This window comes from Mesorhizobium sp. CNPSo 4688, from assembly GCF_057784295.1.
The window spans coordinates 169,799-227,469 of sequence record NZ_JBWLUY010000004.1; the positions used below are offsets into that span (position 1 = coordinate 169,799).

At 62.0% G+C, this 57,671-nt stretch carries 49 protein-coding genes, 1 tRNA gene and 1 pseudogene (2 of these 51 running past the window's edge); 28 read left to right on the top strand and 23 right to left on the bottom strand.

What is annotated here, in order from left to right; all coding sequences use genetic code 11:
* Both AC04SH_RS08930 and AC04SH_RS08935 read left to right on the top strand, forming a co-directional pair.
* Positions 1-382 carry the 3' portion of a ligase-associated DNA damage response exonuclease gene (locus tag AC04SH_RS08930; protein WP_488574910.1) on the top strand. It extends 629 nt beyond the left edge of the window, so 382 of the gene's 1,011 nt are visible here — the last part of the coding sequence; its start codon lies beyond the left edge, outside the window; its stop codon occupies positions 380-382.
* Between the two features lies 1 nt (position 383).
* Positions 384-1,979 carry a cisplatin damage response ATP-dependent DNA ligase gene (locus AC04SH_RS08935; protein WP_488574737.1) on the top strand — a complete coding sequence of 532 codons (1,596 nt, stop codon included), beginning with the start codon at positions 384-386 and terminating at the stop codon, positions 1,977-1,979.
* A 10-nt stretch (positions 1,980-1,989) separates the two neighbouring features.
* On the opposite strand, the gene AC04SH_RS08940 is transcribed toward AC04SH_RS08935, so the two are convergent.
* On the bottom strand, positions 1,990-3,183 hold the full coding sequence (locus AC04SH_RS08940; protein ID WP_488574738.1) for a hypothetical protein: 1,194 nt from the start codon (positions 3,181-3,183) through the stop codon (positions 1,990-1,992).
* A 352-nt stretch (positions 3,184-3,535) separates the two neighbouring features.
* Here AC04SH_RS08940 and AC04SH_RS08945 point away from each other — a divergent pair.
* Together AC04SH_RS08945 and AC04SH_RS08950 are read left to right on the top strand one after the other, a co-directional pair.
* Positions 3,536-3,611: transfer RNA gene (locus AC04SH_RS08945), tRNA-Thr, on the top strand.
* A gap of 751 nt (positions 3,612-4,362) precedes the next feature.
* A complete protein-coding gene (locus AC04SH_RS08950) occupies positions 4,363-5,268 on the top strand; it encodes a LysR family transcriptional regulator (protein WP_477233611.1) in 906 nt (301 codons plus the stop codon).
* On the opposite strand, the gene AC04SH_RS08955 is transcribed toward AC04SH_RS08950, so the two are convergent.
* From AC04SH_RS08955 to AC04SH_RS08970, 4 genes are all read right to left on the bottom strand, one after another.
* Entirely contained in the window at positions 5,252-5,956 is a 705-nt protein-coding gene (locus tag AC04SH_RS08955; RefSeq protein ID WP_477233610.1) for a peroxiredoxin-like family protein, read from the bottom strand. The two genes, AC04SH_RS08950 and AC04SH_RS08955, sit on opposite strands and share 17 nt — an antisense overlap.
* Before the next feature lie 284 nt (positions 5,957-6,240).
* Positions 6,241-7,593, bottom strand: a complete 1,353-nt coding sequence (locus AC04SH_RS08960) for an NAD(P)/FAD-dependent oxidoreductase (protein WP_488574739.1) — start codon at positions 7,591-7,593, stop codon at positions 6,241-6,243.
* 84 nt (positions 7,594-7,677) lie between these two features.
* On the bottom strand, positions 7,678-8,835 hold the full coding sequence (locus AC04SH_RS08965; RefSeq protein WP_477233608.1) for a patatin-like phospholipase family protein: 1,158 nt from the start codon (positions 8,833-8,835) through the stop codon (positions 7,678-7,680).
* Positions 8,836-8,861: 26 nt separating this feature from the next.
* Complete coding sequence (locus AC04SH_RS08970) at positions 8,862-9,644, bottom strand: 3-hydroxybutyrate dehydrogenase (protein WP_477233607.1); 783 nt, start codon at positions 9,642-9,644, stop codon at positions 8,862-8,864.
* A gap of 202 nt (positions 9,645-9,846) precedes the next feature.
* On the opposite strand from AC04SH_RS08970, the gene AC04SH_RS08975 reads away from it, so the two are divergent.
* Entirely contained in the window at positions 9,847-10,836 is a 990-nt protein-coding gene (locus AC04SH_RS08975) for a LysR family transcriptional regulator (RefSeq protein ID WP_488574740.1), read from the top strand.
* Positions 10,837-10,899: 63 nt separating this feature from the next.
* Here the strand turns inward: AC04SH_RS08975 and AC04SH_RS08980 are convergent, their stop codons facing one another.
* The 5 genes from AC04SH_RS08980 to AC04SH_RS09000 all read right to left on the bottom strand — a co-directional run bounded on the left by AC04SH_RS08980 (position 10,900) and on the right by AC04SH_RS09000 (position 14,858).
* Positions 10,900-11,364 (bottom strand): DUF302 domain-containing protein, encoded by a 465-nt coding sequence (locus tag AC04SH_RS08980; protein ID WP_192247652.1) that lies wholly within the window; start codon positions 11,362-11,364, stop codon positions 10,900-10,902.
* A gap of 42 nt (positions 11,365-11,406) precedes the next feature.
* Positions 11,407-12,609: an MFS transporter gene (locus tag AC04SH_RS08985; protein ID WP_488574741.1), complete on the bottom strand. Its 1,203-nt coding sequence runs from the start codon at positions 12,607-12,609 to the stop codon at positions 11,407-11,409.
* A 92-nt stretch (positions 12,610-12,701) separates the two neighbouring features.
* On the bottom strand, positions 12,702-13,184 hold the full coding sequence (locus tag AC04SH_RS08990; RefSeq protein ID WP_488574742.1) for a cupin domain-containing protein: 483 nt from the start codon (positions 13,182-13,184) through the stop codon (positions 12,702-12,704).
* Between the two features lie 194 nt (positions 13,185-13,378).
* A complete protein-coding gene (locus AC04SH_RS08995; RefSeq protein ID WP_477233604.1) occupies positions 13,379-14,293 on the bottom strand; it encodes a LysR family transcriptional regulator in 915 nt (304 codons plus the stop codon).
* A gap of 187 nt (positions 14,294-14,480) precedes the next feature.
* On the bottom strand, positions 14,481-14,858 hold the full coding sequence (locus AC04SH_RS09000) for a hypothetical protein (RefSeq protein WP_488574743.1): 378 nt from the start codon (positions 14,856-14,858) through the stop codon (positions 14,481-14,483).
* 112 nt (positions 14,859-14,970) lie between these two features.
* Here AC04SH_RS09000 and AC04SH_RS09005 point away from each other — a divergent pair, with 112 nt between their 5' ends.
* The 6 genes and pseudogenes from AC04SH_RS09005 to AC04SH_RS09030 all read left to right on the top strand — a co-directional run.
* A complete protein-coding gene (locus tag AC04SH_RS09005) occupies positions 14,971-15,813 on the top strand; it encodes a patatin-like phospholipase family protein (RefSeq protein WP_488574744.1) in 843 nt (280 codons plus the stop codon).
* A 231-nt stretch (positions 15,814-16,044) separates the two neighbouring features.
* The gene (locus AC04SH_RS09010) at positions 16,045-16,314 is read left to right on the top strand and encodes a BufA1 family periplasmic bufferin-type metallophore (protein ID WP_192247663.1); all 270 of its coding nucleotides are present in this window, start codon (positions 16,045-16,047) and stop codon (positions 16,312-16,314) included.
* A gap of 45 nt (positions 16,315-16,359) precedes the next feature.
* Positions 16,360-17,388 (top strand): MNIO family bufferin maturase, encoded by a 1,029-nt coding sequence (bufB, locus tag AC04SH_RS09015; RefSeq protein WP_488574745.1) that lies wholly within the window; start codon positions 16,360-16,362, stop codon positions 17,386-17,388.
* Positions 17,375-18,160: an HvfC/BufC family peptide modification chaperone gene (locus AC04SH_RS09020; protein ID WP_488574746.1), complete on the top strand. Its 786-nt coding sequence runs from the start codon at positions 17,375-17,377 to the stop codon at positions 18,158-18,160. The genes bufB and AC04SH_RS09020 overlap by 14 nt, the downstream gene beginning before the upstream one ends.
* Positions 18,161-18,171: 11 nt before the next feature.
* Positions 18,172-18,648, top strand: coding sequence for a DoxX family protein (locus tag AC04SH_RS09025; RefSeq protein ID WP_488574747.1), 477 nt, complete (start codon positions 18,172-18,174; stop codon positions 18,646-18,648).
* A gap of 375 nt (positions 18,649-19,023) precedes the next feature.
* Positions 19,024-19,215 (top strand): annotated as a pseudogene (locus tag AC04SH_RS09030) (DoxX family protein); the annotation flags it as partial.
* Between the two features lie 93 nt (positions 19,216-19,308).
* Here AC04SH_RS09030 and AC04SH_RS09035 read toward each other — a convergent pair.
* Together AC04SH_RS09035 and AC04SH_RS09040 are read right to left on the bottom strand one after the other, a co-directional pair.
* Positions 19,309-20,364, bottom strand: a complete 1,056-nt coding sequence (locus AC04SH_RS09035) for an Acg family FMN-binding oxidoreductase (RefSeq protein WP_488574748.1) — start codon at positions 20,362-20,364, stop codon at positions 19,309-19,311.
* A gap of 103 nt (positions 20,365-20,467) precedes the next feature.
* Positions 20,468-21,955 carry a phytoene desaturase family protein gene (locus tag AC04SH_RS09040; protein ID WP_488574749.1) on the bottom strand — a complete coding sequence of 496 codons (1,488 nt, stop codon included), beginning with the start codon at positions 21,953-21,955 and terminating at the stop codon, positions 20,468-20,470.
* 280 nt (positions 21,956-22,235) lie between these two features.
* On the opposite strand from AC04SH_RS09040, the gene AC04SH_RS09045 reads away from it, so the two are divergent.
* Entirely contained in the window at positions 22,236-22,793 is a 558-nt protein-coding gene (locus tag AC04SH_RS09045) for an NAD(P)H-dependent oxidoreductase (protein ID WP_488574750.1), read from the top strand.
* On the opposite strand, the gene AC04SH_RS09050 is transcribed toward AC04SH_RS09045, so the two are convergent.
* Complete coding sequence (locus tag AC04SH_RS09050; protein ID WP_488574751.1) at positions 22,771-23,676, bottom strand: LysR family transcriptional regulator; 906 nt, start codon at positions 23,674-23,676, stop codon at positions 22,771-22,773. The two genes, AC04SH_RS09045 and AC04SH_RS09050, sit on opposite strands and share 23 nt — an antisense overlap.
* A 145-nt stretch (positions 23,677-23,821) precedes the next feature.
* On the opposite strand from AC04SH_RS09050, the gene AC04SH_RS09055 reads away from it, so the two are divergent.
* The 6 genes from AC04SH_RS09055 (at position 23,822) to AC04SH_RS09080 (ending at position 31,465) form a co-directional block, all read left to right on the top strand.
* Positions 23,822-24,520, top strand: coding sequence for a type 1 glutamine amidotransferase domain-containing protein (locus AC04SH_RS09055; RefSeq protein ID WP_488574752.1), 699 nt, complete (start codon positions 23,822-23,824; stop codon positions 24,518-24,520).
* A 310-nt stretch (positions 24,521-24,830) separates the two neighbouring features.
* On the top strand, positions 24,831-25,592 hold the full coding sequence (locus AC04SH_RS09060) for an alpha/beta fold hydrolase (RefSeq protein WP_488574753.1): 762 nt from the start codon (positions 24,831-24,833) through the stop codon (positions 25,590-25,592).
* A 758-nt stretch (positions 25,593-26,350) separates the two neighbouring features.
* Positions 26,351-27,517 (top strand): acyltransferase family protein, encoded by a 1,167-nt coding sequence (locus AC04SH_RS09065; protein ID WP_488574754.1) that lies wholly within the window; start codon positions 26,351-26,353, stop codon positions 27,515-27,517.
* Positions 27,514-28,626 (top strand): glycosyltransferase family 2 protein, encoded by a 1,113-nt coding sequence (locus AC04SH_RS09070; protein WP_488574755.1) that lies wholly within the window; start codon positions 27,514-27,516, stop codon positions 28,624-28,626. Before AC04SH_RS09065 ends, AC04SH_RS09070 begins: the two co-directional genes overlap by 4 nt.
* A complete protein-coding gene (locus tag AC04SH_RS09075) occupies positions 28,623-29,669 on the top strand; it encodes a glycosyltransferase family 2 protein (RefSeq protein ID WP_488574756.1) in 1,047 nt (348 codons plus the stop codon). The genes AC04SH_RS09070 and AC04SH_RS09075 overlap by 4 nt, the downstream gene beginning before the upstream one ends.
* Positions 29,669-31,465 (top strand): ABC transporter ATP-binding protein, encoded by a 1,797-nt coding sequence (locus AC04SH_RS09080; protein ID WP_488574757.1) that lies wholly within the window; start codon positions 29,669-29,671, stop codon positions 31,463-31,465. The genes AC04SH_RS09075 and AC04SH_RS09080 overlap by 1 nt, the downstream gene beginning before the upstream one ends.
* A 120-nt stretch (positions 31,466-31,585) precedes the next feature.
* Here AC04SH_RS09080 and AC04SH_RS09085 read toward each other — a convergent pair whose 3' ends face one another.
* From AC04SH_RS09085 to AC04SH_RS09105, 5 genes are read right to left on the bottom strand one after another with little or no spacing between them, the layout of a single operon-like run.
* Positions 31,586-32,416: a dipeptide ABC transporter ATP-binding protein gene (locus tag AC04SH_RS09085; RefSeq protein WP_192249814.1), complete on the bottom strand. Its 831-nt coding sequence runs from the start codon at positions 32,414-32,416 to the stop codon at positions 31,586-31,588.
* A complete protein-coding gene (locus AC04SH_RS09090) occupies positions 32,416-33,261 on the bottom strand; it encodes an ABC transporter ATP-binding protein (protein WP_477233586.1) in 846 nt (281 codons plus the stop codon). The genes AC04SH_RS09085 and AC04SH_RS09090 overlap by 1 nt, the downstream gene beginning before the upstream one ends.
* Positions 33,261-34,145, bottom strand: a complete 885-nt coding sequence (locus AC04SH_RS09095) for an ABC transporter permease subunit (RefSeq protein WP_454588178.1) — start codon at positions 34,143-34,145, stop codon at positions 33,261-33,263. Before AC04SH_RS09095 ends, AC04SH_RS09090 begins: the two co-directional genes overlap by 1 nt.
* Positions 34,146-34,171: 26 nt before the next feature.
* A complete protein-coding gene (locus AC04SH_RS09100; protein ID WP_477233585.1) occupies positions 34,172-35,179 on the bottom strand; it encodes an ABC transporter permease subunit in 1,008 nt (335 codons plus the stop codon).
* Between the two features lie 47 nt (positions 35,180-35,226).
* Entirely contained in the window at positions 35,227-36,825 is a 1,599-nt protein-coding gene (locus AC04SH_RS09105; RefSeq protein ID WP_477233584.1) for an ABC transporter substrate-binding protein, read from the bottom strand.
* Between the two features lie 477 nt (positions 36,826-37,302).
* On the opposite strand from AC04SH_RS09105, the gene AC04SH_RS09110 reads away from it, so the two are divergent.
* From AC04SH_RS09110 to AC04SH_RS09120, 3 genes are all read left to right on the top strand, one after another.
* A complete protein-coding gene (locus tag AC04SH_RS09110) occupies positions 37,303-39,291 on the top strand; it encodes a long-chain fatty acid--CoA ligase (RefSeq protein WP_477233583.1) in 1,989 nt (662 codons plus the stop codon).
* A 74-nt stretch (positions 39,292-39,365) separates the two neighbouring features.
* Complete coding sequence (locus AC04SH_RS09115) at positions 39,366-40,025, top strand: class I SAM-dependent methyltransferase (protein ID WP_488574911.1); 660 nt, start codon at positions 39,366-39,368, stop codon at positions 40,023-40,025.
* Positions 40,026-40,240: 215 nt separating this feature from the next.
* Positions 40,241-41,245, top strand: coding sequence for a Kelch repeat-containing protein (locus tag AC04SH_RS09120; protein ID WP_488574758.1), 1,005 nt, complete (start codon positions 40,241-40,243; stop codon positions 41,243-41,245).
* A gap of 39 nt (positions 41,246-41,284) precedes the next feature.
* On the opposite strand, the gene AC04SH_RS09125 is transcribed toward AC04SH_RS09120, so the two are convergent.
* Both AC04SH_RS09125 and pgi read right to left on the bottom strand, forming a co-directional pair.
* A complete protein-coding gene (locus AC04SH_RS09125) occupies positions 41,285-42,016 on the bottom strand; it encodes an HAD family hydrolase (RefSeq protein WP_488574759.1) in 732 nt (243 codons plus the stop codon).
* Entirely contained in the window at positions 42,013-43,656 is a 1,644-nt protein-coding gene (gene pgi, locus AC04SH_RS09130; RefSeq protein ID WP_488574912.1) for a glucose-6-phosphate isomerase, read from the bottom strand. Before pgi ends, AC04SH_RS09125 begins: the two co-directional genes overlap by 4 nt.
* A 306-nt stretch (positions 43,657-43,962) precedes the next feature.
* Here pgi and pdxR point away from each other — a divergent pair, with 306 nt between their 5' ends.
* Positions 43,963-45,456, top strand: a complete 1,494-nt coding sequence (gene pdxR / locus AC04SH_RS09135) for a MocR-like pyridoxine biosynthesis transcription factor PdxR (protein WP_112560664.1) — start codon at positions 43,963-43,965, stop codon at positions 45,454-45,456.
* Between the two features lie 208 nt (positions 45,457-45,664).
* Positions 45,665-47,269 carry a trimethylamine methyltransferase family protein gene (locus AC04SH_RS09140; RefSeq protein WP_488574760.1) on the top strand — a complete coding sequence of 535 codons (1,605 nt, stop codon included), beginning with the start codon at positions 45,665-45,667 and terminating at the stop codon, positions 47,267-47,269.
* Positions 47,270-47,285: 16 nt separating this feature from the next.
* Here AC04SH_RS09140 and AC04SH_RS09145 read toward each other — a convergent pair whose 3' ends face one another.
* Together AC04SH_RS09145 and AC04SH_RS09150 are read right to left on the bottom strand one after the other, a co-directional pair.
* On the bottom strand, positions 47,286-47,684 hold the full coding sequence (locus AC04SH_RS09145) for a hypothetical protein (RefSeq protein ID WP_488574761.1): 399 nt from the start codon (positions 47,682-47,684) through the stop codon (positions 47,286-47,288).
* A gap of 136 nt (positions 47,685-47,820) precedes the next feature.
* Positions 47,821-49,626, bottom strand: coding sequence for an IlvD/Edd family dehydratase (locus AC04SH_RS09150; RefSeq protein ID WP_488574762.1), 1,806 nt, complete (start codon positions 49,624-49,626; stop codon positions 47,821-47,823).
* 145 nt (positions 49,627-49,771) lie between these two features.
* Between AC04SH_RS09150 and AC04SH_RS09155 the strand changes: the two genes are divergently transcribed.
* On the top strand, positions 49,772-50,221 hold the full coding sequence (locus AC04SH_RS09155) for an SRPBCC family protein (protein WP_488574763.1): 450 nt from the start codon (positions 49,772-49,774) through the stop codon (positions 50,219-50,221).
* A 174-nt stretch (positions 50,222-50,395) separates the two neighbouring features.
* Here AC04SH_RS09155 and AC04SH_RS09160 read toward each other — a convergent pair whose 3' ends face one another.
* Positions 50,396-51,574 carry an Mrp/NBP35 family ATP-binding protein gene (locus tag AC04SH_RS09160; protein ID WP_488574913.1) on the bottom strand — a complete coding sequence of 393 codons (1,179 nt, stop codon included), beginning with the start codon at positions 51,572-51,574 and terminating at the stop codon, positions 50,396-50,398.
* Positions 51,575-51,731: 157 nt separating this feature from the next.
* Between AC04SH_RS09160 and AC04SH_RS09165 the strand changes: the two genes are divergently transcribed.
* The 4 genes from AC04SH_RS09165 to fdhF all read left to right on the top strand — a co-directional run.
* Positions 51,732-52,631 carry a LysR family transcriptional regulator gene (locus AC04SH_RS09165; RefSeq protein WP_477233576.1) on the top strand — a complete coding sequence of 300 codons (900 nt, stop codon included), beginning with the start codon at positions 51,732-51,734 and terminating at the stop codon, positions 52,629-52,631.
* Between the two features lie 135 nt (positions 52,632-52,766).
* Positions 52,767-53,246, top strand: coding sequence for a formate dehydrogenase subunit gamma (locus AC04SH_RS09170; RefSeq protein ID WP_477233575.1), 480 nt, complete (start codon positions 52,767-52,769; stop codon positions 53,244-53,246).
* The gene (locus tag AC04SH_RS09175; protein WP_477233574.1) at positions 53,243-54,799 is read left to right on the top strand and encodes a formate dehydrogenase beta subunit; all 1,557 of its coding nucleotides are present in this window, start codon (positions 53,243-53,245) and stop codon (positions 54,797-54,799) included. Before AC04SH_RS09170 ends, AC04SH_RS09175 begins: the two co-directional genes overlap by 4 nt.
* A 10-nt stretch (positions 54,800-54,809) precedes the next feature.
* Positions 54,810-57,671 carry the 5' portion of a formate dehydrogenase subunit alpha gene (fdhF, locus tag AC04SH_RS09180; RefSeq protein WP_488574764.1) on the top strand. Its footprint extends 51 nt past the window's final position, so the window shows 2,862 of its 2,913 coding nt (coding positions 1-2,862); it begins with the start codon at positions 54,810-54,812; the stop codon falls past the right edge of the window.

Sequence of the window (57,671 nt, forward strand, 5' to 3'; positions counted from 1 at the left end):
GAGCCAAGGCATCGACTTGGGCACGCTGGAGCCGGCAACGGTGGACAGCGGCGGCAAGCAGGATTTCACCGGCGCCATCGTCGTCGGCCCGCCATCGGCCTTTGCCGACCGCTGGGCGCGGCGCTTTCCCGACCCGATCTCGTGCTTTGCGTCGGGCTGGATGCGCATCCGCCAGCGCGCCAAGCAAGGCGGCGTCGAACTGCCGCTCATCATCTCCGACCATGCCGACTGGGACGAGCTGATCGCCACCATCAAGGAAACGGGCGCCGGCGAAATCTGGGTGACGCATGGCCGCGAGGAAGCGCTGGTGCGCTGGTGTGAGCTGGAAGGCATCGCCGCGCGGCCGCTGCATCTGGTCGGGTATGAGGACGAGGGCGATTGAGTTGAACCGCTTCGCCGAACTTCTCGACCGCCTGGTGCTGACGCCGTCGCGCAACGGCAAGCTGACGCTGCTGGTCGACTATTTCCGCAGCGTCGAGGATCCCGACCGCGGCCTGGCGCTGGCGGCGATTACCGGCGACCTAAACATTGCGGCGGTCAAGCCGGCCATGCTGCGCACGCTGGTCACCGAGCGCATGGACCCGGTGCTGTTCGGCTATTCCTACGACTATGTCGGCGACCTCGCCGAAACGGTCTCACTGGTCTGGCCGCAAACGCCGGGGCATATCCCGAACCGACAGCCGACGCTTGGCGATGTCGTGGCGAAACTGCAGGCGGCAAGCCGCTCCGATGGGCCCAAGGTGCTGGCCGGGCTGCTCGACAGCGCCGGCATTTCGGCGCGCTTTGCCATCATCAAGCTGGTCACCGGCGGCTTGCGCATCGGCGTTTCGGCACGGCTGGCCAAACAGGCGCTGGGCGATTTCGGCAAGGTCGATGTCGCCGAGATCGAAGAGTTGTGGCACGGGCTGACGCCGCCTTACACTGCGCTGTTCGCCTGGCTGGAAGGCAAGGCCGGAAAACCGCAGCGCACGGCGCTGGCGCTGTTCAGTCCGGTGATGCTGTCGAACCCGGTCGGCGACGGCGATCTCGAAAAGCTCGATCCGGCCGACTATGCCGCCGAATGGAAATGGGACGGCATCCGCGTCCAGGCGGTGTGCGAGGGCGGCGTGCGCCGTCTCTATTCGCGCACCGGCGACGATGTGTCCGGCGCCTTTCCGGATCTAGCCGAAGCAATGAATTTTTCCGCCGCGCTCGACGGCGAATTGCTGGTCGGCGAGCCCGCCGCGACGGGCACGTTTTCGGACCTGCAGCAGCGGCTGAACCGCAAGAGCGTGACGTCGAAGATACAGCAACAGTATCCTGCCTTCATGCGCTGCTACGATGCGCTGCAGATCGAGGGCGAGGATCTGCGCGCGCTGCCTTTCGCCGATCGGCGGAAGCGGCTAGAAACCTTCATCCAAACGCTCGACCCGCGGCGCTTCGATCTTTCGCCCTTCGTCGAATTTTCAGATTGGCGGTCGCTGGAAGAACTGCGCCGGGCGCCGCCGCACCCGATCATCGAAGGCGTCATGCTGAAGCGCTGGGATTCGCCCTATCTCGCGGGACGGCCGAAAGGCCCGTGGTTCAAGTGGAAGCGCGATCCGCACACGGTCGATGCGGTGCTGATGTATGCGCAGCGCGGCCATGGCAAGCGCTCCAGCTTCTATTCCGACTATACGTTCGGCGTCTGGTCGGGGCCGGAAGGCGCGGAAGAACTGGTGCCGGTCGGCAAGGCCTATTTCGGTTTCACGGACGAGGAGCTGAAGCAGATCGACAAATATGTCCGCGACAACACGGTCGAGCGTTTCGGCCCGGTACGCTCGGTGCGCGCCGACCGCAAGCAGGGGCTGGTGCTGGAGGTGGCGTTCGAAGGTCTCAACCGATCGACCCGACACAAATCCGGCGTCGCGATGCGCTTTCCCCGTATTTCGCGGCTGCGCTGGGACAAGCCGACGGCCGAAGCAGACCGCATCGAGACGCTGCAGGCACTGTTGGATTGATAGGCGTAGTTTACGGCTCGATCGAGACGCGGATCTCGTAGATATCGACCGCCTTGCCCTGCTTGTCGAAATCGGAGTTGATGGCGATGCTGCCGGCCGCGCCCGGGGGCTTGTCGGGGAACTTTACGTCGAACAGATATTCGTTGCGCTGCTGTCCGACGGCATAGCGCTTGCGACCGCAGTCGCCGAGATCGCCGAAATTGCAGTCGACGGAGATCTGCGTGTCCTTGCCGTCCTCGGCGCGGGCGATGATGTCGAACACGGCATGTTTGCCGGCAAGCTTCTCCAGCACGCCTTGCCCGACATCGAAGCTGATAGCCGAGCCGGACGCGCCGGAGCGGATGCGCAGGAAGGAGCCGGTATCGTCCTGCACGACATCGGCCTTGGCGTCGGAGGGCGTCGCCACATGAGTCGGATCGGTGGGTGTAAACACGTTGATCCAGTCACGCGCCTGTTCGGCCGCGCCAGGCTGCTGCGGCGCGTTTGTATCGGCGGGCGGCGTGAAATCGTCATCGTCGACCGTCGGCGGCGCCTCGGGCGGGGCCGTGTCGAGCTGTGCCGGCGTCTTGAAGACGCCGGTCTGGACGGCGAAATAGAGGCCTATGCCTGCGGCGGCGAGCAAAGTGACGCCAAAGAAGATCGCCGTCAGCGGCAGGCGGCGGCCTCTTATCCGCCTTTCGTCGCGGTCAGGCGCCACTTCCGTCGCGGTCTCGGCCGTCGCGGAATCGGCCATGTCGATCGCCGGGGCGCCGGGAAGCGTGGCGTCGGGCATGATGTCGGGGACGACCGGCAGCACGCGCGAGCGCGGCGCGTCGGATGCATCGGGCTGAACCGGCCCATCAACGACGATCGCCGGCGACGGGCCGGCCGCGATGCCTGTCGGGGCATCGACCGCAGGCGCGGCGCCGGCGCCTTGCGTCTCCGCAGTACCTTGGGCCTGAGCGGCGCCTTGCGTCTGCGCAGCGCCTTGCGTCTGCGCAGCGACGTCGGGGACCGCCGGCAGGAATTCCGATTCGATCTCGGTGATCTTTTCCTGCACCGCCTTGCGGCGCTTGATGGCGGCTTCCACCGTCACGCCGGGATTGGCCTGAAGGACGCGGTCGAGCGCCGCGAAGGCCGATCGATAGACCCTCTCGCGAAACGCCCGGTCCTCGGCATTGCCTTTCTCGAAGGCGTTGCGGATCGCTTTTTCGATCGCGTCCAAGCGAATTTCCCCTGTCCGTTCGCTCACATTGCCATGATCGTTAGCCGCAGGCGACCAATCAATCAACGGGCGAGCGTCCGCATTCTGCCTCGGCGGGGCGTTGAAAGCCAATTTCCAGGGTTTTTAACAATAAAATCAGCCTGTTTCGCCACCTCCCGGACAATTTACGCGCAGACCGCCGAGATATTCCCATGCGATCGAAAAACGAAACGAGACGTGGCTCCTTCCAGCGCAAACGGAAAATGCCGGGACGATTTGCCGGATGCCGCCTTGAAATCGCGGTTGCCCATCTTGAATTAGCGGCCGGTTGAGTCTATCACCCAGCCGATCTTGGAAGCCCTGCGCTTCCCGGGCCGCTTTAGCTCAGTTGGTAGAGCACATCATTCGTAATGATGGGGTCAGGTGTTCGAGTCACCTAAGCGGCACCAGAAACTTCAACAAAAGCAGCCGACTAGTGCTTTGTGACCCTAGTTCCACGGCTGCGCGGCTATCCGTGGCACCATGATGGCACCAAACTGCCGCAAACTCACGCAGACGATCAGCGATGAATCCAATTCTTTCGGGCGGCCACGCTTTCACGGCGGTAACAGGGGTTCGATGCACTTGGGCGTACCAGCAAAATCAAGCACTTAGGTGTGCCCCCGAAAAATTCATCTAATATCCGTCTATTATCGGCCACGTGGAAAACGATGGAGCGGGATGGAGATCGCAGGAATCATACCGCTGAGATGGCGGTTCCGGCCTCAACCTCAGGGGCGTTTACAGAGGCGAAGCGTGTCGCTGAAGCGAAAAACTCAGCGCAAAAAAATGATTGCTAGCATCGGTAGGCACTTTGTCTCAATCCGCTTCGACAATGTGTCTTGCCGATCGAACGGTCGACTCGGTCTTTGAAGTTGGGCTTTCACCAACTGCTCCCTATTCTGCGTTGATGATTGATCTGCGCAAAGCGATTACAATTCGCCGGTTAAGCACAAACCGGTCATCGGCCGGGCGTCACGGCAGCGCCAGCCAAGCAAGCGGGTCAGGGACTTCGCCGATTGCTGGGCAAATCGCTCGGTTCGATATGACTCTTGCCGCCGGGGGCCATGGTGCAGGCACTTTGCTGAAAGCGATTTATTGCGCTAATCTTCGAATATGCACCAACGCTGATAGACCATTTCGCTGAGGGGGCGAAAATTCATGGAGATGCAGCAGGTCCGCTATTTTCTGGCCCTGTCCAACACGCTAAATTTTACCAGAGCAGCGGAAGAGTGCAATGTCACGCAGCCGGCTCTGACTCGCGCAATCAAGACCCTCGAAGACGAGTTGGGCGGTGAGTTGCTTCGTCGCGAGCGCCAGCATTCCCATCTGACCGAGCTCGGCCGGCGCATGCTGCCCCTGCTGCAACAATGTTACGATGCTGCCACCTCCGCAAAATCTCTCGCAAAGGCCGTGCAAAGCAGTGACGTCGCCCCACTCAACGTAACCATTTCCAACAGCGTCAACATAGCGCTGCTGGTCTCTCCCTTCACCGAGCTTTTCCGAGCCTACCCTGGGGTGCATCTCAAGATCAGTCGCGGTTCCCCGACCGCTGTCATCGAAGCCCTCAAGAGCGGCAATGTCGAACTGGCGGTTGCCGGTCCGCTGGGACAGGCTTGGGATCGGCTCGACACGTGGCCGCTTTTCCAGGAGGGGATCGAGCTCGTCGTGAACTCCGATCACCCTCTTGCCCGCCGAAACGAAGCGGATGTAGCGCTGAGCCAGTTAGCCGCAGAACCCGTGCTCAGTCGGATCGACTGGGAAACGAGCGAAGATCTGTCGCGCGGTCTCTCGGCCAAAGGAATTACGCCTCGCACCACACATGAGGTTGAAACCGACCAGGATTTGCTGGCGCTGCTGGAAGCCAATGCAGGCGTTGGCTTTGTCTCGATGACCGCACCCCGCTCGCCCAACGTCCGCAGACTCAAGCTGCGTGATCTGGATGTTTCTCGGATCGTCGCCGTCTACGCAGTCGCGGGCCGACATCGCTCGCAGGTGGCCGTGACGCTCCTCAACCTCCTGCGATCAACCGACTGGTCGACATTTGGCGTCAGCGAGCCCGCCTGAGCGCCGCGATCAAGTCGTCGATGTCCATCCGCCGACGATAGTCGGGATCGACGAACCGATCTGTGATGATGCCATCAGTTCCAACGACGAAAGTAGCAGGGATCGGCAGGAACCAGCTGCTGTTGCCCTGATAGTTCGGCAGATCGAGGCCGAGGCCCATCAACCGCTCCATCTCGGCTCCCACCCAGATCGCCAGGTTGAGGGACAAAGCGTAGCCATTGTCCATGTCCGTCAGGAAAGGAAACTGAGCACCAACCGAGGCCTTCATTGCCTTTGCGAATTTGCGCCGCTCCGGCATGATGACCACGACCTGGCCGCGCAGCGTCGTAATCTCCAGTTGGGCTTCGACGATGCCGATCGCATTCAAGCGGCAATAGGGACACCAATGTCCGCGCTGAAAGGTAATGACGGCCGGCCCGTGGCTAAGGATTTCAGATAGGCTCACGAGCCTGCCCTCGTCATCAGGCAGCAGGAATGCGGGCATAACATCGCCGGGGGCGGGAGCACTTGCACCAGCTCCCTGTTCCCTGAGGCGCGCCACCAGCCGGTCAACCGCGTCAGCGAACTCCGAGTTCAGTCGGCGCACTGCGCTCGCGATCACCGCCAGCCTCTGGTTGAGAGGTGCATCGAGTTCGATGGCAGCCTGGACGGACTGTTCAAATGTCATTGGCTGGTCATCGGCGGCCATTTCTGCACTTTCGCAATTTCCATGCAGCCTAACATTGAAGCCCCACGAGCACGGCCATGCTTTTCTTGCATGGAGTCGATGCCCTGCGTGCATCGAAGCTATGCGGATTCATCTTCTGTTCGGTATTGCGGCTCGAATCGTTACATCAGATTTCCTGACTTCCGAAGCGGAAGTCTGAAAGCGGCAGCCAGGCATCGCGTGTGGCTACTGTCACAGCCATCCCTGCACCACCGCCACCGAGGATCGCGACATCACATTTTTCCACCGTCCCGGCCCACCGAGATTCAATGCAATTTGACCCGCGGTTTGGTGCGGTGCGACAGGATTCCCACGATCGTATCCCGCATGGTCTTGAAGGTCCCGTGCACCGCGTTGAGGTGCATCTTGTAGAGCGAGCGATACATCAACCGGGCAAGCAGACCCTCGACCTTCAGTCCGCCGATCAGGCTGCCGAAAGTGCCGTAGTCGGCCAGTGAAACGAGGGAACCGTAGTCGCGGTAACGGAACGCCGGCGCCGCCTGCCCTTCGAGGCGTGCCGCAATCACCTTGACCATATGATCGGCTTGCTGATGGGCCGTCTGGGCGCGCGGCGGCAAGGGATCTTCGCTGCCGGGCAACACACAACTCGCGCAGTCGCCGATCGCAAACACGTTTTCGTCTCCCATGGCCCGCAGCGTCTCATCCACGACCAGGCGGTTGATGCGATCCGTATCGAGGCCATCGAGTTGCTTCAGAAAATCCGGCGCCTTTATCCCCGCGGACCATACGACGAGTTCAGCTGGCACGAACAGCTTCTCGCCAAGCCTGATACCGTCTTCTGTCACTTCGGTGACCTTTATGCCGCATCGGATCTGGACGCCGAGATCAACAAGCCGGCGCGCGGAAGAGCGCGCAAGGTGTTCCGGCAAAGCCGGCAGGATGCGCGGTCCTGCCTCGACGATGGTGATGCGGATCAGCCTTTCGAAATCGATGTTGTCGAGATTGTGCGAGGCGATTTCTCGCATCGACTTATGCAACTCGGCGGCCAGTTCAACGCCGGTGGCCCCGGCGCCAACGATGACGCAATGGAGTTGGCCTGGTGAAAGCTTCTCGTATTGGGCGTTCGCACGCAGGCAGGCGTCAATCATGCGCTTGTTGAAACGGGAGGCCTGACCGGTCGTGTCGAGCGCGATGGCGTGACGCGCCGCCCCCGGCGTCCCGAAATCGTTGCTGACGCTGCCCACGGCCAGCACCAGCGTGTCGTAGCCCAACACCCGCGGCGGGATGATCCGTCGGCCGTCGTCGTCGAAGCTCGGCGCCACAAAAACCTGGCGCTTGGCGCGGTCAATGCCGACGACTTCGCCGATCCGGTAGCGATAGTGGTGCCTGCTGGCATGTGCGATGTATTCCACCGCATCGCTCGACGGATTCAACGCACCGGACGCCACCTCGTGCAGAAGTGGCTTCCAGACATGTGTGCGATTGCGATCGACGAGCGTTATGGAAAGCCGCCGCTTGCCGAATTTCCTGCCGAGCCGTGTTGCCAACTCGAGTCCACCGGCACCTCCGCCGACGATGACTACGCGATGCCGTGAACTGTCGGCGTGGGATGGCGTCTCCGGTATCGTGCGGAAAAGCGCGGCGTCGTTGGCGAGCACGGCTTCCGGAACCAGCCGCATCCCAGGAGTGATGATCTGCATCGGTAGTCTCCGTCTTTTCCTCGGGCTCGCCGCTGGAACAACTCACACTTGCGATTCGTGAATAACGATGCCCTGGAGCAGGTCGACTTCGCATTCCCACGGCTTCTCCAAGAGGACGCGTTGCCCGTGCTCGTATCCGGCCTCCCAGCGGGTGCGAATGCCTGCGCGGGTAAAGTCGATATCCTTGGTGTGGTCCTCTCCGTCGAGGCGCGGTGACAGCAGCCGCACAAGATGCATGACCGACGGACAGCCGTAGGCCGCAAGCTCCTTGAACATTGGATCCTCGCGCAGCTCTTCAGGGACCAACTTTCCCATTTCGCGCACGACGTGGCGCAAACGATGCAGTTGCTCCTGGCGGGCGACGTGGCTACGTCCGCGGCTGGCGTATTGAAGATCCTTCTGCCGGCCCATGACCTGCCAGATCGATTTCGGTTCAGTGGCGCGCGGTTGCCACATGTTGACGGCAAAGATCAGCGCGTCGCGCCGCGGGCGCTCGTCCAGCACGACCTCGATGGGCGTGTTCGAATAGATGCCGCCATCCCAGTAGGGCTCGCCGTCGATGCAGACTGCCGGGAAAGCCGGCGGCAAGGCGCCCGACGCCATGATATGGGCCACCGACAACGGCATCAGGCTGCTATCGAAATATTTGAGTTCGCTGGTGTTGACGTTGACAGCGCCGACTGTCAGCCGCGTGTAACGGCGGTTGAGGCAGTCGAAGTCGATAAGGTTGTTTAGCGTCCGCTTCAGCGGATCGGTGGTGTAGTAGGATGCATTCTCCACACCCACTTCGCGATTGACCCCGAACATGGCGCTTGGGTTGGGCTCGAAGAATCCCGGTATGCCATGTATCACCGTGCCCATATTGGCAAAAATGTTGCTTGGAACCATCATCCGGAAGAACTCGTCGAGCGGACTGCTGCGACCGACGCCATCCCAGAATTCGCGCAGTCTTGGCAGGCGGTCTTGTGGTTCGTTCCCGGCAATGAGCGCGGCGTTGATCGCGCCGATCGAGGTGCCAATCACCCAGTCCGGCTCGATACCGCCTTCGACCATCGCCTGGTAGACGCCGGCCTGATACGCGCCCAGCGCGCCGCCGCCCTGCAGGACCAGCACAGTCTGCCGCTGGACCGAACCACCGGCCACACTCGCGGCCGCTTGCAGAGGTTCTGACGCCGAAGGATTTCTGGTGATCTTGTTCATGGTTGTTCAGCTCCTCGTTGCCGGATTCAATGGGCAGTCCAGCCGCCTTCGATCGGCATGATCGCGCCGGTGATCGAAGCCGCATCGTTCGAGGCCAGGAACAGGCAGAGAGCCGCGACCTGGGCGACAGTCACGAACTGTTTGGTTGGCTGGGCTGCCAGGAGCACGTCCTTGATCACCTGTTCTTCCGTGATCCCGCGCGCCTTGGCTGTGTCGGGAATCTGCTTTTCGACCAATGGAGTGAGGACGTATCCTGGGCAGACAGCATTGACGGTGATGCCTTGCTCAGCGACTTCAAGCGCGACCGTCTTGGTCAGACCGGCGACCCCGTGCTTGGCAGCGACATAAGCGGATTTATACGGCGAAGCGACGAGCGCGTGGGCAGATGCAACATTGATGATGCGACCCCATTTACGGTCTTTCATGGCCTGCAGCGCGCGCCGGATCGTGTAAAACGACGACATCAGATCGATCGCCACGACCGCCTCGAATTTTTCGATCGGAAAGTCATCGATCGGCGCGACATGCTGGATGCCGGCATTGTTGACGAGGATGTCTATTGCGCCGAACTCGGCGATTGCCTTGTCCATCATCGCGGTGATCGCGCTGCCCTTGCTCATGTCCGCGCCGTCGTAGCGAACAGTCACACCATGGTCCGCGGCAAGCTTTGCTCTCAGCAACTCGATCTCACCGAGATCGCCGAAGCCGTTCAGAACGATGTTGCAGCCCTTCGCGGCGAAGGCTTCGGCAATGCCTTGGCCGATGCCGCTGGTCGAACCTGTGATCAGTGCCGTCTTTCCTCTGAGCATCGTTGTTTCCTTCGGTTGAAGCCGGGGCCGAAATGGCCTGTAAACGGCTGCGAGCGACGGGCCTTGGAGCCCAGTCTCGACTTCTGGGCCAAGTATGGCGGGCAGCTGGAGGCGGCGGAAATGCCGTTGAGACATGGTTTCGATAGCCCACGGTCACATCGTCGATCTGTCGTCTGGGACATGAATCGCCTGATCGGGTTGTTTGACGTTGGGGCAACTAGTAAGATCACCGGGCAACAACGCGGGTCGTGCCGTGTGCCAGCCGCTGGGGGAGCGTGCAGTGGAGATCAGCCAGGTCAGGTATTTCTTGGCCGTCGCCAAGGAACTGAATTTCACCATGGCGGCCGAGCTGTGCAACGTTACGCAGCCGGCACTGTCGCGCGCAATCAAGCTGCTCGAAGACGAGTTCGGCGGCGCGCTTTTTCACCGTGAGCGACGCTTCACTCATCTGACGGAACTCGGTCGCATGGTCGAGACCTATCTCGAAGGCGTTTTCGAAAACTCCCGGCAGGCCAAGCAGATCGCCGAGCAATATGTGCACCTCAAGAAGACGCCTCTCCGGGTCGGCATCATGAGCACGATTGCTCCGGATGAAATCATCGAGCTCATTTCGTCCGTGCGCACGCACCATCCGGGCGTGGAGCCTCATCTTTGCGATGCCGATGCACCGAGCTTGCGCAAACGACTGCTCGGGGGAGATCTCGAGGCAGCAATTTACGCGTTGCCGTCAAACGTGCCCGATGAGGAGGTTCATTCCTTGCCGCTGTTTCAGGAGCAGATGGTGATGGCCGTTCATCTGAACCATCGCCTGGCCAACCAGCGCAGCGTGCGGGTGACGGATATGAGCAATGAGACCTACATCCACCGCAACAATTGTGAATTTGCCGGTTATGCCGATGCCATTCTTGCCTCGCAGGGCGTCACCGTCAGTCCCGTTTACTGGAGCGATCGTGACGATTGGACACTCGCAATGATCGCCGCCGGGCTTGGTTTCGGATTCATGCCTGAGCATACCGCCAAGCACCCCGGAGTGGTGCCGTTGCCGATCACCGATCCGGAATTCTGGCGCGAGGTCAATCTCGTCACGGTGCGCGGCCGCAGGCATTCGCCGGCGGTTGGCGCACTCGTGCGCGAGGCCACGCAGAAGAAGTGGTTCGGCGAGCGTGCAAAGGCGTTGTCCGCCGCTGAATAGCCTCTGCGCGCAAACACGTTCTTTCCCATGCCAGAGTGATGGATCTCCGGCACATGTCCACGCTCAGTTCTTCCTGATTGTCGAGGTCACCGACTGGATGACCTCGGTTGCCATCTTGAACTGCGGGGCGCGATCCGTGATGCCATGACGCTTGGCGATCCAGTCGAAGTCGCTATAGGCGGCGTAAACCGCGCCATCCGCAGTCTGATAGACCAGCACGCGCACCGGCCAGTCGAGACCGGCTTCGGGATTGGATGTGATGAAGGTTGTCCCGAGGGCCGGGTTGCCGAACATCACCAGTCGCGACGGCCTGACTTCGTTGCCGGCATTGTTGCCCAGCTTTGCCTGGTCGATGACGCCGAAGAACTTGATGCCTTTCTTGAGGACATCTTTCTTGATGCGGGCGATGGTTTCAGTGACGGAATAGTCGCTCTTCACCGTGACAACGCCATCAGAAGCGGCGGCTGGGATGGCGGCAACTATCAGTAGGGCGGCTCCAGCAATCATGGTCTTGAGGTAGTTGGTCATGTCAGTCTCCTTTGTTGAATGGTCATTTTTCGGTCTTGGGTGTCACGTCTTTGGAGGTTGCAGCACGCGCGCCACCGCGATGGCGCCGGCAAGGAAGGCGGCGAGCACGGCCACGCATGCGGTCCACCCGATCCGGTCGTAAATCTGTCCGATGACGAAGCTGCCAGCGAGCCCGCCCCCATAGTAGGAGGCCAAGTAGATGCCGCTCGCGGCGGTGCGATCGCGCGAGGCGGTCCGGCTGACGTGCCCCGTAGCTATCGCTTGCGCCAGGAAGGTTCCCATGGCGATCAGCGCCATCCCTGCAAGGACGATCGGCAGGCTGGTTGTGAGCAACAGCAGCAGCCCAACGATTGCCATCGCAAGCGTTGCACCGATGCCAATCCTCGGGCCGAGACCGGCCGTGACACGTCCGGCGAGTGGCGTGGTCAGCATCGATGGCAGGAAGACGAAATAGATCAGTCCGAGTGCCATCGGTGACAGCGACAGCGGCGGGGCGACAAGCTGGAAATTCACATAGGTGAAGGTGCCTATGAAGACGAAAAGGATCAGGAAGCCGATCGCGAAACAAGCACGTAGTTCGGCATTCTCCAGCGGGCCTTTCCAGGATGCGCGGGCAGATTGACCGACCGTATCGACGCGCATCGCTGCCGAAGTCTTTTGTAGCGTGAACCAGACAAGCGCCGCGCCAGACAAATTGAGAGCCGCGAAGGTCAGAAAGTTGGTGGAGATGCCGAATGTGTCGGCGACGGCGGCCGACATCAGTCGTCCGAAGAAGTTGCTGGCGACATTGCCCGTTACATAGGCGGCGAGCGCACTGGTCGTCTGCCGTGCGGAGAAATGTTCGGCCAGGTAGGCCATCGTCAGCGTGAACGCGGTCGACATGCACAGGCCTTGCGCAACGCGCAGGAGAGCAAAGACGACTATGCTGTCGGTCTGCGAAAGCAGTGTTGTCGGGATCGCCAATATGGCCAGGCTGATCCAGATGCCGTTGCGACGATCGATGCCGCGCCCGAAGAGGGCAACAGCGATACCTGCCACCGCCATGCCGAACGTGCTGGCGTTGACGGCGAAGCCCATAGTTGCACGGCTGACGCCGAATTTTATCACCAGTGAGGGCACTATTGCCTGGGTGGCGAACAGATCGACAAGCGTAAGAAATGCGATCAGCGCAACAAGGCCAAAGCGCCAACTATCTGCGGCCACGTTGTGCAGCGGCGTCATTTCTGTCTGTTCACTGGTTGTCATGACGAGGCTCCGTGGCCGGACGTCCCCAGGCGATTACCTGAGGACGCGCATTCGGTTGCTGAGTGTGGGAACTGTCCGCCGAAACGTTCGGATCACATCATGTGGTCGTCGTGCATCGCGGGCGGAAGGACGTCGGCGGAATAGAGCACCGCGGGCACCTTTCCGTTGTTCTTCCACCAATGGGCGAGCTGGCCGAACTCGGCGGTCACATCGCCAGCAGGGTGCTCGATTCCGACCTTGCAGGTGCTGGCGTATTCAGTGATCGAGCCCTCGACGACGATAATGTTAGCGGGGCGAACCGTGTGCTCATGCCACGGCACCACGCCGCCCGGCTGAACGACGAGCTTGCGCAGACGCAGCATGTTGCCCTTCCAGGCTTCGCCCTTCGGGCTGAGATCGATCGCCGAAAGAACGGTGTCGGTCACGCCGACCGGCTTGCTGGGATGTTCCTGGATGTCGGTCGTGGCGGCCTGTCCGGCAGGGCAGTCGCCGGCGAAGGCTGGAGCAGAGGAAAAAGCAGCGGTTGCCGAAAGCAGACCTGCCGCAAACGAAAGGATGAGTTTTTTGGTAGCCATCTTGTATTTCTCCTTTGTCGGTGCCCAAACGCGGGAGGCGGGGCATGACGAGGAGAGTGACGGGAGCGATCCGAAAAGAGAAATGCTGACTGGGTCTGAAATCGATACCTGAAAACTATCGTGGACCATCGCAAATGCATGTGGGGCACACGCGGCAAACCGCCACGTGCGACCCCTTAATTCTTTGATTTGCTTCAGGCAGCGGTCTTTTGGATGGCCTGGACGATTGCGCTCTCAGGCCAGCCATGCGCCTTGACGCTGTTTACGAAAGCCGATGCCGCAGGCGAGAAGCGTCGCCCCGCCACCACGACCAGGGAAACCTCCCGCCAAACTTCAGGATCGATCACCGGCCTGATCTGCAAGCCCGGGATGACGGCACTGAATTCCGGGATGAAGCAGATTCCCAGCCCCCCGGAAACCATGTTCTGAATCCAGTCCTCGCGCTCGCTCGCATAGGAGATCCTGAGCTTTACGCCACGGTCGTTGCACAGGCCCGCGAGATGATCGCGATACTCGCAATTGAGCCGCCTGAGATAATTTTCACCATCGAGTTCGGAGATTGCCACGTTGTCATTGCGGGCCAGCCGATGGCCGTTTGGAAAGGCGAGGACAAAGCGCTCGCGATAAAGCGGTGTGACGTCGAAGCGGTCCGGAAAGCTGTCGCTTGACGCCATTATGGCGACATCGATCTCGCCGGACTCTAGAAGTTGGGAGAGTGATGCCGGGACGCCCTCAACCAGTTGCAGCTGGATGCCCTGCTGACGCCGGTTAAAGTCGGTCAGCAGGCCGGTGAAGCGACGGGGGCCGATCGTACACATGACGCCGACCTTAAGGTTGGCGTTTTCCAGGCACAGGAACCTTGATGCCTCCTGCCGCACTCCAGTCAGTTCGTCGAGGATCTGCTGGAAACGCGGGCGAAGCAGCACACCTAGGTCGGTCAGGTGGGTCAAGCTTCGTTCGCGGCGAAACAGTAGCCCTCCGACCTCCTCCTCAAGTTGCTGAATGGCGCGGGATAGCGCCGGCTGAGTGACGTTGCACTTTTCACCTGCGCGCGTGAAGTTTCGCGTCTCGCACACGGCCAGGAAGTAGCGGATGTGGTGAATGTCCATGCCGATTTGTCCCCGAATTGCAGACGTGGCTGTTCGTGCTTCGGAGACTGCCGCAAGGCGCGCTTTGGCGCCAATGCACTGCGGCTATAAAGTCGATAGCGGTCTGTCATGGCGCCGTGACAGCGCTCGCTACGGACAAATTGTGTTGCGCAGCAGTTACCACCTTCAAATTGGATGGCGGAGCAGCTCAATTGGCGCCGCCAAGCGCCAATACATTGGCGCAGAACGCAGCGTGCGGCTTGCTTGTGGCTGCGTCATTGCACATCTTCATCATCGTGCCCCGATCCTTCCGAGGCACAGCCAGCCAGGCCTTCTTGAAACCGGCCATAGGCTTCATCGTTTTCATTCCGGCATCGCTATAGAATGATGGCAGCGACGCCAGATCGCTGAAGGCATCGGCGGATGCGCGTCTGGCCAAAAGACTGAAGGCGAACACCCCACACAGACAGTTCGTATTCTCATGACACGCTCTTCCTTGTGCTGAAGGCTTGCCAGCGACCGTCGCGCCAAGCAAGATCGTCGCCTGGCTGGCAAAACCTTGCGCCGCGCAAGGGATTGCAGCCAATGCAATCTGCCTATGGAGTTCATGCCACCTTGGCATTTCGCCAATGGAGGATCATGCGGCAGTGTCTCCATCAAACGCCTTGCCGGGCGTTCTTCGGGAGGAGACTCAAAAGATGCAAATCCAGGCCGCAACCGACCAAGCCTTCATTGCCGGTGCGAGACCCGCGACGGAAGACCGCCAGCTGATCGACATTACCCTGGCAAGCGATGCACACGGCGCATTTGTCTGGGGCGTGCTCGATCGCTTGCTGGATGAACCTCGTCTTTCCTTCCGCAGCATCACCGCATGCGGTTTCGGGAGCATGGAAGCGGCGGTTCTTGCCTACGGACTGGCTTTGGGCGGCAGGCGTGGGGCAAGGACGGCGCTTACCAATTTCTGGCGGCGCGTCAGCCACGCATCGATGTCTGTGGCCGCGACAGCCAATCCATTGAAATCAATCCTGGAACAGTCGATCGACATTGCCGAGTTGCACAAAAACAGCTGCCAGTTGAAGCTCAACATCCTGACTTCAAATGCCCGCACCGACACCGTGACGATTTTCTCCGGCGACCAGTTGTCGATCGACGCTATCCTGGCGGGAGCGACAGTCCCATTTCTATTCCCGCCCGTGGAAATCGATGGCGATACGTATTGGGGCGAAGGCGATTTTTCGGCCTTGCCAGCAGTGCAGCCGATCGAGGCTGGGCATTGGCTCATTGTCAGCGGCAAACCCTCCGGGTGCATGACGCCTTGTGCGGCTTACCGCCTCGCCGCAAATGCCGTGAACTCTGGATCTGTCCTCTTCGACAGCCATCACAGAACAAGCGCTGCCTTGTTTACCAGGCCTTGGATCGACTGGGGCGAATTGACCGACATGCGTGACCGCGGTCGCCAGCGAGCCGAGGACTGGCTTCTCGCCGACCATCCAACCTTGAGCGAAAGCTGGGTCGTCGACAACAAAAATCGATACGTCTAGGCGCCTCCCTCCGCCTAGCCGCGCCCGCTTCGCTCCGCTCACGAAGTGCAGGCGCCAAAGCCCTCCGGTTCCCCGCCGGAGGGCTTTTGCTCGTTATCCTCCTCAACATAGTGACCGCGTATCAAATCCATGCCGAGACAGCATTTCAGCTTCATCGCACGTTCGACGACACTGTTTGCAGACAGGCCGCCAGGTCAGTCTTCCCTCGAAACGCAATCAGGAGAAACGACCGTGATCAACACCAAGACCCTCATCGGATCGGCCCTCGCGGCCGCCACCTCGCTTGCTGCAACTGCAGCCTATAGCGGCCCCGCCGCTAAGCCCAGCTTCTCGTTCGAGAAGTGCTATGGCGTCGTCAAGGCCGGCCAGAACGACTGCCAGACAGCGACGCATTCATGCGCCGGCACCTCGACCGCCGACAACCAGCCGGACTCCTGGCTCTACGTGCCGGCCGGCAGCTGCGCCAAGATCACCGGCGGCAGCGACAAGCCGAAAGCCTGACCGACCCAGACTTCAAGCCAACCCCCTTTGGAAGGGAGCAGACCGATGTCCCGTGCATTTCAGCCCCTCACGATCCCGGCATCCGCTGGCATCGGTCTGCGCTCTCCTCACATCAGCGAGATGCTGACCCGCAGACCCTCCGCTGGCTGGCTCGAAGTGCATGCCGAGAACTATATGGGCGACGGCGCCGCCGTCGAGGCGCTTGAACGGCTGCGCCAAATATATCCGCTGTCGGTGCACGGCGTCGGGCTGTCTTTGGGCAGCGCACAAGGCGTGGACCGGGATCATCTGGAAAGGCTGCGCAAGGTCTGCGAGCGGTTCCAGCCTGATCTTGTTTCGGAGCATCTTGCCTGGAGCGTTGCCGACGGAGCCTATCTCAATGACCTGCTGCCCCTTCGCTATGACGAAGAGGCGCTGGCGATCGTGGCGCGCAATGTAGCGACCATCCAGGATACGCTGAAGCGGCGTGTGCTGATCGAGAACCTGTCCGCCTATGTCGCGTTTGCGGACTCCTCCATGAATGAAGCTGAATTTCTGGCCGAGCTGGTGGCGCAAACGGGCTGCGGCCTGCTTCTGGACGTCAACAATGTCCAGGTTTCGGCGCACAATCTTCAATACGATGCCAAGACCTTCATCGACGCTTTGCCCGCCGATGCCATCGGTGAAATCCACCTTGCCGGCCACGCGACCAATCAGGTCGGCGGCGACACCGTGCTGATCGACGATCATGGCTCTCGCGTGCCGGCAGTTGTCTGGCACCTCTACCAGCATGCCATCACCAGTCTTGGACCGCGCCCTACGCTGATCGAATGGGATACCGATGTGCCGGTTCTCGACGTTCTGCTTGGTGAAGCCATGTGGGCCGACATGCTCACCGCTTCGGTCATGTTCAACCGCAAGCAAGCCGCGCGGCACATCGCCACGACTATGGCCCCGCCGGCGCCCACGCTACCGGCTTTCGAAAGCTCTCAGACCAGCATGCCTGTGCTTGCGGCATTTGCCGCTGCCAGAGCCAAACCGGCCATGCACATGGCCTTGCCGACAATCGAGGGAGGATATGATGCTGCCGCTTGAACACCTGCAAACCATCGTTACGCGCTCGGTGCTGGCCATAGAGCCTCTGATCGACGCGAGAATGCTGACCGCCGGCAAGGCCGACCCAATGGCTCGCCTGCGCATCTACCAGAACAATACGCGCAGTTCGTTGACTGCTGTGCTGATGGCGGTCTTCCCCGTTACGGCTCGCCTCGTCGACGAACGTTTCTTCCGCTTTATGGCGAGCGAGTTCATTCGACGGCATCCGCCGGCGGAGTCACGCCTGGCGCGTTATGGCGCTGGCTTCCCTCGCTTCCTGAAGACCATCGACACGCTGTCCGACGTGCCGATCGTTGCCGAGACGGCTCGGCTCGAATGGGCCATTGCCGAAGCGCTCGATACGGCTTCGTTGCCGGCCCGCAGTCTCGCAGAATACGACAGCACCGACCTTGGGCTGTCGCCGGATATCTTGCTCCAGCCTTCACTGCGACTGATCGTCTCCCACTGGTCGATCCTATCGGTATGGATGGAGCATCAAAAGGAGACTGCGGTCGATGAAAAAATCCCCTGGACAAGGCGCCCCGAGCGGGTGGCGCTGTGGCGATCTGGGAACTACGTGCGGCTTTTTCTGCTCGACCGCGCGACCTTCGCCTTCTGGCATTCGCTGAAGCACGGCTTCGGCCTTGAGCATGCCACTGGCCGCGCCTTGGCGCTCGACCCGGCCTTCGACCTGGTTTCAGCGCTTGTGCGTCTGTTCCGCGACAGGCTCGTCACCGACGTGCGCGTCCCGGTGCCCCCTCTCTCAAACTGAAGGAAACGATCATGACTGCGATACCGGAATATTCCCCTCCTCGCCCTGCCGGCCTTGTTGGTCTTTACCGACGAGTGATCAAGTTGCCGGAGCGTATCCCATTTTCGCTGGTCCAGCTCGCAGCTCGAGTAGCGATTGCGCATGTCTTCTGGCAGTCCGCACAATCGAAGCTGGCGTCTTGGCCGGTGACGCTTCAGCTGTTCGCCAGCGAATACAATCTACCAATCATCGATCCGTCGATCGCGGCGCCGCTGGCGACAACGGCAGAGATCACCGGGGCGGTGCTGCTTTTCCTGGGGCTGTTCTCGCGTCTCGGCGCGCTGATGCTGCTCGGTGTCGTTTCGGTAATCCAGATCTTTGTTTTTCCGGAGAACTGGGCGGAACACCTGCTGTGGGCCTCGCTGCTGTTGCTGGTGCTTACGCGTGGTGCCGGGGTTTTCTCACTCGACTATGTAGCCGATCGAATCTCTTCGGCCTCCAAAACCTGAACATTTCAGCCCCGGGGAGGCTGACCTGACGTGCATCCTCACCCATGCTTTGAAAGCCGAATGAAGTCCAACCCACTGGACACAGCGTCGCAGGCCGCCGTTCCCGCCCGAGCTAGGTGCACCTCAAGGGTTGACGTGGCGGTCTTCGGTCTTGCCGTGGCCAAGAATTCCGGCAGCGGTCACGTTGCTGTGAGACCGTAACGGGCACTCGCCGCGCGGCGAATACGGATTCATGCAAGTTCTCTCGCCTCTTCGGACGATGTTTGAGCTCTCGCGCACCGGATCCAAAAGAAAGTTCGCCAGCGTGTCTTTCAGTCGACTTCTCTCAAAAGCGTCACTCTACCCTTCAAGTTCTGCCAGCGGATATGGGCGCCGTTGCCGATAAGGTTGATCGTGGGTTTTGGCTTCCTTGCTCATGGCTATGCCAAACTCAGCAGAGGGCCGGGAAGCTTTGGCGTCGTGCTTCAGACACTGGGAGTCCCAGAGCCTCAAGTGCTAGCATGGTTGACAACGCTGGTTGAACTTGTCTGCGGCGGTGCTGTGCTGGCGGGCGCGTTCATTCCGCTCGTCAGTGTTGCGGAATTTAGCGGCGCATCGGGAATTTGGCACTCCCGCTTCGCGAATATCGCCTATCCGGCCGTGCCCATGTTTGGCGTGACGTCACGACAGGACCGCTTCCACCGGCCGGCGCGGCGAGAACGGCAAGGTGGGTCCGTAGCCGAACCGCATCACGATGTCAGGCCTACCGCCGGGCATCCCCAGAAGGCTTGCGAGCTGTGTCCGCAGGGCGGTGACTTCGACGGGCTGATTGATGAAGGCGTGCTTGAGGCCGAGCGTTGTTGCCTGCAGGGCGAAGCGCTGGCAGGCGCGTCCTGCGCGGACCCAGTGATCCTCGTCGTCGCGCTCCGACACGAAGATCGCAACCCCAGCGGAGGAGCGCAGCTGCCGGGCGTATTTGTCATTCTCTGCGCCAGCACGGAAGAGCAGATCGAACATCAGACCGCCGAGCCAAGTAGGCGCGGTCGGATTGCCGCTCGCCGCGCTGAAGAGGCCGTCGCCGGCTTCGAGCGCCCGGCGGGGATTGAAGCGAAGCCAATCCTTCAGCTCGCGCACGAAGGCGGGATCGTCCATCTGCGCGCTGTTGTCCGCGATGACGAACTCGAGCACGCGCTCAATCTGCTGCCGATCGGTCGTCAGAATCAGATCGACTCCGGGAATGCGTGCCGCCGCGGCCAGGACCTCCAGATCGTCGACGGCGACCGGCCGTCCGTCATAATCGGCGCGCGTCGACTGGCGCGTAGGGATCGCCTCGAAGAGGGTGGAACGTTCCGCCGGCCCGGCGCCAAGCTCGAAGGCCACGAAGCCGTTACCGGCCGGATCGAACCGCAATTCGCCGCCGCGGCCGCGCGCAGCGGCGGCGAGCGCGAGGTTCTCGGCGGCGCAGCCGAGGCTGACGAAAAGATGGTGGTCATCGGGATCCACCATGGGCGTGCGCCGCGCGAAATCCGGAAGGATCGCAATGCGGCCATCGGCAAAGTGAAAGCGCCAGGGCTGGGTATTGTGGCCGTTCGCAGCCAATGTGGCGTAGCGAACGAGGTCTTTGAGTTCCGGACGTTCGGAGAGCGTCGCCCGCATCGCGGAGGCCGCAGCGGCGTAGTCGGCCATCGAGCCGGTGCGCGAGAAACTGAATGCCGCCGCGCCGACGGTGCCTGCCATCAATGCACCCGCACCGATCAGCACTTGCCGCCTGTTCATTGATCAAGACCTAAAGAAACGGGTTGGGTTCGGTTCGTCACCTGACTTCCTCCCACCAGGACTTTCATACCGAAAACGATACGTGATCCTGATGGCACACGGCTTGAATGGCGGCGCGGGCGGTCATCAGACCGGTCGGCAGGCCGCCGCCGGGATGCACCCATTGCCCGGCCCGCAAGAAATTGCGCAGCCCCGGCAAGGTCAGCGGCAAGGACTTGAGGCCGGTATCGGGCGTCATCAGCCAGCCTTCCATGCTGCCCTTCCAGTTGCCGGTAAAGCGGATGACCGAGGCGGGCGAGGAGATGTCGGTGACTTCGATGTCGGCTCTGATGCCTGGCATCCGGCGTTCCAGAATGCCTATGACTTCGTCGGCCACACGGTGCTTTTCCGCCTGATAGGTGTTCTGATCACGGTCGCGCAAATCCGCCCAATAGCTGAAATTATGTGTCGGTAGGAAGCAGGTGACGGCGGTCTTGCCCTTCGGGGCGAAGGTCGGATCGAAGTGAAAGAAGCGGAAAGACACGTCGGGAAGCGCCGTCTCTGGGTCGATCTGAAGCGGTTCATCCAGCACGCGGGTCACATAGCCGGGCTGATCCGACAGATCGCGGGCCACACCCAAAGACACCTGAAGGTAGGATGGAAAAGTCTCAAAGCTGCCATAGGCGGCGTCGACGGCCTTGTCCTTGTACTTGCCGCCAAGCATTTCATAGATGGTGGCATGGCCGTCGGCGGCGGAAAGAACCCAGTCGGCCTTGACAATCTCGCCCCCGGCCAGTTGCACGCCCACCGCCGCATCGTCTTCGACCAGAATCTTCTCGACTTTCGCGCCGTAACGCACCTGCCCTCCCAGGGCCGTGAGCCTTTCGGCAATCAGCCGGATCAGCGCCTGCGCCCCGCCGATGGCGTAGCCCGCATTGCCCGTGCTCATCCAGCCCAGGGACAGGATCAGCGCCAGAACAGACAGGCGGCCCATAGCTCCCGCCCCGAAAAAGCGCCGCAGCAGGGGGTGGTTGAAACGCTGGCCGTACTCTTCGACACTGATGTGCGACAGACGCCACAGCAAGGGCAGGTCGGGCAGGGTGCGCACCAGGCCCAGCAACTTGTGCGACCAGCCTTCGTCCAGGCCCGGCATGGGCAGGTCGCCGAGCTGGCGAATGGCCCCGACCAGGTGGCGGATTTCCGTTTCATCGCCGGGCGCGGCGTTCAGCAGCTCCGCTTCCAGCCGATCGACATCGGTATAGATGCTCAAGCTGCCGCCGTGTTCGTCTTCCAAACGCAGGTATTCCTCGGCATAAACAAAGCGTAAGCTGGCGATGTCGCACACTTCCTGCCATTGCGCGTGCAAGGTGCCGGCAGGATTGGAGCCGAGCAGCCAGTGCAGGCAGGTCTCGAAGGTGTAGTCGCCCCGTCTCCAACTGGTCGCTAGTCCGCCTGGACCGTCGTGCTGTTCGAGAAGCTCGACCTCGTAGCCGCATTTTCGTGCGTAGACGGCCGCGCATAGCCCGGCGACGCCGCCGCCAATGACAATGACCTTGCGACTTTGGCTTGTCATGGCGACCTCATCCGATTGTGAATCTGATGTCTGAAGACTGAAACAAATCCGCCATCGGCCACTCCACGTAGCGTAGTGATTTCGCAAGCCATCGATTGGCTCCTGAACCAGCGATGGCAGTATCAAAGCATCAAAGCCGTGAGGCGTATTTGACCTGAGTCATAAGACCGTGTGCAAAATGCGATATGCTTGCTCAGTATGGCGGGACTGATCATTCAGCTCATTCAGCAATTACCGAACGGGCGCCTAACATGGAGGCGGCGAATTTCGGGATGATTTCATGCGCATCCTCGTACTGAACGCCCACCCTGACGAAGGCAGCTTCTGTGATGCCGTGACGGCGGCGTATGTGGACGGCGCACGGGCGGCAGGCCACCGCAGCATCGCACTGAGAGAGCTGCGCTTTGATCTGGTTCTGCCCGGCGGCTTTCACAGCGCCAAGCCGCTAGAGCCCGACATCGCTGAACAGCAGCAGTTCATTCGGTGGTGTCAGCACCTCGTCGTGGCGTCGCCCAATTGGTGGTGGGCGGTGCCGGCATTGCTGAAGGGCTATGTTGATCGCGTTTTCCTGCCAGAGTTTGCCATGCGTTATCGCGCGCGCTTTCCCTATGTGACGCCGCTCCTGACCGGCCGGTCAGCGCGAGTGATCTACACGCAGAACTCGCCACGGATCGTCGGCTGGCTCTTTCGAGGGGACCTGTTCTGGCGATGGATTTCTAGCGCCGTGCTTGGTCACTGCGGATTTCGCCCGGTCCGCCGCCTTGCGCACTATTCGGCAAAGGACTCCTCAGCGGAGCGGCGAACTCTGCGCAATTTCATATGGTCACGAGGTCCTTAGCGAGTTCGCTCACCACGCCCCTGAGCCAGCGATGTGCGGGATCATGACGGTATCGGACATGCCAGGCCATCTCGACGGGGAATGTACCGAGATCAACAGGTGCCGGAATGACCTTCAGACGAGAATCACGTTCGAGGCTGCGGCAGATCAAGCGCGGGAGCGTGGCACAATAGTCGGTGACGGCAATCATTTCCGGAACTGCCAGAAAGTGCGTTACGGACACGGCAACGTCGCGCTTGAGATTTTGGTGCCCCAACGCCTGGAAAACGCCCGCACGAATTCGGCCGGGAGGCAGCACGTTGACGTGTTTCAGGCCTTCGTACAATTCCCGAGTCAGGACGTGACCGACATCGGGATGGTCCCTGCGCACGATGCACGCAAGCCCGTCGTCCATCAGATGTTGGACCATAAGGTTGTCTGGCGGATCGATGACCCTTCCCAGCACCATGGCAGTCGTTCCCGAAATCACGCCGGTCTCAGCAAGATCATTGCCAAAGGGTGTCATGCGAAGCTTGATCCCCGGTGCCTGCTCGCGAAGCCTGGCAACCAGCGCGGGCATCAGGACCAGCTCGACATAGCTGTTCGGCGCGATCATGAACAGGCGCTCCGCGCTTGACGGATCGAAATCCTGCTGATGAGCGACCAGATCGTCCAGCTGGGCCAATGCCGCCTCGATCGTCGGCGCGATTTCCTCTGCAAGCTGTGTCGGCCTGATACCGTATCTTTCCCGAATGAACAGTGGATCTTTGAGCATGTCGCGAAGACGGTTGAGCGAATTCGAGAGTGCAGGCTGCGTAATGCCAAGACGGCTGGCAGCGCGCGTGACACTTCGTTCTTCCATAAGGGCCAAGAAGACGGGCAGAAGGTTCAGATCGTATTTCATCCAGATATAATGGTATGTGAATATCTAAAATACGATAAGTAAATTTCTCAAATATCTATTCGGATGCGATGATCACCTTATCGAAAAGCCAGCGGGGCTGATCGAACTTCAGGCCAGACTGGCCGCGACGTCAAAGGATACGGCGATGAAAGTTCTCATGGTACTCACCTCGCACGACACTCTCGGCAATACCGGTCGGAAGACCGGCTTCTGGCTCGAGGAGCTCGCAGCGCCTTACTACGTCTTCAAGGATGCCGGCGCTGAAATCACCCTTGCTTCGCCCAAGGGCGGCCAGCCGCCGCTGGACCCGAAGAGTGATGAGCCAATGTTCCAGACCGAGCTGACAGCTCGTTTCAAAACCGACGCAGAGGCGAATGCCCAGCTCGCCCACACCGTACGCCTCGACAGCGTCGACCAGAAGGACTTCGACACGGTCTTTTATCCCGGCGGCCATGGTCCAATGTGGGATCTGGCTGAAGACGCGAATTCCATTCGCCTAATCGAATCCTTCATCGCAGCCGGCAAGACGATCGCGCTGGTCTGCCATGCTCCGGGTGTCCTGCGCCATGTCAAGAATGCCGACGGCTCGCCATTCGTTGAGGGACGGTACCTCACCGGCTTCACCAACACTGAAGAGGAAGGTGTTGGCTTGACCAAGGTCGTGCCCTTCCTGGTGGAAGACGAGCTTATCAGCCGGGGGGCGGTGTTCTCTAGAGTAAAGGACTGGGGCGTCCACACTGTCGTGGATGGCCAGCTGATCAGCGGTCAGAATCCGGCATCTTCTGGCGAGGCCGCCGAAGCTCTGGTCGCCGCCCTGAGACTGGCACAAGCCAAGGCCGCTTGACCATTCAGTATCGTCAGCCGCCGACGAGCGGTGACCGTCAATGCCGACCTTACCTGGACGCGTGCTCTTGGTTCAAACTGACGGAGGCGACGAAATCTACCTTGCCCCCTCACTGACCCAACCCCATCAGGCTGCTATCGGCCCCTTCAATCTTTCAGCTCCAGACCGGTAGCAGCGCCCGATCCCAACTCAGGTTGGGTCGGGACGCCAAAAGCGCACGTCCGATTAGCCGCGACGGAACGAAATACCCTGCCTGATCATCGGGCAAGCAAGAGACCCGTCCACACAATTGTCAAAAAGGATGTACGAAATGAAATTCCTCGACTCAGTTAAGTCGGCCGCTGCGGTTGCTGTGATCGCAATCACAATTGCCCTGCCGGCCAAGGCCACGGACTTCACCGCCAAAACCGTGGTACTCGTCCACGGCGCCTTCGCCGACGGGTCATCTTGGAACAAGGTCATTCCGCTTCTCCAAAAGGCTGGCCTGAAGGTCGTGGCCGTTCAAAACCCCCTCGACACTTTGGAAAATGACGTTGCTTTCACCGATCGTGCGATTGCCGATGCCGTAGGTCCGGTTGTTCTTGTGGGACACTCCTATGGAGGCGCTGTCATTACGCAGGCGGGCGTCAATCCGAAGGTGCATTCACTAGTCTACGTCGCCGCTTACGCCCCGGAGGTTGGACAGTCGGTGCTTGACACGCAAAAGCCATACCCGGATGCGCCCGGCAGGTCATTCATCAAGAAGGATGACGCCGGCTATCTGAGGTTCACCGACGAAGGTATCTTCAACTATTTCGCACCCGATGTGCCTCGTAATGAGCGTGCATTGATCGCAGCGACACAGGGGCCGTTTGGCGTTAAGGCCGTCTCGACGCCTGTAACACAGGCGGCCTGGCACACAATTCCGTCCTTCGAGGTCGTATCTACCGATGACAAGATCATCCAGCCACAGCTACAGCGCGACCAGGTCAAGCGTCTCAAGGCGATAGCAGTCGAAGTGGCGTCGAGCCACGTGGTCATGCTGTCCCACCCGGACGTCGTGGCAAAGTTGATCATCCAGGCTGCAAAGTAATCTGATTGATCGCTGGACGACCACGCATGATCACTGGGCACTTGGTCCGGGCCCGGAAACCCGGCCCGGACTCCCTACGCAAACGCCGGAACTTCCGGCCCGCGTCGACATGCGCCCTATGGCCGCCGCCACAGCTGCGGATGTCTCCGGTTGTCAGCTCCCAGCACCGGGATTGATCGCGCCATCGGGAAGGACTGCGTCGTCAGGCGCTTGGCCATCGACTATGCTGCGTTGCGCAAAATCGATAGTTTCCATTTTGCCGATTATTCGGCAATATAAACTTCAGTCATAAAATACAACACCTATCTTCTTAAGCTATTTTGTTAGCCTACTGAAGACATCAAGCCATGCAGATTCGAGACATGTAATTAAACCAGGTCTTCGTGATATGATACAACTCGCCCGACGGGGCATGGCGCGCGAGAAAGTCCGTCGACGACACAGCGCATTTGCCAAACATATCCATTTTTAGCATTCACTCACGTAAACATTACAGTTCGGAAGATATTTTGTGTTGCACTGCACCATTGCCCGGCTACACCATTTCCTGGGGGATTCAGTACCGGGACGTGCGCCGTGGAGGATTCCGCCAAGGTGACCAGCTTGAGTTTTTCGCTGGCCACTACCGATTTCGAGACTGCCTCGCGCACAAGGCGCGGGTTTGATGTTGTCTGCGCACTGTCAACGCTGGCAGACCTGAGACCCGGAATGGCGGGCCGCCGGCTTCATCGGAGATCTCAGACCGGCGGAAATGGCTGATGGTCGCGCGCGACAATCAGCTGGACGCGCTGCGGGCCATCGCTGTCACGATGGTTCTCTATTCTCATTTCCTGGCTCCCAACGGGTCCTCCTTTTGGGGCCATATCGGCGTGCGGCTGTTCTTCGTGCTGAGCGGCTTCCTGATCACCCGACTGCTGCTCGAAGCCCGCGCCGCGGCCGAATTCGAAGCCGGCCCTGCATTGAGATCCTTCTACATCAGGCGCGCGCTGCGCATATTCCCGCCCTATTTCGCCGTGCTCGGGTTCGTTTGGCTGACCGACCTGGAGCGGTCCAGCGGATCGCTCGTCTGGCATGCGCTTTACCTGTCGAATTTCTGGTACGCGCTGCGCAACGAATGGACACCCTGGCTACTCTGCCATTTCTGGAGCCTGAGCATCGAGGAGCAGTTCTACATCGCCTGGCCGCTGGTCGTGCTTCTCGCACCGCGCCGGCGCGTGGAAGCGATCACTATCGGCGTCATCCTGTTGTCGCTGGCCTATCGCTTCTACTGGCCGATCACCGCCACCCCGGCGCTGGCGCGCGACCTGCTGCCACCGGCATCGATGGATGCGCTGGCCTTGGGTGCTCTGCTTGCCTGCCGGCGGGCCAGAGGCGCAGGCCTGCCGCAATGGATGCGGCTAGGCTGGCCAGCCCTTGCGGCCATCTTCCTGGCGATTGAATGGCTTGTCCCGGCACCGGCCGATCCCATGCTGGAATGGGCCCGCTGGGCGCTGCTGCAGATCCTGCCCTTGGTGCCGCTGGTGACCGTTGTCGCCGCCTGTTCAGCCGGCCTTGGCGGCGCCCTCGGCAGGGTTTTCGAACTGCCGCCGCTGCTGTCACTGGGCCGCATCAGCTACGGCGTCTATCTCTACCATCCGATCCTTCTGTCGCTCGCCGTCAAGTCACAGCCCTGGATTCCACTCAATGTCTCGGAGCAGGGGCCAGGGCGGTTCCTGGTCGCGAGCGCCGCCACGATCGCCGTCGCTTCGATCTCGTGGACGGTTTTCGAAAGGCCGCTCAACGGCCTCAAGCGTCGCTTCCCCTATGTCGCGCGCCGCCGCTCCCAGGCACGCGCCGGCGATGCCGTCTGGCTCGGCAGGGCGCCCAGCGGATCCCCCGATGGCCGCGTTGCGCTCGATCTCCAGCAAACGGATGCCCAGAGATGACCGCCGCGCCGCTCGTCTCCGTCCTGCTGCCGGTCTACAATGCCGGGCCTTATCTCGCCGCTGCGCTGGGGAGCATCCTGCGGCAAGACTACGATCGCCTGGAGGTCATCGCTATCGATGACGGGTCGACCGACAATTCGCTCGAGATCCTCGAACGATACCGCCGGGCCGACAATCGCGTTTCCGTCATCTCACGTGAGAACCGCGGCCTCGTCGCCACCCTCAATGAAGGCCTACGACTGGCCCAGGGCGAGCTGGTTGCGCGAATGGATGCGGACGATGTCGCCTATCCCTGGCGCCTCTCGCGCCAGGTGGCGCTGTTCGAGCGGCGGCCCGAGCTCGGCTTCTGCGGCGCCGGCGTCGATACCTTGCTTCACGGCCGTATCGCCAAGGGCAGGCTCGACCCGGCGTTCCGATCCGGCCGGCTCGACATATTGTCGATGTTCTTCACGATATTCATGCATCCGACGGTGGTCTACAACAGGAGGGTCATAGGGACCGACGATCTCTATTACGATCCCGAATACAGGCACGCCGAGGATTTCGATCTCTTCAGGCGGCTTGCTCGCCGTTTCCCAGCGACCATCTCACCCGAGAACCTGCTCGTCTATCGCATCCACGCTGGAAGCGTGACCATGCGGCATGCCAAGGAAATGCGCAGGACGCATTTGCGGATCGTGGCCGAAAATCTCGAACGTGAGGGGCTCGCGGAAGCCACCGCGGATCTGCGCGACATCGGCGAGGTCGTCTCGTTCGACACGGTTGCGCGCGCAGCCGATTTCATCCGTGCGCTGGAAGTGCGGATTTCCACGCTGCCAGCCGACACACGGCCAAGCTTCGAGGCCGGCGCGCTGAACCTGTTCTATTTCCTGTACCAGCTCGTCAGCGACGAAAGAGAACCGCCGCTGACGCATGAATTGCTGACGCGGACAGCGAGATGGAACTTCATCCGGCGCCGCGAACAATATGCGCTGCGTCCCGGCGTCTGGGCGCCCTGGCTCAGCCTGGCCTCGATAGCGGCCGGAAAGCGGGCGGACGCGGTGGAGTACTTCTTCAAAACGACGCCGGCCGAAGCGGTGCTGGCGCGTTATCAGCGGGGAATAGTATGACCGACAGGCCCCACCCGCTCCTGCGCGATCACCCGTTTGTGAGTGCGCCTGTCCCGACAACTCCCCGATCGGAGCGGCCGTCGTTCGAGGTCAGCTTCATCGTCTGCACGCGCGACCGCGCCGCTGTGCTGGAGGCCTGCATAGCGTCGATCCAGGCTGCATGCCGGGCGCACGCCGCCTTCGCGGCTGAGTTGGTGGTGGTCGACAACGGTTCACGGGACGGCACGTCAAAGCGGCTGGCCGGTATCGCCGAAACGTCAGACATCCCGGTCACAGCCGTCTCGGAGCCCCGTCCCGGACTAGCCGCTGCCCGCAATGCCGGATTGGCGCGAGCGCGAGGCCGCGTGCTGGTCTTCATCGACGATGACTGCAAGCTCGATCGCAACTATCTCCGCGACCTCGAGCGGCACTACCGGAGCGGCGAGAAATGGCTGATCCGCGGCGGTCGCGTCGAGCTCGGTGATGCCCGGGACCTGCCCTTCACCATCAAGCGCTGCGAGGCACGCGAGCGGCTGACCCCGGCGGTCCACCCAGGCGGCTTCGTGCTCGGCTGCAACATGACCATGCACCGCGACGTTGCGGCCCGCATCGGGCCGTTCGACGAACGCTTCGGCGCTGGCGGCCCGCTACGCTCGGCTGAGGATACGGATTATCTCGTGCGGGCGATGCTGCTCGGCATGCCGGTCGAGTATGTGCCCGACATGACGGTCTTGCATCATCACGGCCGGCGAGACCGCAAATCGATCGACAAGCTGCACCGCGACTATAGCCTCGGTAATGGTGCACTGTGCCTGAAACATGTCCGCCACGCCCCTTGGCTGCTTCGCCATGTCTATTGGTCCGCGCGGGCCGCGTTCAAGGAACTGGCGGGCCGTCCTCGCTTCGACCGCGACCTCGATCTGTCGCACTGGCCTATTGTCGTCATGAATCTGGCAGGTGCCGCCAGATTTGCGCTGCTCGTCATGATGGGATGGCCAAAACGGCTGCCGCTGCGCCAGGACCGGCAAGCCAGCGAAGCCAATGCGGAGGCCAGAGCGCGATAATGTCACGGATTCCGTCAGCCCTGCCAATGCTGCGCCGCGCGCTTGGTGGCAGGCTGTTGCGGCTCGTTCCCATCGTGGTGGGGCTCGGGCTTGCGGGCGCCGCGCTGGAAGGCCTCGGCATCGGCCTCATCATTCCGCTGCTCGGCATCATTATGGGGCGTGGCGAAACATCAGGCATGGCCGGTTTTTCTGCCCTCCTCCAGCAGGTTGGAGCGGACCTCGGCGAGCGCGAGCGGCTGATCGCCATTTCGGCCGCCATCCTCGGTTCGATCGTGCTGAAGAATGTCTTTGCCTTCGCCAATACGCTGCTGACCAGCTTCATCTACGGCAAGGCAGGTTATTCGATCCGCAGCGCACTGTCGGAGCAGTTGCTCAGGGTCGGCTACCCCTTTTTCCTGCAGCAAAGCCCCGGACGGCTGCTCAACATCATCTCCAACGAATCCTGGCGAGCGTCCGACGCTATCCAGGCCCTGCTCGGCGCGATCGTCAGTGCTTCGGCCGCCGTCATCCTGCTCGCCTTCCTCCTGCTCCTGTCCTGGCAGATGACGCTGCTGGTGACGCTGGGGCTGGCGCTTGTCCAGCTGGCGCACGGAATTTTGTCGTCCAATCTGAAGGCGCCGAGCCGCAGCGTCGTCTCACGCAACAGCGCACTCGCGTCGCAGATGCTGCATCTGGTGCATGCTGGGCGCCTGATCCGCATCTTCGGGCAGGAGAACCGCGAAAAGGCGGTTTTCGCCAAAGCGTCCGACGGGGTGCGGCGGGCGGCTTTCGTGCTTTCAATCCGCCAGGGCGTCTTGCCGCCGCTGACCGAGGTGTTGCACGCGATGCTGTTCCTGGCGGTGGTGATCGGAGCCTGGCTGGCGAATGTGAGCTTCCCGCTGACCGTTGCCTTCCTTATCCTGCTCTACCGGCTGCAGCCGCATATGCGCGCCTTGCAGATGTCGTGGAGTCAGCTGCAAGGCATGAGCGGCTCGCTGGAGGAGGTGCAATGGCTGCTCGATCCTTCCGACAAGCCCGAGGCGCCGCAGGGCAGCCTGCCGTTCGACGGCTTGCGCCAAGGGATCAGCTTCGATGATGTGAGCTTCGCCTATTCCGGTGCCCTGTCCGGCCCCGACGCGCGCGAGGCAGTGCTGCATCAGGCGGTATTCAACATCCGCAGCGGCCGCTCGACGGCGCTGATCGGCCGCTCGGGCGCCGGCAAGACGACGATTGTCAATCTCCTGTGCCGCTTCGTCGAACCCGACAGCGGCAGGATCCTCGTCGATGGGGCACCGCTGGGTGAAATCGACCCAAGGCAGTGGCTGCGGAACATTGCCCTGGCCAGCCAGGAGCTGGAATTGGTCGACGGCACAATTTTTGAAAACATTGTCTACGGCCACGACACGGCGTCGGCCAGCGATGCCATGCACGCCGCAAGGCTGGCCGAGGCACATGAATTCATCGAGCACCTGCCGCGGGGTTACGCGACACTTGTCGGATACCGGGGCGTCAACCTGTCAGCCGGACAAAGGCAAAGAATCGCCCTGGCGCGGGCGCTGGTGCGCGATCCCGATATTCTCATCCTCGACGAAGCCACGAGTGCGGTGGATGGCTTGTCGGAAGCCGCTATTGTCGAGACGCTGAAGTCGCGGGCCGGCCGCCGCACCACCATTGTCATCAGCCATCACCACAGCACCATCTCGTTCTGCGACGACGTGGTGATCTTGAGCCGCGGCCGGGTGAAGAAACAGGCCCCCTTCGCAACGCTGGCAAAGCTTAGCATGGACGAGCTTTACCAACACGGAGCGGGTGAGTGATGGGGCGCACCCGAATCTGCGACGCGGCTTGCGCCCGGCAGCTCGCGGATTGCGATCAATCCTGCCGGCAAACCACCGCCGCGACGCATTCCCGATTGCGCAAAAGCATTGCCAGGGAGGTCAGGCAGCCTTTTTCTTCGCCAACCTGGCCTTGATCGAGGCGACGTCGGCACGCGGCGTCGCGGCGAACAGCGTCCTCGTGTAGTTGTGTTTGGGGTCGGCAAAGACCTCCTCGCGGGAGCCGTATTCGACCGCCTCGCCGAAATACATCACCATCACGTCGTCGGCGATGTAGCGCACCACGGACAGATCGTGGCTGATGAAGACATAGGTCAGCTGGAATTCGTCCTGCAGGTCGGCGAGCAGATTGAGCACCTGCGCCTGCACCGACAGATCGAGCGCGGAGACCGGCTCGTCGAGCACCAAAAGGCTCGGGTTCAGCATCAGCGCGCGGGCAATGGCGATGCGCTGGCGCTGGCCGCCGGAGAACATATGCGGATAGCGATTGTAGTGCTCGGTTCCAAGGCCGACCTTCTTCAGCATCTTCATGGCGAGGTCGCGCCGCTCTTCGGCCGGCTTGTCGGTGTTGATGAGCAGTGGTTCACCCAACACATCGCCGATCTTCTGGCGCGGATTGAGCGAGCCGTAAGGATTCTGGAAGACGATCTGCACCTTGCGGCGCATTTCCTTGGTCAGGCCGTTCCGGGCGATGTCGACCTTGTTGCCGTCGATGAACAGTTCTCCCGACGTTGCCGGATCGATCAGTGTGATGATGCGGGCCAGCGTGGACTTGCCGCAGCCGCTTTCACCGACGATGGCCAGCGTCTTGCCCTTGTCGACACTGAACGAAACGCCCTTGACCGCATGCACGGTGCGCGCGCCGCGAAACAGGCCGCCGCCGACGTGATAGTCGCGCTTGATGTTCTTGCCTTCGACGACCTTGATGCTCATCAGGCGACTCCGGCGGCCGGTTCGAAGAGCATGTCGGAGACGGTCGGCAGCCTGTCGCCGACGGCGTTGTCCGGCAGCGCCGACAAAAGCGCGCGGGTGTAATTGCTCTTCGGCGATTCAAACAGCGACAGCACGTCGGCCTCTTCCATCTTGCGGCCCTTGTACTGAACGATGACGCGGTCGGCGGTCTCGGCGACGACGCCCATATTGTGGGTGATCATGATCAGGCCCATGCCGTATTTGACCTGCAGCGAGACCAGCAGGTCGAGGATCTGTTTCTGGATGGTGACGTCGAGCGCGGTGGTCGGTTCGTCGGCGATCAGGAGCTTCGGATTGCAGGCGATGGCAATGGCGATCATGACGCGCTGGCACTGGCCGCCCGACATCTGGTGCGGGAACGAGTTAAGCCGTTCAGCCGGCTCGGCAATGCCGACCTGCGTCAAAAGCTCGATGGCGCGCTCGCGGCGCTGGGCCTTGTCCATGCCCATATGGAAGCGCAGCACTTCCTCGATCTGGAAGCCGACCGTGAAGCACGGATTGAGGCTGGCCATCGGCTCCTGGAAGATCATCGACATGTCCTTGCCGACGATCTTGCGCCGCTCGGCCGGGCTCAGCTTCAGGAGGTCGCGGCCATTGAAGCTCATCTCGTCGGCAGTGACCGTCGCGGTCCACGGCAAAAGGCCCATCACCGCCAGCATCGACACCGATTTGCCGGAGCCGGATTCGCCGACGATGGCCAGCACTTCACGTTCGTTGACATGCAGCGAGACGCCGTCGACCGCGCGGAACGGGCCGGATGCGGTCTGGAACTCGACGACGAGATTGCGGATGTTGAGCAGCGCCATCACGACCTCCGCAGCTTCGGATCGAGCGCATCGCGCAGGCCGTCGCCGACCAGGTTGATGGCCAGAACGGTGATGAGGATGGCGAGGCCAGGGAAGGTCACCACCCACCAGGCGCGCAGGATGAATTCACGCGCCGAGGCGAGCATGGTTCCCCATTCCGGCGTCGGCGGCTGGGCGCCGAGGCCGAGGAAGCCGAGAGCGGCCGCCTCGAGGATGGCGTTGGAGAAGGACAGCGTGCCTTGGACGATCAGCGGCGCCAAGCAGTTGGGCAGGATGGTGCGCAGCATCAGCCTTATATGTCCCGCGCCGGCGACCTTGGCGGCGACCACATATTCACGGCTCTTTTCGGCCATGACAGCAGCGCGCACCAGGCGCGCGAAATGCGGCTGCAGGACAAGCGCAATGGCCAGCATGGCGTTGAACAGGCCGGGGCCGAGGATGGTGACCAGAACCAGCGCCAAAAGCAGCGACGGGAAGGACAGGATCAAATCCATGACGCGCATGATCGCCACGTCGACCCAGCCGCGGAAATAGCCGGCCAGCAGGCCAAGCATGATGCCGCCGGTAAGTGCCAGCGTGACGACGACGGCGCCGATCAGCAGCGAGAAACGCGCGCCATAGAGCAGGCGCGAGAGCATGTCGCGGCCGACCGCGTCGGTGCCGAGCAGATATTCGGCGCTGCCGCCCGCCTGCCATGCCGGCGGCCGCAGGAACGCGGTCTTGTCCTGGATGTCGGGCGCATAGGGCGCCAGCAGCGGCGCAAACAGCGCCGCCAGCACCAGCAGGATGAATACGAACAGGCCGATGACGGCGCCGCGGTTCACCGAGAAATAGTGCCAGAAGGTCCTGAAGCCGGTCAGGCGATCAGGATTGCCGGCGGCCATCGGGGCGATTTCGGTCGACTGGCTCATCACGCTGCCCTGATGCGCGGGTTGATGACGGCGTAAAGCACGTCGACGATCAGGTTCACGGCCATGACGATAAGGGCGATCAAGAGCAAGCCCGACTGCACGACGACATAGTCGCGCTTGGATATGGAATCGACCATCCACTTGCCGATGCCCGGCCAGGCGAAGATGGTTTCGGTGAGAATGGCGCCGGCGAGGAGCGTACTGACCTGCAGGCCGATGGTGGTGACCACCGGGATGAGCGCATTGCGCAGCGCGTGCACGCCGATGACGCGGGACGACGACAGCCCCTTGGCGCGGGCGGTCCGCACATAGTCCTCCCCCAGCACTTCGAGCATGGCCGAACGCGTCTGGCGGGCGATCACCGCCAGCGGGATGGTGCCGAGCACAATTGTAGGCAGCACCAGATGGCTCAATGCCGAGCGGAAAGCATCCCATTTGCCGTAAAGCAGGCTGTCGAGGGTCAGGAAGCCGGTGATAGGCTTGATGAAGAACTGCAGGCCGATGCGGCCGGAAACCGGGGTCCAGCCGAGATAGCCGGAGAAAAAGATAATCAGCAGCAGGCCCCACCAAAAGATCGGCATGGAATAGCCGACAAGGGCTGTGCCCATCAGCCCCTGGTCGAACCAGGAGCCGCGCTTGACCGCAGCGAAGATGCCCGCGGGAATGCCCAGCAGCATGGCGAAGATCATGGCGAAGACCGAGAGCTCGATGGTTGCCGGGAAGAGCGTCATGAAATCTTCGATGACCGGGCGCTTGGACGAGATCGACACGCCGAAATTACCGGTCGCGGCATCGCGGACATAATGCGCGTATTGCTCCCAGATCGGCAGATTGTAGCCGAACTGTTCCTTCAGTTCCGCGTAGCGCTCGGGCGACACGCCATGCTCGCCGGCCATGGCAAGGATGGGATCGCCGGGCAGCAGCCTGACGAAAGCGAAGGCACAGATGGTGATGCCGATCAGCGTCGGAAGCACCAAGACGATTTTGTTGAGGAGATATCGGAGCATCTTGAAAAGGGGGCGGCGCTTGATTGCGCGCCGCCCGCCTAACAGTTCTATTCGGCCTTGTCGACGCCGTCGAAGCGATGAATGCCAAGCGGATCCATCATGTAACCGCTGACATTCTTGCGCACGACGGAGTAGACTTGGCTGTGTGCCATGAGGAAAGCCGGGGCCTGCTTGGCAAAGACAACCTGCGCCTGTTCATAGAGCTTGGTGCGTTCGGCCTGGTCGCTGGTCTTCTTGGCCTTCTGGATCAGGTCCTCGAAGTCCTTGTCGCACCAGCTGGAGTAGTTCGACACGCCGATGGCCGAGCAAGCGAACAGCGTGGCGAAGAAGTTGTCCGGATCGCCATTGTCACCGGTCCAGCCGATCTGGAAGGCGCCGGGGCGTTCCTTCTTCTTGCCTTCCTCGCGGTACTTCGTCCACTCGTAGCTGACGATCTCCGCCTTGACGCCGACCTTGGCCCAGTCAGCCTGGATCAGCTCGGCGGCACGCTGGAAGTTCGGGTTGTAGGGACGAACGCGATCGGAGGCCCAGAGCTGGATCTCCTTCAGCCCGGCATCGGCCAGCACCTTCTTAGCCGCTTCCGGATCATAGGCGTCGGACTTCACGTCCTTGTTCCATGACCACATGGTCGGCGGGATCAGGTTTTCGGCCGGCGTGGCGCCGGCGTCCTGGAACAGCGACTTGATGAGCGATGCCCGGTCGATCGCCTGGTTGAGCGCATGGCGCACTTCAGGCTTGTCGAGCGGCGGGATGGTGGTGTTGTAGCTCATGTAGCCGATGTTCAGGCCGGCCTGATCCATCAGGGTCACGTCGGCGTTGGCCTTGATCGTGCCGATGTCGGCAGGATTCGGATAGGGCGCGATGTCGCATTCGCCGGCGAGCACTTTCTGGATGCGTGCGGTCGCGTCAGGGGTGATGGCGAAGACGAGATCGTCGATCTTTTCCTTGCCCTTGAAGTAATCCGGGTTGGCCGCATAGCGGATCACCGAATCCAGCTGATAGTCGACGAACTGGAACGGACCGGTGCCGATCGGCTTGGTCGAGAAGTCGGCCATCTTGCCTTCCTTCTCGAGCTGGTCGGCATATTCCTTCGACACGATCGAGGCGAAGTCCATGCCGAGATTGGCCAGCATCGGCGCGTTCGGCTCGGTCAGCGTCAGCTTCACGGTCAGGTCGTCGACCTTTTCCCACTTGGCGACATATTTCGGCATATCCATGCCGGTGTAGTAATCCCAGGTCAGGTTCGGCAGGTACTTTTCGCCGTTCCAGGGGTTTTCCTTGTTGAACTGGCGATCGAAGGAGAAGACGACGTCGTCCGCATTGAAGTCACGGGTCGGCTTGAAATAGTCGGTGGTTTGGAACTTCACGCCCGGATGCAGATGGAAAGTATAGACCAGGCCGTCGTCGGAGATTTCCCATTTATCGGCGAGGCCGGGCTCGATCTCGGTGCCGCCATGCTTGAATTCGACCAGGCGCGAATAAACGGTACGCGACGAGGCGTCGAAGTCGTTGCCGCCCGTCGTGGTACCCGGGTCGAAGTTGGCCGGCGAGGCCTCCGAGCAGTAGACCAGCGTCTTGGCATTGGCCACGCCGCCGAGGACGCTTGCAGCCAGCAACGCGGCTGCAAAAGTCAGTTTCTTTTTCATTGAGCACTCCCTGATGTTCTTCCAAGCCCCTCTATCAGGCTCGCGAAGCGCGCATATAAGCACCGTTTTTCCGGCTTTGGAACACCCTGTTTGCCTACCCCACCGTAAGCAGAAAATATTTCTCGGCTTTTGCTCGATTTCAGAAAGAAATAGCAAAATCTGCTAATCACGGGATTGTTAACGACCGCATTTTTTCATTGATGACCTATATCGCTGGAACAATGATCCATGGGCCCGGGTCCCTCAAGGCCATCGCGACGAGCTGGTGCCTAAGACAGCAGCGCGGGACAGATTTTGACGGCAAATCTTTGCCGTCCTGCCGCTGGGGCAAGACTTGCACGGCCGCCGATAGTCGCAATAGATAGATGACACGCCGGATTTCCCGGGAATACGCGACATCGCTGCAGCGGAGGACGCCTCACCATAGAGAGGCGGTGCAGCATGGAGCAGGCAACGAACGACTGAGGGAGGCTAGAGGTGGCAAAAGCAACAAAGACAACGGCCCCGGCGAAAGCAAAAGCGGCAACCGCTTCAAAACCCGCCGCCGCTGCCGCCAAGCCGAAAGCGCCACCGGCCAAGACCGCCGCCAAGCCTAAGGCAGCCAGCGCGCCGGCGAAGGCAAGCGCCAGGCCGGCAGCGAAACCTGCGACCAAGCCCGCGGCCGCGAAGACAGCACCTTTTGCAAAGCCCGCCGCCAGCCCCGCAGCGAAAACGGCGGCGGCAAAGCCGGCCTCAAAACCGGCGCCGAGCCCGGCCAAAAAACTGCCGAAGACGCTGACAGCGCTTGCCGCAGGCTTGCCTGAAAAGCCGTGGCTCAAAAGCTATTCGAAAGTCGTGCCGGCCGAGATCGGCACCCTGCCCTACAGTTCGATCGGCGACTTCCTGGTCGGCGCCTGCAAACAGTTTTCCGGCCAGCCGGCATTCGTGTGCATGGGCAAGTCGATCTCCTATGCCGAGCTCGAGCGGCACTCGACCGCCTTTGGCGCCTATCTGCAATCGAAGGGCCTGCAGAAGGGCGCCCGCGTGGCGCTGATGATGCCGAATGTGCTGCAATATCCGGTGGCGATGATGGCCGTGCTTCGCGCCGGCTATGTCGTGGTGAACATCAATCCGCTCTACACGCCACGCGAGCTCGAACACCAGCTCAAGGATTCCGGCGCGCAGGCGATCGTCATTCTGGAGAATTTTGCAAGCACCCTGGACGCGGTGATCGCCAGGACTGATGTCAAGCATGTGGTGGTCGCGGCGATGGGCGACATGCTCGGCGGCCTCAAGGGCACGATCGTCAACCTCGTCGTGCGGCGGGTGAAGAAGATGGTGCCGGCCTGGTCGCTGCCCGGCCATGTCAAGTTCAATGCGGCCGTGAAGGCCGGCGCCGGTATCGCCTTCAAGCCAGCCAAGATGGAAGCAAGCGACGTCGCCTTTCTGCAATATACCGGCGGCACCACGGGGATTTCCAAAGGTGCTGTGCTGCTGCACTCCAATGTGCTGTCCAATGTGGCGCAGAACACGCTGTGGCTGCAGGACGCCTACGCGATCAAGCCGAAGCCGGCGCATCTCAACTTCATTTGCGCGCTGCCGCTCTACCATATCTTCGCGCTGACGGTGAACGCGCTGATGGGCATGCAGCAAGGCGCCCAGAACGTGCTCATTCCCAACCCGCGCGATATTCCGGCTTTCGTCAAGGAATTGCAGAAATACCCGGCGCACATTTTCCCCGGTCTCAACACGCTGTTCAACGCGCTGCTCAACAATGAGGACTTCCGCAAGCTCGACTTCAAACCGCTGATCATGACGCTGGGCGGCGGCATGGCGGTGCAGAAGGGCGTTGCCGAGCGCTGGAAGGCGTTGACCGGCAACTCGATCACCGAGGGCTACGGGCTGTCGGAGACCTCGCCCGTGGCCACCGCCAACAAGTTCAGCGACAGCAATTTCACCGGCACGATCGGCCTGCCGCTGCCGTCGACCGAGATCGCCATCCGCGACGACGACGGCAACAATCTGCCGCTGGGCGAGGTCGGCGAGATCTGCATCCGCGGGCCGCAAGTGATGGCCGGTTATTGGAACCGGCCGGATGAGACCGCCAAGGTGATGACCAAGGACGGCTTCTTCAAGTCCGGCGACATGGGCTTCATGGACGAGCGCGGCTACACCAAGATCGTCGACCGCAAGAAGGACATGATCCTGGTCTCAGGCTTCAACGTCTATCCGAACGAACTCGAGGAAGTCGTCGCCCAGCATCCGGGCGTGCTGGAAGTGGCGGCAATCGGCGTGCCGGACGAGCATTCGGGCGAAGTACCAAAATTGTTCGTGGTCAAGAAGGACCCGGCGCTGACCGTCGAGGCACTGACCGCCTATTGCCGCGAGAACCTGACCGGCTACAAGCGGCCGAAATACATAGAGTTCAGGACCGAACTGCCGAAGACGCCGGTGGGCAAGATTTTGCGCCGGGCGCTGCGGGAATAGATTTGAACGACGAGTGTAGTCGCGGTGCAGACGACAATCCGCGTTCCGAGGCGGCGACGTTCATCAAGGCGAACATGCGCCTTGCGCCTGTTCCAGCACTTCCCGAAATCCTGCTCTACACGGCCCATCCGGCCAGTGGCCTGAGGCGGCTTGCCGAGCCGCGCCAAAGTGGCGACGCGGACGATGCAGTCGAGCTCGAAGATGACGCGCAAGAGCCGCAGCCGCCCTACTGGGCTTACGCCTGGGCCGGCGGCGCGGTGCTTGCGCGCTATATACTCGACCATCCGCAAAGCGTGGCCCGCCGCCGCGTGCTCGACCTCGGCGCCGGCTCCGGCCTCGTCGGCATCGCTGCCGCGAAAGCCGGCGCCAGCACGGTGATCGCCGCCGAGATCGATCGCAACGGCGTCGCAGCCATCGGCCTCAATGCCGCCGCCAACGGCGTCGAGATCACCATTGTCGGCAAGGATATCACCACGGGTCCACCGCCGGCGGTCGACCTCGTACTTGCCGGAGACGTGTTTTACAGCCGGGACGTCGCTCTACGGATTATCCCGTTCCTCGACCGCTGCCTGGCAGCCGGCATCGCGGTTCTGGTCGGCGATCCCCGCCGCCATGACCTGCCGCTGTCGCGGCTGCGGTTGCTTGCGGAGTATCCGGTGCCGGATTTCGGCGACGCGAAGGGTGCTGCGATCAAGCCGAGCGGGGTGTTTTCGTTTGAGGCGGAAGAGCGCTGACACCTCTACAAACCAAATCACTCGGAATGGCTGAGTTCGACCCTTTGCAGACTATTCTATGGGAGCTATAGTCCAAGTCATGGGGTATCGGCTCGATATGGAAGCCTCGCTAGCCCCGCTTCACTTTGATCAAAACACCCGCACCTGCACACATCGACCCATCCCTGTTTTCGCAGTTTCGTTCGCCCAGTCGAGGTTCCGGCAATCCCGAGCCTATGACCAACCCCGTCTGGGCATGGGCAATTGAACACCGTCTCAGCGGTTACGGCCTAAACAAGACGTTCAACGGCCCACGTTCAGAAGATGTCGGACCGTGCTGGAGCTTCAGCCGCTACGGGCGCACTGAAACCATGCTGCCCGATGGCCGCCTTGTCAGGATCGGCGGCGAGTATGAAGATCACTATGATGCGGACTTCTACATCTACAATGATGTGATTGTGCGTCATCCAGACGGCCGCATCGAGATTTTCGGCTACTCGGACAACGTGTTCCCACCCACCGATTTTCACACGGCAAATCTCGTCGATGACCGCATTTTTATAGTGGGGAACCTGTCTTATCCAAGTGTGCGTGGCCAAAAGGCGCAAGTGCTCGTTTTGGACGCAACGACCTATGCCATCGATCGCTTTGATACGACTGGTGAAACTCCTCCGTGGATATACAAGCACACGTCGGAACTCGTGGAAGATAGTGGCGCGCTCCTAGTCAGCGGCGGGCATATCTGCGGACCGCGGTGGCCTGCAGTGGTCGAGAACATCGACGATTGGCGACTGGATCTCTATACCGGCCGCTGGGAACGCCTTACGAGGCTGGCCTGGCCACGATTTGCATTCGTTCGAGATGATGGTTGTCAAAATCATCTCTTTTGGCTTCGCCGCCGTCTTTCAGATCGCGCCAGCGGCAGACCGGAGGATAGTAACGGTTTTCGAGCCAGGCACCTTAGCCATCTTGGCCCCAATCCTCGCATGGACTTGCTCGAAACATTGTACACGCCTGACGTGCCTAATTCGAAGACGCCTGAAATCACGGACGAACATGGTGTCCATCGCCTGTGCGTCGAGGGCGTCACCGTGCGCTATGTCGAGGGTTGGCACGATATCCAGCTGACAGTGGAAGGTGTTCTTCCGGACCGGATTGTCGAGATGCTCCGCCTGGATCTGCTGACCAAACTGGCGGCCATCGAAAACACGACCATCAACTGTATCCAGGTGATGGTCTAGTAGGACTGCGGAAGGCGTCCGAAGTCAGGAAGCTCCCCGTCAGATCGTCTCCTTGACGCGCGCCGACAGAAAATCCGGCAGGTCGGCAACCGAATCCAGCACGAAATCGGCGATCGATGACAGCGATTCCCGCGTGCCGGTGCCGGAGAGTACGCCGATCGCCAGTCCGCAGCCGCCGGCCCGCGCCATCTCCAAATCGTGACGGTTGTCGCCGACCATGGCGATCTCGGCCGGCCTCAGCCCGGTCAGGTCGCAAAAGGCGAGGATGGTGTCGGGCGCCGGTTTCGGATTGGCCACCGCGTCATAGCCATAGGCGGCATCGAAGAGCTGGGCGACGCCGAGCGTGACCATGGTCTTTTCCGCACCGGCGGTGGAATCGTTGGTGGCGACGCCGAGTCGGTAGGATCGTTTGTGCAATGCCGTCAGCGCCCCGACGATGCCCGGCAGCGCGACCGCCATCGACGAGCCTTGCACAGAGGTGATCTCGTTGAAGCGGGCGACGGCCAGCATCTGGTCCTCATCGGACAGGCGCGGGAACCACAGTTCGACAACATCCATGTTGGTGCCGGAGGCGAAGATGGAATCCGGCTTGAAACGTTTGTTGACGAAATCGAAGCCCGCCGCTGAAAGCAGCCTGTCGGCCTTCCAGCGATCGCCCTCGGCGGCGTCCATGGCCATGAAATCGGCAATGCTGAGCCAGGTCGCGTTGAAATCGACCAGCGTGCCGTCCTTGTCGAACAATATGCCCTTGATGTCGGCCGGGTTTTTCATGCCGCACCCCGCAATTCCTGGATGCGCGCCACCAGCCCGGCGGTCGATGCGTCGCGCTTGGCGGCGCTCTCCTTGCCTTCGACGACAGGCAACAGGCCGGTCGCCAGTTCCTTGCCGAGTTCGACGCCCCACTGGTCGAAGGAATTGATGTTGAACAAGGTGCCTTCGACGAAGACGCGATGCTCATAGAGCGCAATCAGCCGGCCGAAGGTGCGCGGATCGAGCTTGCGATAAAGGATGGTCACCGACGGACGATTGCCGGAGAAGACGCGGTGCGGAGCGATCTTGTCGACATCGGCAGGCTTCATGCCCTTGGCCAGCATCTGCGTGCGCGCTTCTTCAAGCGTGCGCCCTTTCATCAAAGCTTCCGACTGCGCCAGGCAATTGGCGAGCAAGAGATCGTGCTGATGTTTCAGATCAGGCTCATGGCCGACGGCGGCGGCGAGGAATTCGACCGGGATGAAATCGGTGCCCTGGTGCAGCAGCTGGAAGAAGGCGTGCTGGCCGTTGGTGCCGGGCTCGCCCCAGACCAGCGGTCCGGTTGGCGTCGTCACCGGCGTGCCGTCAAGGGTGACGCCCTTGCCATTCGATTCCATGTCGAGCTGCTGGAGATAGGCCGGCAGCCTGGACAGGCGCTGATCATAAGGGATGACGGCGCGCGCGGGATAACCGCAGATAACGCGATGCCACCAGCCGACCAGTCCCAGCAGCGCCGGCAGGTTCTTCTGCAGGGGGGCTGAGCAGAAGTGCTCGTCCATCTCATGCGCGCCGTCGAGGAAGGCGCGGAAGTTGCGCGGGCCGATGGCGATCATCACCGGCAGGCCGATGGCGCCCCACAGCGAATAGCGGCCGCCGACCCAGTCCCAGAAGCCGAACACGCGATCGGCCTCGATGCCGAACTTGGCGACCAGGTCGAGTGCGGTCGAGACGGCGGCGAAATGCTTGCCGACAGCTTCCTTGCCGAGGGCCTTCTGCACCCATTTGCGCGCCGTCTCGGCATTGGTCATCGTCTCGACCGTGGTGAAGGTCTTCGAGGCGATGATGAAGAGGGTGGTTTCGGCGGACAGGCCCTTCAGCGTGTCGTGGATATGGGCGCCGTCGATGTTGGAGACGTAGTGCGCGCGCGGGCCGTCGTGATAGGGCGCCAGCGCCAGCGTCGCCATGGCCGGGCCGAGATCGGAGCCGCCAATGCCGATGTTGACGATGTCGGTGATCTTCTTGCCGGTGGCGCCGGCGGCCTTGCCCGAGCGAATGGCGTCGGCAAAGGCGCCCATGGCGTCGAGCACGGCAAGCACATCCGCCTTGACGTCCTGGCCGTCGACGGTGACGCCCTTGTCCGAGAGGTTGCGGAGCGCCGTGTGCAGCACGGCGCGGTCCTCGGTGATGTTGATCTTCTTGCCGGAAAACATTGCTGCGCGGCGCCCTTCGAGGTCGGCCGCACCGGCGAGCTTTTCGAGCAGCTCCATGGTGTGCTGGTCGACCGCGCATTTCGACCAGTCGAGCAGAAGGTCGTCGTCGCTGGCCGAGAATGTCTCGAAGCGCTTGGGGTCGGCGGCAAAAGCCTCGCGCATCGTGCCCGATGCCGCCGCGCGCGCAGCACGCAAGGCGACAAGCTGTTTGTCGAAGGAGGAATGATCCACTGCCGGCTCCTGATACTTTTTCATGACATCTTATCAGACCGGATGTTTCCGGCGCGTGTCGCGCTGGAGTTATTGAGCCGAATTCCATTTCTTTCAATGCGTGGGGATGACGCAGTGCAACATAGCGGCCGTGTGGCGCAGTATTGCGGTGGTGCAGCATAACGCGACGACGCTGCGCGTCGCGCGAAGGATCACTGGCATAAATCCCAGCGATCAGAAAAATTGATTGGCGCAACCCCTTGTGCCACGGTTACCTTCCGCTGGTCCAGCCAAGCAAAAAAGTTTGGCCATCGAGGAACATCTCCCATGCCACAGCGTAACGACACGGCCATATGGTCCGGCCTGTTCCGGATTTCGGCGGAATCGGGCCAGACCCTGCAGGCGCAGATTCGCCAGGCGATCGTCGCCGCCATCCTCGACCGGCAGATCGCCGCTTCGATGCCGCTTCCGTCCTGCCGAATCCTGGCCGAAAAACTCGGCGTTGCGCGCGGCACCGTGGTGCTGGCGTTCCAGCAACTGGTCGACCAGGGTTTCTTGGTGGCGCGCGAACGTCGTGGCCATTTCGTCAATCCCGATGTGCTGGCCACCCCCGCCAAGCCGCACCAGAAGGCGCCGGACCAGCAGAACGAGATCGACTGGAAGGCACGCCGGCAGATCGCCGCCAGCGACATGCCGCCTCCGGCCAAGCACGACAACTGGATCAAGTCGTCCTACCCCTTCGTCTACGGCCAGTTCGACCCGGCGCTGTTCCCGACCGCCGAATGGCGCGAGTGCAACCGCATGGCGCTGGCAGTGCTCGAGATCCGTAACTGGGCCTCCGACATGGTCGATCGCGACGATCCGCTCTTGATCGAGCAGATCCAGGCGCGACTGCTGCCGCGGCGCGGCATCTTCGCCAATCCCGATGAGATCATCGTGACGCTCGGCGCGCAGAACGCGCTCTATATGCTGGCGACGCTGCTGATGACCAAGGGCTCGAAGGTGGCGATGGAAGATCCCGGCTACCCCGACGCACGCTCGATCTTCAGGCTTGCGGGCGCCGACATCCAGCCGGTTCCGGTCGACCAGTCCGGCATAGTAACCTCTTCCATTCCCAATGATTCCGGCTTCGTGTTCGTCACGCCCAGCCATCATTGCCCGACCATGGTGCCGCTGTCGGCGGAGCGGCGGCAGGATCTTCTGGCGCGCGCAAACCGCCACAACCAGATCATCATCGAGGACGGCTATGACAGCCAGCTTCTCGACGAGGCGCCGCAGCAGGCGCTGAAGAGCCTCGACCGCTCGGGACGCGTCATCTATGTCGGCTCGATGTCGAAGACGCTGGCTCCGGGCCTGCGGCTTGGCTACATCGTGGCTTCTGCTGGACTAATCGCTGAGCTCCGGGCGCTGCGCCGCTTCATGCTGCGTCACCCGCCGGCCAACAACCAGCGCGCCGTCGCGCTGTTCCTGTCGCTCGGCCATCACGAGGCCCTGGTGCGGCGGCTGTCGTCTGCTTTCGACGAGCGGCGCAAGCGTCTGGTCCATGCGATTTCCGCATTCCTGCCGGAATGGCGCTCGACCGATTCAGCCGGCGGCACATCGCTCTGGCTGGAAGGGCCGCGCGGCACCGATTCGCGCGGACTGGCCGAGGCCGCCGCGTCGCGCAGCGTCATCATCGAGCCCGGCGACCGCTTCTTCGACCGCACCGAAAAGCCGTCGCGTTTCATGCGCTTGGGCATTTCCTCGATCGCGCTGCAGCACATCGAGCCGGGTATTCGCGAACTCGCGACCGCGGCCGGCCGCAGGCCGGCAGCCGCCTGATTTCCTCGTGCCGGGGCCCTGAAGGGCCCCGGTCCCCGACATACTTCCCAGCACTGTTCTTTAGTTCCCTGGCATATGCGACGAGGTCCACTGGCCCATAGGCTGTGCCAATGCTGGCGGCATAGTCGGCGGACAAAGGGGACGAAGCAGGCCGACGGTGGACCAATCACCGCGTCCGGTTTCGCAAGCTAAAGGTGGAGTGCCTCCCATGTCAGTGGCTCTTGAGAAGCAGGATGCAGCTCTTAAGGATACATCGGCCGATCAGCGTTCGCGGCGATCCGGCGGGCGCGAAGCGCGCCGCGCCATGCGGGCGGCGCCGCTGGCCGACGACATCCGGCCGGTGCGCGCCGGCCTCGAAGGCGGCAGCTACGGCCCGCTCAACAGGAGCGACCAGGAGCGCATCCATGAAGCGGTGCTGACGCTCTTGGAAACCGTCGGCTTCGCCAATGCCATTCCCTCCTGTATCGAAGCGCTGACCGGGGTTGGCGCCGTCTATGGCGACGACGGCCGCATCCGCTTCCCGCGCGGCCTGGTGCTGGACACGATCAAGAAAGCGGCGCGGAATTTTACGCTGCACGGCCAGGACCCGAAGCATGACATGCTGATCCAGGGTAAGCGCGTGCATTACGGGACCGCGGGTGCCGCGGTGCATCTGGTCGATGTCGAAAAGCGCGAATACCGCGAGTCGCTGGTGCAGGACATCTATGACGCCGCCCGGCTTGTCGAAGGGCTCGACAACATCCATTTCTTCCAGCGGCCGATGGTGCCGCGCGACATTCCCGATCCGCTCGAAATGGACTTCAACACGCTCTACGCCTGCGTGATGGGAACGTCGAAGCATGTCGGAACCTCATTCACGGTGCGCGAGAACGTGCAGCCGGCGCTGGAAATGCTTTATGCGATCGCCGGCGGCGAGGAGAATTTCCGCGCCCGGCCCTTCGTCTCCAACTCCAACTGCTTCGTCGTGCCGCCGATGAAGTTTGCCGAGGATGCTTGCGGCGTGCTTGAGGCATGTGTCGAAGGCGGCATTCCGATCCTGCTCCTGTCAGCCGGCCAGGCCGGCGCCACCGCCCCGGCGGCGATTGCCGGCGCAGTAGTCCAGGCTGTGGCCGAAGTGCTCGTCGGTCTCATCTATGTCAACGCCATCAAACCGGGGCATCCGGCGATCTTCGGCACTTGGCCGTTCGTTTCCGACCTCAGGACCGGTGCCATGTCGGGCGGCTCGGCCGAGCAGGCGGTGCTGACTTCGGCCTGCGCGCAGATGGCGCAATTCTACGATCTGCCGGGCGGTTCGGCCGCCGGCATGACGGATTCGAAACTGCCCGACATCCAGTCCGGCTATGAAAAGGGCATCACCGATGTGATGGCTGGCCTGGCCGGCCTCAACCTCGTCTATGAATCGGCAGGCATGCATGCCTCGCTGCTCGGCTTCTGCCTGGAAAGCCTGATCATCGACAACGACATGCTGGGCCATTGCCTGCGCTGCGTGCGCGGCATAGAGGTGACCGACGAAGCGCTTTCCATCGACACCATCACCGAAGTCTGCATGAATGGCCCCGGCCATTATCTCGGCAATGAGCAGACGCTGCGGCTGATGCAGACCGAGTATTTCTATCCGGCCGTCGGCGACCGCTTTTCGCCGAAGGAATGGAATGAAAAGGGCCGGCCTGATATCTTGCAACGGGCGATCATCGAGAAGAAGCGCGTGCTTGCCGAGCGCTTCCCCCGCCATGTGCCGAAGCTGCTCGACGACAAACTGCGCGCTCGCTTCGGCGAGATGATCAAGCTGCCGCGCAGCGGCATGGGTTGGTAAGCCTAACCTTACGAAGTCAGTCCGCGCTTAGCCCAAATCGTTCGACGACCTCGGCGCTGATCAATTTGCCATGCAGCGCCATCAGCACGATCTGTGCATCCAGACTGTCGCCGGTTTCAAGCGCTGCTTCGATGCGACGCTCCGCGTCCAGCCGTCGCTCCGGGCCGTTGGCCTGCTCGAACGTTTGCGGCCCGGCGATACAATAGCCGAACAGCTGCGCCACGGACCGATAGCCCTCCGGCGGCGGTTCGTCCGGCCAATGGTCTTTCATCAGATTGACGATGGTGAGCTTGACGCCCTCGGGAACAAGCGCCGGATGAAGGTCGGCACCGCGTAGCGCATTGTCGAGTTCCCGCAAATCACCCGAGCGGCCGAACATGCCGAGGAAACCGAGGGAAGAGCGCCGTTTGGCCATGATGGTCTCATCCCTGTGCAGGACGCTTCGAGGTGACGTATCTGTAGGTCCGGCCTGACCGATACAAGAGCGCCGCCAAGAGAAAAGGCGGCCTGCCCGATGGCAAGCCGCCTTTGATTTTGCCAAGCACTGTTGCTCAGTGATTGTCCCTCGGCACGCCTCTGGTGTGCGCGACGTCCTGATACTTCACCGCCGGCTTCAGAACCATGCCTTCGGAGAACTGGTCGACCATGCCGCGCTGGATCTCCTGCCACGGCGTCTGGTGCTGGGGATAGTGGTAGCCGCCATTGCCCTGCAGCGCGGCGCGCCGCTTGGCGATCTCGTCGTCGCTGACGAGGATGTTGGCAGTGCCTTTGCGTAAGTCTATGCGCACACGATCGCCGGTCTTGAGCAGCGCCAGGCCGCCGCCAATGGCGGCTTCGGGCGAGGCGTTGAGGATCGAAGGCGAGCCCGACGTGCCTGACTGGCGGCCGTCACCAATGCAGGCCAGAGCGTGGATGCCCTTCTTGATGAGATAGGCCGGGGGCTGCATGTTGACGACCTCGGCGCCGCCGGGATAGCCGATCGGGCCGGCGCCGCGCATGAACAGGATGGTGTGCTCATCGATGCCTTGCGCCGGATCGTCGATGCGGGCGTGATAGTCTTCCGGTCCGTCGAAGACCATGGCATTGCCTTCGAAGGCTTCCGGATCCTTGGGGTTGGACAGATAGCGCTCACGGAATTCCAGCGAGATGCCGCTGGTCTTCATGATCGCCGAATCGAACAGATTGCCGCTGAGGTTGATGAAGCCCGCATTGACCTTGAGCGGCTTGTCGACGCTGCGGATGACATCCTGGTTCTCGTTGGCCACGCCGCGGCAATTGTCGCCGATCGCCTTGCCGTTGACGGTGACGGCATCGGGATGCGGCAAAAGCCCGGCCTTCAAAAGCTCGGCAACCACCGCCGGCACGCCACCGGCATGGTGGTAGTCCTCGCCGAGATACTCGCCGGTCGGCTGCAGATTGACGAGCAGCGGCACGTTGAGGCCGATTGTCTGCCAGTCGTCATTGTTGAGCGGCACGCCGAGATGGCGGGCGATCGCATTGAGATGGATCGGCGCGTTGGTCGAGCCGCCGATCGCCGAATTGACGACGATGGCGTTCTCGAAGGCTTTGCGGGTCATGATGTCGGACGGCTTCAGATCCTCATGCACCATCTCGACGATACGCTTGCCAGTCTCGTAGGAAATCTGGCCACGCTCGCGATAAGGCGCCGGAATGGCTGCCGAGCCCGGCAGTTGCATGCCGAGCGCCTCGGCCAGCGAATTCATCGTGGTGGCGGTGCCCATGGTGTTGCAATAGCCGGTGGACGGCGCCGAGGAGGCGACGATGTCCATGAACTCGTCATAGTCTATCTCGCCGGCCGACAGCCGCTGGCGCGATTCCCAGACGATGGTGCCGGACCCCGTGCGCTTGCCCTTGTGCCAGCCATTGAGCATCGGGCCGACCGACAGCGCGATGGCCGGGATGTTGACGGTGGCCGCCGCCATCAAAAGCGCCGGCGTGGTCTTGTCGCAACCGATGGTGAGCACGACTCCGTCGAGCGGGTAGCCATAGAGCACCTCGACCAGGCTGAGATAGGCAAGGTTGCGGTCGAGTGCCGCGGTCGGGCGCTTGCCGGTTTCCTGGATCGGATGGCAAGGGAATTCGAAGGGGATGCCGCCCATCGAGACGATGCCTTCGCGCACGCGCTTGGCCAGTTCGATATGGTGGCGATTACAGGGTGACAGATCCGAACCGGTCTGGGCGATGCCGATCAGCGGCTTGCCCGACATCAGTTCGGCCCGCGTCAGCCCGTAATTCAGGTAGCGCTCGAGATAGAGCGCGGTCATGCCCGGATTGTCGGGATTGTCGAACCACTCCTGCGAGCGAAATTTCTTTTTTCTGGTGGGGGCGCCTGCCATCGTGGTCTCCGTATTTGTAAGACAAATCGATATGGCAACGCGCCTTGGCAGGCAAGAGGTCACACAAGCGCACCCAGACTTTGGTGCGATAGACAGGCGCCGGACCCTGCGTTAGGCCTTTTCGGAGCAACGCGGGAGGGTATCAATGGCTTTGGTGATCGAAGGCGAGGAACGCATTGCCGCCCCCCTGCAGAAAGTCTGGGAAGCGCTGAACGATCCTGACGTGCTGCGGGAAAGCATTCCCGGCTGCCAGAACCTGAAGATGAAATCGCCGACCGAAATGGCGGCGACGGTGGTGGTGAAGATCGGGCCGATCAAGGCGACCTTCAATGGCGAAGTGACGCTGAAGAATTTGAAGCCGCCGCATGCCTATACCATCCAGGGCGAAGGCAAAGGCGGCATTGCCGGCTTCGCCAAGGGCGGCGCCGACGTGACGCTGACGGCCGACGGGCCGGATGCGACGGTGCTGAAATACGCCGCCAAGGCCGATGTCGGCGGCAAGATCGCCCAGCTCGGCAGCCGTCTGATCGAATCGACCTCGAAGAAACTGGCCGGGCAGTTCTTTTCGACATTTGGCGAGAAGGTGGGCGGCTAGCACCCTCCCCCTTGAGGGGAGGGTGCCGCGCGAAAGCGCGGCGGGTGGGGTCGCCTCAGCTGCCTCAGCCTGAATTGAGCTGCCTCGAACTTACAAAGAAATAGCGTCGAGCGCTTCACCGCGGACCCCACCCGGCCCTTCGGGCCACCCTCCCCTCGAGGGGGGGTATCCGCACTACTCAAACACAATGCTCGGCACCGCTGCTTCGGCCGCGCCGCGCTCTTCGTTGACTCGCTCCCAGACCTTCGAAGCGATATCGCGATAGATTTTCGCCTCGGGGCTATCGGGCTTGGATGCCACCACCGGTGCGCCTTCATCCGAGCTTTCGCGGATGCCCATTTCCAGCGGCACTTCGCCAAGGAAGGTCACGCCGAGACGTTCGGCTTCGCGCCGGGCGCCGCCATGGCCGAAAATGTCGTAGCGCTTGCCGGTGTCCGGGGCGACGAAATAGCTCATGTTCTCGACGATTCCGAGCAGCGGCACGTCTACTTTCTTGAACATGTTCAACCCCTTGCGGGCGTCGATCAGCGCCAGATCCTGCGGCGTCGAGACGATGACGGCGCCGGCCAGCGGCACCTGCTGGGCCATGGTCAGCTGGGCGTCGCCGGTGCCGGGCGGCATGTCGACGACGAGCACGTCGAGCCGGCCCCATTCGACTTCGCGCAGCATCTGCGTCAGCGCCGACATCACCATCGGGCCGCGCCAGATCATCGGCGTCTCCTCATCGACGAGAAAACCCATCGACATCACCTTGAGGCCGTAATTCTCCATCGGTTTCAGGATCTTGCCGTCGACCGTCTGCGGCCGGCCATGGATGTTGAGCAGCCTTGGCATGGACGGCCCGTAAATGTCGGCATCGAGCACGCCGACCCGCAGGCCATTGGCGGCGAGCCCGAGCGCGATGTTGACGGCGGTGGTCGACTTGCCGACGCCGCCCTTGCCGGACGCAACCGCGATAATCGCCTCGATGCCGGGCACGCCACGCTTGCCCGAGCTTTGCGAGGCCGGGGCGTGCGGTGCGGGACGCGGCGCGGCGGGCGGAGCCGGCGGTGCCGGTCTGGGTGCGGGGCGCGCCGGAACCGGCGCTTCCATGCCGCCACCCTTCTTCTCCGCCGTCAGCGCGACGACCGCGCCGGCGACGCCGGGAATCGCCTTGACGACGCGCTCGGCGGCGGCGCGCAACGGTTCCATCTCCTGCGCGCGGGCAGCGGGAACGGTGATCGAGAAGAATACTTTCGAATCGGCGATGAAAATCTCCGAAACCATGCCGAGGTCAACGATGTTGCCGGTGAAGTCCGGCCCATTGACCGTCTTCAGACGCTCGGTGACGATTTCCTTGGTGACGGACATCAGGTCTTCCTTATGCAAGCTTGCGCCTGAGATAATGCAGTTTCCCGGCAGAACCAAGTCGTGTCGCAACAGCCGGCGTGCTCTGCCCGGAAATCGACGGGATGGTTGAGGTGCCCAACTGCGTCTGGCGCCGCCGCCCGGCGCCGGTTAGCTTGCGCCAATGATCGACAAGCTGGAATTTTTCATCGCGCTGGCCAAGGAGGAGCATTTCGGCCGGGCGGCGGAGGTGTGCGGCGTCACCCAGCCGACGCTTTCGGCGGCGATCAAGCAGCTGGAGGAGCAGCTCGGCGTCATGCTGGTGCTGCGCGGCTCGCGCTTTCAGGGGCTGACGCCGGAAGGAAAGCAGGTGCTGGCGTGGGCGCGCCGCATCGTCGGCGACAGCCGTGCCATGAAGGAAGAGATGCGGGCGGCGCGCCACGGCCTTTCGGGGCGCATCCGCATCGCGGCGATCCCCACCGCTTTAGCGATGGTGGCGCGGCTGACGACGCCATTCCGGGCAAAGCACCCCGGCGTCACCTTCTCGATCCTGTCGCGCACCTCGATCGAAGTGCTGTCGCTGCTTGGCAATTTCGACGTCGATGCCGGCATCACCTACCTCGACAACGAGCCGCTCGGCCGCGTCACCAGCGTGCCGCTCTATGACGAGCGCTACCAGCTGATCACCGCTGTCGGAAATCCGTACTCCGACCGCGACAAAGTGACGTGGGCCGAACTCAGCCAGCTGCCGCTCTGCCTGCTGACGCCGGACATGCAGAACCGCCGCATCATCGACCAGCATCTGGCCGAGGCCGGCGTCGAGATGCGACCGACGCTGGAATCTAATTCAATGATCGTGCTGTTCTCGCATATAAGGACCGGCAAATGGTCGTCGATCATGCCGCTCAACCTTGCGGAAACATTCGGCTTTTCCGAGCCGATCCGGGCCATCCCGATCGTCGAGCCGGATGCCAGCCACACCGTCGGGCTGGTGGCCGCACCGCGCGAGCCGCACACGCCGCTGGTGCAGGCGCTGCTGGACGAGGCGATGGCGCTGGCAGACGATTTCCGCAACCGCCGCTAGGCTAGACAATGCAGGCTGACGGGTTTCGATAGAAAATTTCTATCAAGCAACGGATCAGCTTTATTGATCTCGGGGGTTTCCTCTGATTTCGTAAGCACTTAGCGCGAGACCGCTATCGACCAGGGAGGGCGCTGCATGACGATGCAGCCTGCAAGTACCGAGATCCAGTCGCGCACGGCCGCGATCATCCAGGAGCTGAAGGACCTCGAGGGTCCACTGCTGCCGATCCTGCACGAGATCCAGGAAGAGTTCGGCCATGTGCCGCAGGCAGCACTCCCGGTTATCGCCGATGGGCTGAACCTCTCCAGGGCAGAAGTGCACGGCGTCGTCACCTTCTATCATGATTTTCGCGCCCGCCCGGCCGGCCGGCACGTGCTCAAGCTCTGCCAGGCGGAGGCTTGCCAGTCGATGGGCTCGGATGCGGTTGCCGCCAAGATCAAGCAGCTGCTCGGCATCGGTTTCCACGAGACCACCCGCGACGGATCGGTTACACTTGAACCTGTCTATTGCCTCGGGCTTTGCGCCTGTTCACCGTCGGCGATGCTGGACGGCGAAGTGATCGGGCGGCTCGATGACGAGAAGATCGAAGAGATCGTCGCGGAGGTACGCTCATGATCCCGCGCATCTACGTTCCAGGTGACTCCGGCGCGCTGGCGCTCGGCGCCGAAAAGGTCGCCAAGGCGATTCGCGCTGAACTCGCCGAACGCGGCATCGAGGCCAAGATCGTGCGCAACGGCTCGCGCGGCGCCTATTTCCTCGAACCGATGGTCGAGGTCGCGACCGCCGAGGGCCGCGTCGCTTACGGGCCGGTGAAGCCTTCCGATGTCAAGAGCCTGTTCGACAGCGGCTTCCTCAAGGGTGGCCATCACAAGCGCTGGCTGGGCGCGCCTGACAAAATCCCGTTCCTGGCCAAGCAGACGCGCCTGACCTTCGCGCGTTGCGGCATCAACGACCCGCTGTCGCTCGACGCCTACAAGTCGCTCGGCGGACTGAAGGGCCTGCAGAACGCGGTGGCTATGGCGCCGCTCGACATCGTCAAGCAGGTCACCGAATCGGGTTTGCGCGGTCGTGGCGGTGCTGGTTTCCCGACCGGCATCAAGTGGAAGACGGTGCTTGATACCGCCGGTGAACGCAAATACATCGTCTGCAACGCCGACGAAGGCGACAGCGCCACCTTTGCCGACCGCATGATCATGGAGGGCGACCCCTTCGTGCTCATCGAAGGCATGACGATTGCCGGCATCGCCACCGGCGCGACCAAGGGCTTCGTCTATATCCGCTCGGAATATCCGCATGCGGTGGCTGTCATGAACAAGGCTGTCGAGGTCGCCCGCAAGGCAGGCGTGCTGGGCGTCAACGTGCTGGGTTCGCCCAACGCCTTCGACATGGAAATCCGGGTCGGCGCCGGCGCCTATGTCTGCGGTGAGGAAACCTCGCTGCTGAACAGCCTTGAAGGCAAGCGCGGTGTGGTGCGCGCCAAGCCACCACTGCCGGCGATCCAAGGATTGTTCGGCAAGCCGACGGTGATCAACAATGTCATCTCGCTGGCTTCCGTGCCGATCATCATGGACAAGGGTGCCGCCTATTACAAGGATTTCGGCATGGGCCGCTCGCGCGGTACGATCCCGATACAGATCGCCGGCAACGTCAAGCATGGCGGCCTGTTCGAGACGGCGTTCGGCCTGACGCTTGGCGAGATCGTCGACGATATCGGCGGCGGTACGGCCACCGGTCGTCCGGTGAAGGCGGTGCAGGTCGGCGGCCCGCTCGGCGCATATTTCCCGCGTTCGCTGTTCGACACGCCGTTCGACTACGAAGAATTCGCCAAGCGGGACGGACTGATCGGTCATGCCGGCCTCACCGTGTTCGACGACACCGCCGACATGCTGAAGCAGGCGCGGTTCGCCATGGAATTCTGTGCCATCGAAAGCTGCGGCAAGTGCACGCCCTGCCGCATCGGCTCGACACGCGGGGTGGAGACCATCGACAGGCTTGCCGCCGGCATCGAGCCGGAAAAGAACCTGGCTCTGGTCACCGATCTCTGCAACACGATGAAGTTCGGATCGCTCTGCGCGCTGGGGGGCTTCACGCCCTACCCGGTGATGAGTTCGATCACCCATTTCCCCGAAGATTTCAAGCCCGCGCCGACGCGCGTGGCTGCTGAATAGGAGCTGGCAGATGAATATCAAGGCCGACTTCCCGACACTCATCGAAGAACTCGACTACGGAACCCCGGAATCGAAGGCGCAGAAGCAGGTCACGCTGGTCGTCGACGGCCGCAGTATCAGCGTGCCGGAGGGTACGTCGATCATGCGCGCGGCGATGGAAGGCGGGGTCGAGATCCCAAAACTCTGCGCCACGGACATGTTGGACTCGTTCGGCTCCTGCCGCGTCTGCCTGGTTGAGATCGAAGGGCGCGGCGGCACGCCGGCATCCTGCACGACGCCGGTCGGCGAAGGCATGGTGGTGCGCACGCAATCCGAGCGGCTCGACGCCATCCGCCGCGGTGTCATGGAGCTTTACGTCTCCGACCATCCGACCGGCTGGAACGAGAAGGCCGGTACCGGCGCCAGCGAGTTCGACGTTGTGGCGAAGTCGGTCGGCCTGACCGAGAACCGCTTCGGCATCGAGGGCCGCAACCACGTCAAGCCGGAAAACGGCGTGGCGCCCGGCCATGGCTCGCTGGCGGTCGACTACATCGCCCGCGATGAGTCCAACCCCTATTTCACCTATGATCCGGCGCAATGTATCGTCTGCTCGCGCTGCGTGCGGGCCTGCGAGGAGGTGCAAGGCACCTTCGCGCTGACGATCGAGGGCCGCGGTTTCGAATCGCGCATGGTCGCCGGCATGCATGAGGATTTCATCGCCTCCGAATGCGTGTCCTGCGGCGCCTGCGTGCAGGCCTGTCCGACCGATGCGCTGCGTGAAAAGACCGTGCTTGAGAAAGGCATGCCCGAGCGTTCCGCCGTCACCACCTGTGCCTATTGCGGCGTCGGCTGCTCTTTCAAGGCCGAAGTGAAGGGCGACGAAGTCATTCGCATGATGCCCTACAAGGACGGCAAGGCGAACCACGGCCACTCCTGCGTGAAGGGCCGTTTCGCCTATGGCTACGCGACCCACAAGGACCGCATCCTGTCGCCGATGATCCGGGAAAAGGTCAGCGATCCCTGGCGCGAGGTGAGCTGGGAAGAGGCGATTGCCCACACCGCCAAGGAATTCCGCCGTATCCAATATCAGTACGGACGCACCTCGATCGGCGGTATTACGTCCTCGCGCTGCACGAACGAGGAGACCTATCTGGTGCAGAAGCTGGTGCGCCAGGGCTTCCGCAACAACAATGTCGACACCTGCGCCCGCGTCTGCCACTCGCCGACCGGCTACGGCCTCGGCCAGACCTATGGCACCTCGGCCGGCACCCAGGATTTCGATTCCGTCGAGTTCACCGATGTTGCCGTCATCATCGGCGCAAATCCGGTTTCCGCCCATCCCGTGTTTGCTTCGCGGCTGAAGAAGCGGCTGCGGCAGGGCGCCAAGCTGATCGTGCTCGATCCGCGCCGTACCGAAATGGTCAAGTCGGCGCGTGTCGAGGCCGACTACCACCTGCCGCTGAAGCCGGGCACCAACGTGGCGGTGCTGACATCGCTGGCGCATGTCATCGTCACCGAAGGGCTTTTCGACGAAGCCTTCATCCGCGAACGCTGCGACTGGACGGAGTTCCAGGACTGGGCCTCCTTCGTCGCTTTGCCGGAGAACAGCCCCGAGACCGTCGGCAAGCTGTCCGGTGTCGACCCGGAGCTGATCCGGGGTGCTGCGCGGCTCTATGCCAAGGGCGGCAACGGCGCGATTTACTATGGCCTCGGCGTCACCGAACACAGCCAGGGTTCGACCACAGTTATGGCTATCGCCAACCTTGCGATGGCGACCGGCAATATCGGCCGCCCGGGCGTCGGCGTGAATCCGCTTCGCGGCCAGAACAATGTGCAGGGCTCATGCGACATGGGCTCATTCCCGCATGAGCTGCCGGGCTACCGCCACATCTCCGGCGAGGCGGTGCGCGACATCTACGAGACTTTGTGGGGCGTGAAGCTCGACGACGAACCGGGCCTGCGCATCCCCAACATGCTGGATGCTGCGGTCGACGGCTCCTTCAAGGGCATCTACATCCAGGGCGAGGACATCCTGCAGTCCGACCCTGATACCAAACATGTCGCGGCCGGCCTGGCGGCGATGGAATGCGTGGTCGTGCACGACCTGTTCCTCAACGAGACAGCGAACTACGCGCATGTCTTCCTGCCGGGCTCGACCTTCCTGGAGAAGGACGGCACCTTCACCAATGCCGAGCGCCGCATCAACATGGTGCGCAAGGTGCTGGAGCCGAAGGCGCGCTATGCCGACTGGGAAGCGACGCAGGAGCTTGCCCGTGCGATCGGGCTTGACTGGAACTACCAGCATCCCTCCGAGATCATGGACGAGATCGCCAAGACGACGCCAAGCTTCGCCGGCGTGTCCTTCGATCTGCTCGACCGTGTCGGATCGGTGCAATGGCCCTGCAACGAGAAGGCCCCGCTCGGCACGCCGATCATGCATATCGACGGCTTCGTGCGCGGCAAGGGCAAGTTCATCCGCACCGAATATGTGGCGACCGACGAGCGGACCGGGCCGCGTTTCCCGTTGCTGCTGACCACCGGCCGCATCCTCAGCCAGTACAATGTCGGTGCCCAGACCAGGCGCACCGAAAACGTCATGTGGCACTCGGAAGACCGGCTGGAGATCCATCCGCACGATGCCGAGAACCGCGGCCTGCGCGATGGCGACTGGGTGCGATTGACCAGCCGTTCGGGCGAGACGACGCTGCGTGCGTTGATCACCGACCGCGTGTCGCCGGGTGTGGTCTACACGACGTTCCACCATCCGGACACGCAGGCCAACGTCATCACCACCGACTTCTCCGACTGGGCGACCAATTGTCCGGAGTACAAGGTGACCGCGGTGCAGGTTGGCGCGTCGAACGGGCCGTCGGAATGGCAGCGCGAATATGAC

What these genes read in the sequence shown, in the direction of transcription:
- AC04SH_RS08950 (WP_477233611.1), top strand. Translation starts at nt 4,363, where the DNA reads ATGGAGATGCAGCAGGTCCGCTATTTTCTGGCCCTGTCCAACACGCTA.
- AC04SH_RS08955 (WP_477233610.1), bottom strand. Translation starts at nt 5,956, where the DNA reads ATGGCCGCCGATGACCAGCCAATGACATTTGAACAGTCCGTCCAGGCT.
- AC04SH_RS08965 (WP_477233608.1), bottom strand. Translation starts at nt 8,835, where the DNA reads ATGAACAAGATCACCAGAAATCCTTCGGCGTCAGAACCTCTGCAAGCG.
- AC04SH_RS08970 (WP_477233607.1), bottom strand. Translation starts at nt 9,644, where the DNA reads ATGCTCAGAGGAAAGACGGCACTGATCACAGGTTCGACCAGCGGCATC.
- AC04SH_RS08980 (WP_192247652.1), bottom strand. Translation starts at nt 11,364, where the DNA reads ATGACCAACTACCTCAAGACCATGATTGCTGGAGCCGCCCTACTGATA.
- AC04SH_RS08985 (WP_488574741.1), bottom strand. Translation starts at nt 12,609, where the DNA reads ATGACAACCAGTGAACAGACAGAAATGACGCCGCTGCACAACGTGGCC.
- AC04SH_RS08990 (WP_488574742.1), bottom strand. Translation starts at nt 13,184, where the DNA reads ATGGCTACCAAAAAACTCATCCTTTCGTTTGCGGCAGGTCTGCTTTCG.
- AC04SH_RS08995 (WP_477233604.1), bottom strand. Translation starts at nt 14,293, where the DNA reads ATGGACATTCACCACATCCGCTACTTCCTGGCCGTGTGCGAGACGCGA.
- AC04SH_RS09005 (WP_488574744.1), top strand. Translation starts at nt 14,971, where the DNA reads ATGCAAATCCAGGCCGCAACCGACCAAGCCTTCATTGCCGGTGCGAGA.
- bufB (WP_488574745.1), top strand. Translation starts at nt 16,360, where the DNA reads ATGTCCCGTGCATTTCAGCCCCTCACGATCCCGGCATCCGCTGGCATC.
- AC04SH_RS09020 (WP_488574746.1), top strand. Translation starts at nt 17,375, where the DNA reads ATGCTGCCGCTTGAACACCTGCAAACCATCGTTACGCGCTCGGTGCTG.
- AC04SH_RS09025 (WP_488574747.1), top strand. Translation starts at nt 18,172, where the DNA reads ATGACTGCGATACCGGAATATTCCCCTCCTCGCCCTGCCGGCCTTGTT.
- AC04SH_RS09035 (WP_488574748.1), bottom strand. Translation starts at nt 20,364, where the DNA reads ATGGCAGGCACCGTCGGCGCGGCGGCATTCAGTTTCTCGCGCACCGGC.
- AC04SH_RS09040 (WP_488574749.1), bottom strand. Translation starts at nt 21,955, where the DNA reads ATGACAAGCCAAAGTCGCAAGGTCATTGTCATTGGCGGCGGCGTCGCC.
- AC04SH_RS09045 (WP_488574750.1), top strand. Translation starts at nt 22,236, where the DNA reads ATGCGCATCCTCGTACTGAACGCCCACCCTGACGAAGGCAGCTTCTGT.
- AC04SH_RS09050 (WP_488574751.1), bottom strand. Translation starts at nt 23,676, where the DNA reads ATGAAATACGATCTGAACCTTCTGCCCGTCTTCTTGGCCCTTATGGAA.
- AC04SH_RS09055 (WP_488574752.1), top strand. Translation starts at nt 23,822, where the DNA reads ATGAAAGTTCTCATGGTACTCACCTCGCACGACACTCTCGGCAATACC.
- AC04SH_RS09060 (WP_488574753.1), top strand. Translation starts at nt 24,831, where the DNA reads ATGAAATTCCTCGACTCAGTTAAGTCGGCCGCTGCGGTTGCTGTGATC.
- AC04SH_RS09065 (WP_488574754.1), top strand. Translation starts at nt 26,351, where the DNA reads ATGGTCGCGCGCGACAATCAGCTGGACGCGCTGCGGGCCATCGCTGTC.
- AC04SH_RS09070 (WP_488574755.1), top strand. Translation starts at nt 27,514, where the DNA reads ATGACCGCCGCGCCGCTCGTCTCCGTCCTGCTGCCGGTCTACAATGCC.
- AC04SH_RS09075 (WP_488574756.1), top strand. Translation starts at nt 28,623, where the DNA reads ATGACCGACAGGCCCCACCCGCTCCTGCGCGATCACCCGTTTGTGAGT.
- AC04SH_RS09080 (WP_488574757.1), top strand. Translation starts at nt 29,669, where the DNA reads ATGTCACGGATTCCGTCAGCCCTGCCAATGCTGCGCCGCGCGCTTGGT.
- AC04SH_RS09085 (WP_192249814.1), bottom strand. Translation starts at nt 32,416, where the DNA reads ATGAGCATCAAGGTCGTCGAAGGCAAGAACATCAAGCGCGACTATCAC.
- AC04SH_RS09090 (WP_477233586.1), bottom strand. Translation starts at nt 33,261, where the DNA reads ATGGCGCTGCTCAACATCCGCAATCTCGTCGTCGAGTTCCAGACCGCA.
- AC04SH_RS09095 (WP_454588178.1), bottom strand. Translation starts at nt 34,145, where the DNA reads ATGGCCGCCGGCAATCCTGATCGCCTGACCGGCTTCAGGACCTTCTGG.
- AC04SH_RS09100 (WP_477233585.1), bottom strand. Translation starts at nt 35,179, where the DNA reads ATGCTCCGATATCTCCTCAACAAAATCGTCTTGGTGCTTCCGACGCTG.
- AC04SH_RS09105 (WP_477233584.1), bottom strand. Translation starts at nt 36,825, where the DNA reads ATGAAAAAGAAACTGACTTTTGCAGCCGCGTTGCTGGCTGCAAGCGTC.
- AC04SH_RS09115 (WP_488574911.1), top strand. Translation starts at nt 39,366, where the DNA reads ATGCGCCTTGCGCCTGTTCCAGCACTTCCCGAAATCCTGCTCTACACG.
- AC04SH_RS09120 (WP_488574758.1), top strand. Translation starts at nt 40,241, where the DNA reads ATGACCAACCCCGTCTGGGCATGGGCAATTGAACACCGTCTCAGCGGT.
- AC04SH_RS09125 (WP_488574759.1), bottom strand. Translation starts at nt 42,016, where the DNA reads ATGAAAAACCCGGCCGACATCAAGGGCATATTGTTCGACAAGGACGGC.
- pdxR (WP_112560664.1), top strand. Translation starts at nt 43,963, where the DNA reads ATGCCACAGCGTAACGACACGGCCATATGGTCCGGCCTGTTCCGGATT.
- AC04SH_RS09140 (WP_488574760.1), top strand. Translation starts at nt 45,665, where the DNA reads ATGTCAGTGGCTCTTGAGAAGCAGGATGCAGCTCTTAAGGATACATCG.
- AC04SH_RS09145 (WP_488574761.1), bottom strand. Translation starts at nt 47,684, where the DNA reads ATGGCCAAACGGCGCTCTTCCCTCGGTTTCCTCGGCATGTTCGGCCGC.
- AC04SH_RS09150 (WP_488574762.1), bottom strand. Translation starts at nt 49,626, where the DNA reads ATGGCAGGCGCCCCCACCAGAAAAAAGAAATTTCGCTCGCAGGAGTGG.
- AC04SH_RS09155 (WP_488574763.1), top strand. Translation starts at nt 49,772, where the DNA reads ATGGCTTTGGTGATCGAAGGCGAGGAACGCATTGCCGCCCCCCTGCAG.
- AC04SH_RS09165 (WP_477233576.1), top strand. Translation starts at nt 51,732, where the DNA reads ATGATCGACAAGCTGGAATTTTTCATCGCGCTGGCCAAGGAGGAGCAT.
- AC04SH_RS09170 (WP_477233575.1), top strand. Translation starts at nt 52,767, where the DNA reads ATGACGATGCAGCCTGCAAGTACCGAGATCCAGTCGCGCACGGCCGCG.
- AC04SH_RS09175 (WP_477233574.1), top strand. Translation starts at nt 53,243, where the DNA reads ATGATCCCGCGCATCTACGTTCCAGGTGACTCCGGCGCGCTGGCGCTC.